This is a genomic window from Mucilaginibacter frigoritolerans (genome assembly GCF_007830615.1).
In the GTDB taxonomy this organism is placed as follows: domain Bacteria; phylum Bacteroidota; class Bacteroidia; order Sphingobacteriales; family Sphingobacteriaceae; genus Mucilaginibacter; species Mucilaginibacter frigoritolerans.
The window spans coordinates 1-57,671 of record NZ_VLLI01000009.1 but is presented as its reverse complement, the minus strand read 5'-3'; the positions used below and the strand labels follow the sequence as shown (position 1 = coordinate 57,671).

At 37.3% G+C, this 57,671-nt stretch carries 60 protein-coding genes, 1 tRNA gene and 2 pseudogenes (1 of these 63 running past the window's edge); 34 read left to right on the top strand and 29 right to left on the bottom strand.

Features of this window, described 5'->3' with window-relative positions; translation table 11 throughout:
- Nucleotides 1-1,314, bottom strand: partial view of an endonuclease MutS2 gene (locus tag JN11_RS15495; protein ID WP_144914002.1) — the 5' portion only. The gene continues 1,050 nt to the left of window position 1, outside the view; 1,314 of the gene's 2,364 nt are visible here — the first part of the coding sequence; its start codon is at nucleotides 1,312-1,314; its stop codon lies beyond the left edge, outside the window.
- Complete coding sequence (locus JN11_RS15490) at nucleotides 1,286-1,684, bottom strand: DUF4296 domain-containing protein (protein ID WP_144914000.1); 399 nt, start codon at nucleotides 1,682-1,684, stop codon at nucleotides 1,286-1,288. Before JN11_RS15490 ends, JN11_RS15495 begins: the two co-directional genes overlap by 29 nt.
- Nucleotides 1,685-1,727: 43 nt before the next feature.
- Between JN11_RS15490 and JN11_RS15485 the strand changes: the two genes are divergently transcribed.
- The 6 genes from JN11_RS15485 to JN11_RS15460 all read left to right on the top strand — a co-directional run bounded on the left by JN11_RS15485 (nucleotide 1,728) and on the right by JN11_RS15460 (nucleotide 8,437).
- Nucleotides 1,728-2,417 (top strand): YggS family pyridoxal phosphate-dependent enzyme, encoded by a 690-nt coding sequence (locus JN11_RS15485; RefSeq protein ID WP_144913998.1) that lies wholly within the window; start codon nucleotides 1,728-1,730, stop codon nucleotides 2,415-2,417.
- Between the two features lie 54 nt (nucleotides 2,418-2,471).
- Entirely contained in the window at nucleotides 2,472-2,939 is a 468-nt protein-coding gene (locus tag JN11_RS15480) for a GNAT family N-acetyltransferase (protein ID WP_144913996.1), read from the top strand.
- A 16-nt stretch (nucleotides 2,940-2,955) separates the two neighbouring features.
- The gene (locus JN11_RS15475; RefSeq protein ID WP_144913994.1) at nucleotides 2,956-4,212 is read left to right on the top strand and encodes an aspartate kinase; all 1,257 of its coding nucleotides are present in this window, start codon (nucleotides 2,956-2,958) and stop codon (nucleotides 4,210-4,212) included.
- 105 nt (nucleotides 4,213-4,317) lie between these two features.
- A complete protein-coding gene (locus JN11_RS15470) occupies nucleotides 4,318-7,050 on the top strand; it encodes a carboxypeptidase regulatory-like domain-containing protein (RefSeq protein WP_144913993.1) in 2,733 nt (910 codons plus the stop codon).
- 14 nt (nucleotides 7,051-7,064) lie between these two features.
- Complete coding sequence (locus JN11_RS15465) at nucleotides 7,065-7,496, top strand: VOC family protein (RefSeq protein WP_144913991.1); 432 nt, start codon at nucleotides 7,065-7,067, stop codon at nucleotides 7,494-7,496.
- Nucleotides 7,497-7,558: 62 nt separating this feature from the next.
- Nucleotides 7,559-8,437 (top strand): diiron oxygenase, encoded by an 879-nt coding sequence (locus JN11_RS15460; protein WP_144913989.1) that lies wholly within the window; start codon nucleotides 7,559-7,561, stop codon nucleotides 8,435-8,437.
- A gap of 51 nt (nucleotides 8,438-8,488) precedes the next feature.
- Here JN11_RS15460 and bioB read toward each other — a convergent pair whose 3' ends face one another.
- The 5 genes from bioB to ribD all read right to left on the bottom strand — a co-directional run bounded on the left by bioB (nucleotide 8,489) and on the right by ribD (nucleotide 13,615).
- Nucleotides 8,489-9,496 carry a biotin synthase BioB gene (bioB, locus tag JN11_RS15455; protein ID WP_144913987.1) on the bottom strand — a complete coding sequence of 336 codons (1,008 nt, stop codon included), beginning with the start codon at nucleotides 9,494-9,496 and terminating at the stop codon, nucleotides 8,489-8,491.
- A 76-nt stretch (nucleotides 9,497-9,572) separates the two neighbouring features.
- Nucleotides 9,573-10,919, bottom strand: a complete 1,347-nt coding sequence (gene mgtE / locus JN11_RS15450; RefSeq protein ID WP_144913985.1) for a magnesium transporter — start codon at nucleotides 10,917-10,919, stop codon at nucleotides 9,573-9,575.
- Nucleotides 10,920-11,006: 87 nt separating this feature from the next.
- Nucleotides 11,007-11,621, bottom strand: coding sequence for an IMPACT family protein (locus JN11_RS15445; protein ID WP_144913984.1), 615 nt, complete (start codon nucleotides 11,619-11,621; stop codon nucleotides 11,007-11,009).
- Between the two features lie 6 nt (nucleotides 11,622-11,627).
- The gene (locus JN11_RS15440) at nucleotides 11,628-12,485 is read right to left on the bottom strand and encodes an EamA family transporter (RefSeq protein ID WP_144913982.1); all 858 of its coding nucleotides are present in this window, start codon (nucleotides 12,483-12,485) and stop codon (nucleotides 11,628-11,630) included.
- 83 nt (nucleotides 12,486-12,568) lie between these two features.
- Nucleotides 12,569-13,615 (bottom strand): bifunctional diaminohydroxyphosphoribosylaminopyrimidine deaminase/5-amino-6-(5-phosphoribosylamino)uracil reductase RibD, encoded by a 1,047-nt coding sequence (gene ribD, locus JN11_RS15435; protein WP_144913980.1) that lies wholly within the window; start codon nucleotides 13,613-13,615, stop codon nucleotides 12,569-12,571.
- A gap of 33 nt (nucleotides 13,616-13,648) precedes the next feature.
- Here ribD and prmC point away from each other — a divergent pair, with 33 nt between their 5' ends.
- Nucleotides 13,649-14,506 (top strand): peptide chain release factor N(5)-glutamine methyltransferase, encoded by an 858-nt coding sequence (gene prmC / locus JN11_RS15430; RefSeq protein WP_144913978.1) that lies wholly within the window; start codon nucleotides 13,649-13,651, stop codon nucleotides 14,504-14,506.
- Between the two features lie 42 nt (nucleotides 14,507-14,548).
- On the opposite strand, the gene xerD is transcribed toward prmC, so the two are convergent.
- Nucleotides 14,549-15,448: a site-specific tyrosine recombinase XerD gene (xerD, locus tag JN11_RS15425; RefSeq protein WP_144913977.1), complete on the bottom strand. Its 900-nt coding sequence runs from the start codon at nucleotides 15,446-15,448 to the stop codon at nucleotides 14,549-14,551.
- 37 nt (nucleotides 15,449-15,485) lie between these two features.
- On the opposite strand from xerD, the gene aroQ reads away from it, so the two are divergent.
- Both aroQ and JN11_RS15415 read left to right on the top strand, forming a co-directional pair.
- Nucleotides 15,486-15,902: a type II 3-dehydroquinate dehydratase gene (gene aroQ / locus JN11_RS15420; RefSeq protein WP_211360783.1), complete on the top strand. Its 417-nt coding sequence runs from the start codon at nucleotides 15,486-15,488 to the stop codon at nucleotides 15,900-15,902.
- Between the two features lie 26 nt (nucleotides 15,903-15,928).
- On the top strand, nucleotides 15,929-18,442 hold the full coding sequence (locus tag JN11_RS15415) for a mechanosensitive ion channel family protein (RefSeq protein WP_144913976.1): 2,514 nt from the start codon (nucleotides 15,929-15,931) through the stop codon (nucleotides 18,440-18,442).
- Here the strand turns inward: JN11_RS15415 and JN11_RS15410 are convergent.
- Both JN11_RS15410 and JN11_RS15405 read right to left on the bottom strand, forming a co-directional pair.
- Entirely contained in the window at nucleotides 18,420-19,451 is a 1,032-nt protein-coding gene (locus JN11_RS15410; protein WP_144913974.1) for a glycosyltransferase family 2 protein, read from the bottom strand. The genes JN11_RS15415 and JN11_RS15410 overlap by 23 nt on opposite strands.
- Nucleotides 19,448-20,332, bottom strand: a complete 885-nt coding sequence (locus tag JN11_RS15405; protein WP_144913972.1) for a lysophospholipid acyltransferase family protein — start codon at nucleotides 20,330-20,332, stop codon at nucleotides 19,448-19,450. Before JN11_RS15405 ends, JN11_RS15410 begins: the two co-directional genes overlap by 4 nt.
- Before the next feature lie 36 nt (nucleotides 20,333-20,368).
- On the opposite strand from JN11_RS15405, the gene JN11_RS15400 reads away from it, so the two are divergent.
- From JN11_RS15400 to JN11_RS15350, 12 genes are all read left to right on the top strand, one after another.
- Nucleotides 20,369-20,980 carry a WbqC family protein gene (locus JN11_RS15400; RefSeq protein ID WP_144913971.1) on the top strand — a complete coding sequence of 204 codons (612 nt, stop codon included), beginning with the start codon at nucleotides 20,369-20,371 and terminating at the stop codon, nucleotides 20,978-20,980.
- A 225-nt stretch (nucleotides 20,981-21,205) separates the two neighbouring features.
- Complete coding sequence (hisG, locus tag JN11_RS15395) at nucleotides 21,206-22,057, top strand: ATP phosphoribosyltransferase (protein ID WP_144913969.1); 852 nt, start codon at nucleotides 21,206-21,208, stop codon at nucleotides 22,055-22,057.
- An 81-nt stretch (nucleotides 22,058-22,138) separates the two neighbouring features.
- On the top strand, nucleotides 22,139-23,425 hold the full coding sequence (gene hisD, locus JN11_RS15390) for a histidinol dehydrogenase (RefSeq protein WP_144913968.1): 1,287 nt from the start codon (nucleotides 22,139-22,141) through the stop codon (nucleotides 23,423-23,425).
- Between the two features lie 82 nt (nucleotides 23,426-23,507).
- Nucleotides 23,508-24,554, top strand: a complete 1,047-nt coding sequence (gene hisC, locus JN11_RS15385) for a histidinol-phosphate transaminase (protein WP_211360781.1) — start codon at nucleotides 23,508-23,510, stop codon at nucleotides 24,552-24,554.
- Nucleotides 24,551-25,702, top strand: coding sequence for a bifunctional histidinol-phosphatase/imidazoleglycerol-phosphate dehydratase HisB (hisB, locus tag JN11_RS15380; protein WP_144913964.1), 1,152 nt, complete (start codon nucleotides 24,551-24,553; stop codon nucleotides 25,700-25,702). Before hisC ends, hisB begins: the two co-directional genes overlap by 4 nt.
- 73 nt (nucleotides 25,703-25,775) lie before the next feature.
- Nucleotides 25,776-26,366, top strand: a complete 591-nt coding sequence (hisH, locus tag JN11_RS15375; protein ID WP_144913962.1) for an imidazole glycerol phosphate synthase subunit HisH — start codon at nucleotides 25,776-25,778, stop codon at nucleotides 26,364-26,366.
- 4 nt (nucleotides 26,367-26,370) lie between these two features.
- The gene (locus JN11_RS15370; RefSeq protein WP_144913961.1) at nucleotides 26,371-27,120 is read left to right on the top strand and encodes a 1-(5-phosphoribosyl)-5-[(5-phosphoribosylamino)methylideneamino]imidazole-4-carboxamide isomerase; all 750 of its coding nucleotides are present in this window, start codon (nucleotides 26,371-26,373) and stop codon (nucleotides 27,118-27,120) included.
- A 58-nt stretch (nucleotides 27,121-27,178) separates the two neighbouring features.
- Nucleotides 27,179-27,376 carry a DUF559 domain-containing protein gene (locus JN11_RS24680; protein ID WP_211360779.1) on the top strand — a complete coding sequence of 66 codons (198 nt, stop codon included), beginning with the start codon at nucleotides 27,179-27,181 and terminating at the stop codon, nucleotides 27,374-27,376.
- Nucleotides 27,373-27,441: a hypothetical protein gene (locus JN11_RS24775; protein ID WP_394348829.1), complete on the top strand. Its 69-nt coding sequence runs from the start codon at nucleotides 27,373-27,375 to the stop codon at nucleotides 27,439-27,441. Before JN11_RS24680 ends, JN11_RS24775 begins: the two co-directional genes overlap by 4 nt.
- 72 nt (nucleotides 27,442-27,513) lie before the next feature.
- Nucleotides 27,514-28,320 (top strand): imidazole glycerol phosphate synthase subunit HisF, encoded by an 807-nt coding sequence (hisF, locus tag JN11_RS15360; protein WP_317131275.1) that lies wholly within the window; start codon nucleotides 27,514-27,516, stop codon nucleotides 28,318-28,320.
- Nucleotides 28,321-28,359: 39 nt separating this feature from the next.
- Complete coding sequence (gene hisIE, locus JN11_RS15355) at nucleotides 28,360-28,965, top strand: bifunctional phosphoribosyl-AMP cyclohydrolase/phosphoribosyl-ATP diphosphatase HisIE (RefSeq protein WP_144913959.1); 606 nt, start codon at nucleotides 28,360-28,362, stop codon at nucleotides 28,963-28,965.
- Between the two features lie 22 nt (nucleotides 28,966-28,987).
- Nucleotides 28,988-29,899, top strand: a complete 912-nt coding sequence (locus JN11_RS15350) for a WD40 repeat domain-containing protein (RefSeq protein WP_144913958.1) — start codon at nucleotides 28,988-28,990, stop codon at nucleotides 29,897-29,899.
- Here the strand turns inward: JN11_RS15350 and JN11_RS15345 are convergent.
- Nucleotides 29,896-30,657 (bottom strand): C40 family peptidase, encoded by a 762-nt coding sequence (locus JN11_RS15345; protein ID WP_144913956.1) that lies wholly within the window; start codon nucleotides 30,655-30,657, stop codon nucleotides 29,896-29,898. The two genes, JN11_RS15350 and JN11_RS15345, sit on opposite strands and share 4 nt — an antisense overlap.
- Before the next feature lie 101 nt (nucleotides 30,658-30,758).
- A complete protein-coding gene (locus tag JN11_RS15340) occupies nucleotides 30,759-31,112 on the bottom strand; it encodes a 4Fe-4S dicluster domain-containing protein (protein WP_144913954.1) in 354 nt (117 codons plus the stop codon).
- Nucleotides 31,113-31,214: 102 nt separating this feature from the next.
- Here JN11_RS15340 and JN11_RS15335 point away from each other — a divergent pair, with 102 nt between their 5' ends.
- Nucleotides 31,215-32,240 (top strand): acyl-CoA reductase, encoded by a 1,026-nt coding sequence (locus JN11_RS15335; protein WP_144913952.1) that lies wholly within the window; start codon nucleotides 31,215-31,217, stop codon nucleotides 32,238-32,240.
- A gap of 46 nt (nucleotides 32,241-32,286) precedes the next feature.
- On the opposite strand, the gene JN11_RS15330 is transcribed toward JN11_RS15335, so the two are convergent.
- A complete protein-coding gene (locus tag JN11_RS15330; protein ID WP_144913951.1) occupies nucleotides 32,287-33,606 on the bottom strand; it encodes a polysaccharide deacetylase family protein in 1,320 nt (439 codons plus the stop codon).
- A gap of 172 nt (nucleotides 33,607-33,778) precedes the next feature.
- Nucleotides 33,779-34,201 carry a secondary thiamine-phosphate synthase enzyme YjbQ gene (locus JN11_RS15325; protein WP_144913949.1) on the bottom strand — a complete coding sequence of 141 codons (423 nt, stop codon included), beginning with the start codon at nucleotides 34,199-34,201 and terminating at the stop codon, nucleotides 33,779-33,781.
- A gap of 188 nt (nucleotides 34,202-34,389) precedes the next feature.
- On the opposite strand from JN11_RS15325, the gene JN11_RS15320 reads away from it, so the two are divergent.
- The 3 genes from JN11_RS15320 (at nucleotide 34,390) to JN11_RS15310 (ending at nucleotide 37,879) form a co-directional block, all read left to right on the top strand.
- Nucleotides 34,390-35,295 (top strand): alkaline phosphatase family protein, encoded by a 906-nt coding sequence (locus JN11_RS15320; protein ID WP_144913948.1) that lies wholly within the window; start codon nucleotides 34,390-34,392, stop codon nucleotides 35,293-35,295.
- Nucleotides 35,296-35,379: 84 nt separating this feature from the next.
- Nucleotides 35,380-36,171 carry a 5'-nucleotidase, lipoprotein e(P4) family gene (locus JN11_RS15315; protein WP_170227766.1) on the top strand — a complete coding sequence of 264 codons (792 nt, stop codon included), beginning with the start codon at nucleotides 35,380-35,382 and terminating at the stop codon, nucleotides 36,169-36,171.
- A 214-nt stretch (nucleotides 36,172-36,385) separates the two neighbouring features.
- Nucleotides 36,386-37,879, top strand: a complete 1,494-nt coding sequence (locus JN11_RS15310) for a hypothetical protein (protein WP_144913945.1) — start codon at nucleotides 36,386-36,388, stop codon at nucleotides 37,877-37,879.
- Between the two features lie 79 nt (nucleotides 37,880-37,958).
- Here the strand turns inward: JN11_RS15310 and JN11_RS15305 are convergent, their stop codons facing one another.
- The gene (locus tag JN11_RS15305) at nucleotides 37,959-38,771 is read right to left on the bottom strand and encodes an NAD-dependent epimerase/dehydratase family protein (protein ID WP_144913943.1); all 813 of its coding nucleotides are present in this window, start codon (nucleotides 38,769-38,771) and stop codon (nucleotides 37,959-37,961) included.
- A gap of 76 nt (nucleotides 38,772-38,847) precedes the next feature.
- Between JN11_RS15305 and JN11_RS15300 the strand changes: the two genes are divergently transcribed.
- Both JN11_RS15300 and JN11_RS24675 read left to right on the top strand, forming a co-directional pair.
- Nucleotides 38,848-39,534, top strand: coding sequence for a class I SAM-dependent methyltransferase (locus JN11_RS15300; protein WP_144913941.1), 687 nt, complete (start codon nucleotides 38,848-38,850; stop codon nucleotides 39,532-39,534).
- A gap of 110 nt (nucleotides 39,535-39,644) precedes the next feature.
- Nucleotides 39,645-39,947, top strand: a pseudogene (locus tag JN11_RS24675) (VOC family protein); the annotation flags it as partial.
- On the opposite strand, the gene JN11_RS15290 reads toward JN11_RS24675, so the two are convergent.
- Nucleotides 39,948-40,847: a glutamate--tRNA ligase family protein gene (locus tag JN11_RS15290; protein WP_144913940.1), complete on the bottom strand. Its 900-nt coding sequence runs from the start codon at nucleotides 40,845-40,847 to the stop codon at nucleotides 39,948-39,950.
- Between the two features lie 186 nt (nucleotides 40,848-41,033).
- Here JN11_RS15290 and JN11_RS15285 point away from each other — a divergent pair, with 186 nt between their 5' ends.
- The 7 genes from JN11_RS15285 to JN11_RS15255 all read left to right on the top strand — a co-directional run bounded on the left by JN11_RS15285 (nucleotide 41,034) and on the right by JN11_RS15255 (nucleotide 46,167).
- Nucleotides 41,034-42,137, top strand: a complete 1,104-nt coding sequence (locus JN11_RS15285; protein WP_144913938.1) for an exonuclease/endonuclease/phosphatase family protein — start codon at nucleotides 41,034-41,036, stop codon at nucleotides 42,135-42,137.
- 221 nt (nucleotides 42,138-42,358) lie between these two features.
- Complete coding sequence (locus JN11_RS15280) at nucleotides 42,359-43,144, top strand: PASTA domain-containing protein (RefSeq protein ID WP_144913936.1); 786 nt, start codon at nucleotides 42,359-42,361, stop codon at nucleotides 43,142-43,144.
- Nucleotides 43,128-43,433 carry a rhodanese-like domain-containing protein gene (locus JN11_RS15275; protein ID WP_144913934.1) on the top strand — a complete coding sequence of 102 codons (306 nt, stop codon included), beginning with the start codon at nucleotides 43,128-43,130 and terminating at the stop codon, nucleotides 43,431-43,433. Before JN11_RS15280 ends, JN11_RS15275 begins: the two co-directional genes overlap by 17 nt.
- Before the next feature lie 12 nt (nucleotides 43,434-43,445).
- A complete protein-coding gene (mltG, locus tag JN11_RS15270; RefSeq protein WP_144913932.1) occupies nucleotides 43,446-44,501 on the top strand; it encodes an endolytic transglycosylase MltG in 1,056 nt (351 codons plus the stop codon).
- Entirely contained in the window at nucleotides 44,501-44,908 is a 408-nt protein-coding gene (locus tag JN11_RS15265; protein WP_144913930.1) for an acyl-CoA thioesterase, read from the top strand. The genes mltG and JN11_RS15265 overlap by 1 nt, the downstream gene beginning before the upstream one ends.
- Before the next feature lie 11 nt (nucleotides 44,909-44,919).
- Nucleotides 44,920-45,888 carry a YihY/virulence factor BrkB family protein gene (locus JN11_RS15260; RefSeq protein WP_144913928.1) on the top strand — a complete coding sequence of 323 codons (969 nt, stop codon included), beginning with the start codon at nucleotides 44,920-44,922 and terminating at the stop codon, nucleotides 45,886-45,888.
- A 189-nt stretch (nucleotides 45,889-46,077) separates the two neighbouring features.
- Nucleotides 46,078-46,167: transfer RNA gene (locus JN11_RS15255), tRNA-Ser, on the top strand.
- A gap of 341 nt (nucleotides 46,168-46,508) precedes the next feature.
- On the opposite strand, the gene JN11_RS15250 is transcribed toward JN11_RS15255, so the two are convergent.
- The 13 genes and pseudogenes from JN11_RS15250 to JN11_RS15190 all read right to left on the bottom strand — a co-directional run.
- Nucleotides 46,509-47,387 (bottom strand): hypothetical protein, encoded by an 879-nt coding sequence (locus JN11_RS15250; protein WP_144913927.1) that lies wholly within the window; start codon nucleotides 47,385-47,387, stop codon nucleotides 46,509-46,511.
- Nucleotides 47,371-48,729 carry an NrfD/PsrC family molybdoenzyme membrane anchor subunit gene (gene nrfD / locus JN11_RS15245; protein ID WP_246139022.1) on the bottom strand — a complete coding sequence of 453 codons (1,359 nt, stop codon included), beginning with the start codon at nucleotides 48,727-48,729 and terminating at the stop codon, nucleotides 47,371-47,373. Before nrfD ends, JN11_RS15250 begins: the two co-directional genes overlap by 17 nt.
- 16 nt (nucleotides 48,730-48,745) lie before the next feature.
- The gene (locus JN11_RS15240) at nucleotides 48,746-49,675 is read right to left on the bottom strand and encodes a 4Fe-4S dicluster domain-containing protein (RefSeq protein WP_144913925.1); all 930 of its coding nucleotides are present in this window, start codon (nucleotides 49,673-49,675) and stop codon (nucleotides 48,746-48,748) included.
- A gap of 26 nt (nucleotides 49,676-49,701) precedes the next feature.
- On the bottom strand, nucleotides 49,702-49,980 hold the full coding sequence (locus JN11_RS15235) for a hypothetical protein (protein ID WP_144913923.1): 279 nt from the start codon (nucleotides 49,978-49,980) through the stop codon (nucleotides 49,702-49,704).
- Between the two features lie 182 nt (nucleotides 49,981-50,162).
- Complete coding sequence (locus tag JN11_RS15230; RefSeq protein ID WP_144913922.1) at nucleotides 50,163-50,570, bottom strand: c-type cytochrome; 408 nt, start codon at nucleotides 50,568-50,570, stop codon at nucleotides 50,163-50,165.
- 66 nt (nucleotides 50,571-50,636) lie between these two features.
- Complete coding sequence (locus JN11_RS15225; RefSeq protein WP_144913920.1) at nucleotides 50,637-51,632, bottom strand: DUF5777 family beta-barrel protein; 996 nt, start codon at nucleotides 51,630-51,632, stop codon at nucleotides 50,637-50,639.
- 10 nt (nucleotides 51,633-51,642) lie between these two features.
- Nucleotides 51,643-52,041, bottom strand: a complete 399-nt coding sequence (locus JN11_RS15220) for a hypothetical protein (protein ID WP_144913918.1) — start codon at nucleotides 52,039-52,041, stop codon at nucleotides 51,643-51,645.
- Between the two features lie 38 nt (nucleotides 52,042-52,079).
- Nucleotides 52,080-53,432 carry an ethylbenzene dehydrogenase-related protein gene (locus JN11_RS15215; protein WP_144913916.1) on the bottom strand — a complete coding sequence of 451 codons (1,353 nt, stop codon included), beginning with the start codon at nucleotides 53,430-53,432 and terminating at the stop codon, nucleotides 52,080-52,082.
- Nucleotides 53,433-53,743: 311 nt separating this feature from the next.
- Complete coding sequence (locus JN11_RS15210) at nucleotides 53,744-54,151, bottom strand: c-type cytochrome (RefSeq protein ID WP_246139021.1); 408 nt, start codon at nucleotides 54,149-54,151, stop codon at nucleotides 53,744-53,746.
- Nucleotides 54,152-54,217: 66 nt separating this feature from the next.
- A pseudogene (locus JN11_RS24770) lies at nucleotides 54,218-54,742 on the bottom strand (DUF5777 family beta-barrel protein).
- A gap of 164 nt (nucleotides 54,743-54,906) precedes the next feature.
- Entirely contained in the window at nucleotides 54,907-55,608 is a 702-nt protein-coding gene (locus JN11_RS15200) for an SMUG2 DNA glycosylase family protein (RefSeq protein ID WP_144913913.1), read from the bottom strand.
- Nucleotides 55,609-55,723: 115 nt separating this feature from the next.
- The gene (locus JN11_RS15195; RefSeq protein WP_144913911.1) at nucleotides 55,724-56,659 is read right to left on the bottom strand and encodes a PorP/SprF family type IX secretion system membrane protein; all 936 of its coding nucleotides are present in this window, start codon (nucleotides 56,657-56,659) and stop codon (nucleotides 55,724-55,726) included.
- Between the two features lie 28 nt (nucleotides 56,660-56,687).
- Nucleotides 56,688-57,671 (bottom strand): T9SS type B sorting domain-containing protein (locus JN11_RS15190; protein WP_144913909.1); only part of this gene is annotated, 984 nt, incomplete at its 5' end.

The following is a 57,671-nucleotide window of genomic DNA, read 5'->3' as shown; positions in this document are numbered from 1 at the left end:
AGCTTCTGCTATTGGCCCACCAAATTGTGGGTCGGTACCTGTTCCAAACTCATCAATTAATATCATGGTTTTGCCATTAGCCTGTTCCACAAAATTTTTCATTTTGGAAAGATGGGCACTATAGGTACTCAAATCGCTTTCAATTGACTGATCATCACCTATATCAACAAATATCTGCTTAAACACGCCTACAACGCTCACTTCTGATGCTGATATTAACAACCCTGCCTGTACCATCATCTGTAAAAGGCCAACTGTTTTCATGCAAACCGACTTTCCGCCGGCGTTTGGCCCAGATACTACTATAACCCTTGTATGCTCATCAATTTGAACATTTAATGGCACAACTGTTTTCTGTTCTTTTTTAAAACTTAGCAGCAAAAGCGGGTGGCGTGCATTATTTAGTTTTAAAGTAGCCTCATTAACTACTACGGGCATTTCGCCCTCAATGTCAATTGCAAAAAGCGCTTTTGCACGTACAAAATCAAGCTTGGTTAACAAACTATGGTACGATAATAACAAAGGAACATAGGGCCTTAACTCATCTGTTAAATGAGTAAGTATTTTGATAATTTCACGACGGCGATCAAATTCCAGATCGCGGATCTTATTATTGAGCGAAAAAACCTCCTCCGGTTCCATATAAACGGTTTGGCCGGATGCTGACTCATCGTGAATAAAACCTTTTATTTTTCGTTTATTCTCAGCTAATAAAGGAATGCACAAACGTCCGTCACGCACGGTTAATGAACCATCGGCAGTCCAGCCATTGCTGCTGGCATTTTTAAATACCATGTCGATCTTTTTGCGGGCTTCTTGTTCAGCCTTGGCTATACCTGATGTTATTTCTTGAAGCTCACGAGATGCATTAGGTCTTATTTTCCCTTTTTGATCAATTACCGTATCTATTTTTTTTAGAATAGCCTTTTCAATAGGTAAATGTTCAAATAAGGCAACAAGGTTAGGGTATAATCCTTCCCGCTCATTAAAATAAGCAATAACTGCAAAAACAGTAGTTAATGATGCTTGTACCTGGTAAAACTCTTCCTCGTTTAAAAAAACTCCTTCAATCCGGGCCTTATTAGCGAGTGATTTGATGTCGAAAAAATGATTAATAGGCAGGGCATCATCATTTTCAAGTATATTTTTAAACTCATTGGCTTGACTCAGAAATTTCCGTATCTGATCATAATTGTTCATTACCTGTATGCGATCAACCATCTGGCGACCCATTTCGCTCAAGCAATGTGCCTTAATAAGTTCTTTTATTTCAGTAAAACCCAGCTTATCTATGCTGGTTGGGGGATAGAGCATTCTGTTTTTGTTGAATATTTTTTGATTGAATTTTATTAAGAGAATCAATTTTCACTTTTAAATTCGCCAGAATCTGATCGTACATTGCTCCCATTTCGGTAGGCTGTGAAGCATAATATTTCATACTTCTTCTAAATTGCGCAGTATCAATACCGTATCTTTTAAACAGGGCGCGGTATTTACCACTACCATATTTATATAAAGTATCAGGAGTTTGCTGTACACTGTACAAACTACCATCAATAATGTGTACATCGGTTAATAAACTAACCATTTGGTCGTGTTTTATAATTCCGGCGGGTGTTTTATCGCCTTTGCAGGCATATAAAAAAAAGGTTACTGAAAAAAACAGGGTGATATATTTACGCATTCTGTAATTTAGCGGCTTAATAATTGAACAAATTTACGGATAAATGAGCATAGCAGATAATATCAAAAGCTTAAAAAAGGAAACTGTGCCTATTAATGTTAAATTGATAGCTGTTTCTAAAACAAAACCAGCTGAAGATGTACAGGAAGCCTATGATGCAGGGCAGCGTCTGTTTGGCGAAAATATGGTACAGGAACTGGTTGAAAAATATGAACATTTGCCAAAAGATATCCAATGGCATTTAATAGGTCATTTGCAAAGCAATAAAGTAAAATATATTGCTCCTTTTATCAGCATGATACAATCTGTTGATAGTATAAAACTTTTGCATGAAATAAATAAACATGCCGAAAAAAACAATCGGGTTATTGATTGCTTGTTGCAGATTTATATTGCAGACGAAGAAACCAAGTTCGGTTTAGGTTTTGACGAAGCAATAGAATTATTGCGTTCAGAAGAATATACTGAGTTAAAAAACATCCGCATACGGGGGCTAATGGGAATTGCTACCAACACTGATAACGAGAAACAGATAAAAGAAGAATACTACGAACTAAAAACTTTTTTTGATGGTATGAAACAGAGCTTTTTCAGAAAAGAAGACTCATTTGATACCTTATCCATGGGCATGTCTGCCGATTATAAGCTGGCTATTGAGCAAGGCAGCAATATGGTACGACTTGGCAGCACTATTTTTGGGCAAAGGGTAATTAAACACTGGAAAAGTAACTAAACTATATAAAGGGTGCCGTTTTGAGACTAATAAACTACTGATACTCATAAACTAATGGATATAAACCTACGAGTCGCAAAAAAAGAAGATTGTGTACGATTGCTTGAGCTGATAAATGAATTAGCTATATATGAAAAAGCCCCTGAAGAAGTTACCGTTACCTTGCAGGAGTTTGAAGATACCGGTTTCGGTACTAGGCCGGTTTGGAAAGCCTTCGTTGCTGAAGTGGATGGAATAGTTGTAGGCTTTGCGTTATATTATATACGCTATTCTACCTGGAAAGGATCACGCTTATACCTAGAAGACTTTATTGTTACTGAAAGCATGCGCGGAAAGAAAGTTGGTAAATTACTGTTTGAACGCTGCATTGAAGAAGCTAAAGAACTAGGTTTTAGCGGCATGGTTTGGCAGGTGCTGGATTGGAATGAACCGGCTATTAACTTTTATAACAAGTACGAAGCCAATATTGAAGCCGGCTGGCTTAATGCATCGCTTTCAAAAGAACAATTGTTAAATCTATAAAATCAAATCCTTTATAATGTTGGTTTTTAAATTCGGTGGTGCATCCGTAAAAGATGCTAATGGCATAGTTAACCTGGCCAATGTGGTTAAAAGATATGAAGGTGAGCAATTGTTAATTGTGGTTTCGGCAATGGGTAAAACCACCAATGCGCTCGAAAAGCTGACAAAAGCTTACTTTAATGGTAATGACAATCTGCATAACATATTTAATGAAATAAAGAAATATCATTACGATATTATTGAAATGCTTTTTAATACCCCTGCTCCTATTTTTGATGATGTTGCCAATACTTTTGTAGAGATTGATTGGATCATAGAAGAAGATCCGCAAGATGAGTATGATTATATTTACGATCAGATAGTTTCTATTGGCGAGATGGTATCTACCCGTATAGTGAGTGCTTATTTGAATAAGGTAGGACTAAAAAGCCAATGGCTTGATGTAAGAGGATATATCCATACAGATAATACCTATCGCGAAGGGCAGGTTCAATGGGAAAAAACATCTCAAAGTATTCATAAAGATATCCCTGCATTATTGCAAAAAGGAATCGTTGTTACACAAGGCTTTTTAGGCGGCACTTCTGAAAATTTCACTACAACCTTAGGGCGTGAAGGATCTGATTATACCGCCTCTATATTTGCAGCTTCTCTTGGTGCCGATTCCGTTACCACATGGAAAGATGTTCCCGGTATTTTAAACGCTGATCCGAAATTTTTCAAAGACACTGTTAAGTTTGATGAATTAACTTATGCTGAAGCAATAGAAATGACCTATTATGGAGCGTCCGTTATTCATCCAAAAACGATCAAACCACTTCAAAATGCCAAAATTCCGCTATTTGTAAAATCTTTTACTGATCCGGAGGCTGATGGTACGGTAATAAAAGAAGACGGTATTAATAAATTCATTAAGCCTGTTATCATCCTCAAACAAAACCAGGTGCTTTTATCGTTATCAGCTAAAGACTATTCGTTTATATCTGAAAATCATTTGAGTAGTATTTTTGGCCTGTTTGCCCAAAGCCAGGTAAAAGTGAATACTATGCAAACTTCTGCTTTAAGTTTTTCTGTTTGTTTTGATTTTTACGAAGAACGTTTTAACAGGTTGTTACAAAACTTACAACAGGATTTTAAAGTAAAATACAACCAGGGCTTAACATTAATTACAGTAAGGCATCATTCGCCTGATGCATTAAAAGAGTTAACTAATGGTAAGCAGATACTGCTCGAACAGGTAAGCAGAAATACAGTGCAAATGGTTGTTAAGTAAAAATGTTGTTTAAAAGTCCTAAATAATGTTAAACTAAACGGTATTTGATTTTATTTAAACCGTAATAGATTATATTAGCCCCGTAGCCAAGATCAATCTGAATTCATGAAAGTTTTAAAGGTTTTATTTGTACAATTATTATTTCTTATAGTTTTTTATTTCAGCGCAGCCGCACAGTCTGATACAGCTGTTTTGAATCATATTATGACTAAAACAGCTAAGCTGTACAATAGCTTCCCAACTGAGAAACTTTACCTGCACTTTGATAAGCCCTATTACGCTTTAGGCGATACCATTTGGTTTAAAGCCTATCTGACTATCGACCAGCACCAGCTTAGCCCATTAAGCAAAATAATTTATGTTGACATACTGGGGCCAAGAGATTCATTAATTGAGGCCTTAAAATTACAGGTGAAAAATGGTGTTGCCTGGGGTACTTTCCCTATATCGCAATATGTATATAAGAAAGGTAATTATCGTGTGGTTGCATTTTCCAATTGGATGAACAACGGTGACCCTGCCTATTTTTTTAATAAAAATATAACCATTGGCGATGCTATTAACAATGATTTGTCTACCCAGATTTCTTTTAAAAGAACCGAAGTAAATAAAGTACCCAAAATATCTGCCCACATTTTATATAAAGACGGGGACGGGAACCCTTATAGTGAAAAAAAGGTAAACTGGACCGTTGAAAAAGATTATGAAACCTTAATTAAAGGAAAAGGAATAACCGACAAAAACGGTTTCATTAATATCAGCTTTAGCAATACAAAAAACTACGGTCTCGACTCGGCAATTATAATAACTGAAATTGATAACAATAGTCACAAGCAGTTTACCAGCACATTTCCATTAAAATCTGTTTCTGCGCCAAACGATCTGCAGTTTTTTGCGGAGGGGGGGCAATTAATAACCGGATTAAGTTCAAAAGTTGCATTTAAAGCTGTAAGTCCAAATGGATTAGGGATTGATGCAAAAGGAACTATTATTGATAACAATAATACCGTAGTAGCTGAATTTGCGTCTACGCATTTAGGCATGGGCGTTTTTGTTTTTAAACCTGAAGAAGGTAAAACTTATACAGCTAAAGTTACTTTTGCGGATGGCACAACTGTCACTCCCGATCTACCTAAAATACAAACGGGGGCCATATGTTTAAGCGTAGAAAATAGTGATCCGGATAATTTAAAACTTAGAATACAGGCTGATTTACCTTTTGTTAAACAATATCAGGGCAAAACATTTTTTATACTGGCAAAATCAAATGGTGTTATTTATTTCGCTGCAAAAACCCAGTTACAAAACCAGGTTTATAATGCCTCCATACCTAAAAGTAAGTTCCCAACTGGAATTGTACAGGTAACCCTATTTACTGAAGATGGAGATCCGATCAGCGAGCGCATTGCTTTTATAAAGCATGATAATGATTTATTAAACATTGCAGTGAGTGGCGATCACCCCTCCTATACTACCAGACAAATGGTCAAGTTAAATGTACTTGCAAAAAACAGTGATCAGCCCGCTCAGGGAGAGTTTTCAATGTCGGTTGTGGATGATGCCAAAGTACCTTACGATGATGATGCAGAAACTACTATTTTAACCAACTTACTACTCACATCAGACATTAAGGGATATATTGAAAAGCCGAATTATTATTTTAACCATCCGGATGCAAAAACGGTAGCAGACCTCGATGTTTTATTACTAACACAAGGGTATCGCAGATTTTCATATGATGGTATTATGAATGATAAGTACCCTGCCATACGTTATCTTCCTGAGACAGGGATAAACATTAGCGGGACCCTTAGGGCTTCCAATGGTATCCCGGTAGCTAATGGAAATATACGTCTGTTTATTGCCGACAAAAATTTTTCGGCCAATACCACTACTAATACTGAAGGACGTTTTGCATTTACTAACCTTACCTTTTCTGATTCGGCCAAGGTATCTTTAAGCGCGCGCAATAATGCCCGGGCAAGTGAACTGGTACTTACCGTTGATGGTGATCAGGGACAACGAATTCCCGTTAATTATAACACGCCAGATCAAATCATCAACATAGATAGTACACTTAGCGTCTATTTGAAAAACAGCAAAATACAATACAATAACACCAATGTATTGAAAGAGGTGGTGATACGTGATACCAAAATTGTTAAAACGGTTAGCCATAAAGACTACGGCAGTTTAGCAAGTTTAAGCAGCGAGGCTGACCATACCATTAATGGAAATATGCTGACAGGTTGCGCGAACGTATTGGAATGTATAAGATCTATGGCGCCGGGCATGACTTATGAAAATGATAATTTTTATGTAATGCGCGATTACAGCCAGGGGAAAAGGATTCCGGCAGCGTTGTTTTTAAGAGGGCAACCCATTGATGTTAATACCTTAAATAGCATAAACGCCAGCGAAATTGAATCGGTTGAAATCTTTTTAAAAGATGAGTTGGGATTAGTCAACAGCGCTTATGGTACTAATGGAGCTATCGTAATTAATATGAAAAAGGCTCCTGAAGGTCAAAAAATTAGCTTGCAAGAATTAAAAAGCCTGATACCGCAACAAAATGAAGTAAACTATACCCCTAAAGGCTATGCTAAAATAAGAACCTTTTATTTGCCGAGGTACAGTGGCCCAAGAGAAACACAACCTAATAAAACAGATACACGCAGTACCATTTACTGGAACCCTAATATTATTACCGATAAAACCGGAAATGCAACCGTTGAATATTTTAATTCGGATGGAAAGGGTACTTATCGCGTAATTGTTGAAGGTATTGATAAAGACGGAAATATTGGCAGGCAGCTATTTCGCTATTCAGTGAAATAGCGTAAATTAATTAAATGAAAAGTAAGCTTACTCCATTTCATGTTGCTATACCAGTTTATGATCTGGAAGAAACGCGAAAGTTTTATACAACCGCCGTCGGATGCAGTGAAGGCCGTAGCTCAGATCATTGGATTGATTTTAATCTGTATGGGCATCAATTTGTTGCACATTTAAAGCCTCGCCCGGATAAAGAAGTCGAACATCATTTTAATCCTGTTGATGGGCATAATGTACCGATACCACATTATGGAGTAGTTTTAGAATGGGATGAATTTAAAACCCTGGAAAAAAGATTAAAGGAGCACCAAATTAAATTCGTAATAGAGCCGTATATTCGTTTTAAAGGATTACCCGGGGAACAAGCTACTATGTTTTTCTTAGATCCATCGGGCAATGCACTTGAATTTAAATCGTTTAAAGATTTTGGCCAGTTGTTTGCCACATAGGCAACCAATCATTATTCTTTAAGGTATATCTGAATAATAGTCTTAAACAGATAGTTTCATTTATGGATGTAAAAGAGATTGAGCGATTAATAAAGATCAGTAAGGAGCGTCCCTTGTTGCCCGAAAAATATATTCCATGGGAAATGGAACCTGCACCAGAAGATATTTTCTTACCTGAAATATTAACCTCTTTACAAGGCCTTGAAATTTACGACACCCTAACGCCTGCCCAAAAACTTGAACTGGGTCGTCACGAACTCGTACAGGTAATTGCCTCCTATGCCTGGGGCGAATGTTTATTTTGTCTGTTTATGACCAGGCATATCCTTACACTTCCTCTTGACAATATTGAACACCGCTTTTTATTACGCGAACTAATTGAAGAATTCAGGCACCAGGAAATGTTTGGTGAGGCTATAAGTAAGCTGTGCGGACAACCCATCCGGCAGTCGGGAATCCATAAGTTTTTAGGAGAATTCAGCAATAAATATTTACCCGCAGATTATTTGTTTATGGGTAGCGTATCGGTTGAGCTGGTAACAGACATTTATGGCAATTATGCCCGCAGGGCTAATAATGTATATCCGGTTTTAAGAAAAATGTTCGATCTGCACAATATTGAAGAAGGCCGCCATATTCTTTTCACTAAGAGTTTTTTAAAATCGCATGCTGCTAAAGCCGGTTATATTAAACGCACATTATATAGTTATGTAATACTATTCAATATTTTATTTGTGCGGACTATGTATGTAAAAAAGGAAATATATGAACGGATAGGCCTCGAAAACCCTGATAAGGTATTTAAAATCGCCACAAAAAACTTCAAGAAAAAATTTAGCGAAACTTGTTTAAAAGATATCATTGAGTTTGTTGACGAGTGGAAAGGCTTTAACCTTTTAACCCGTTGGGCCTGGAGGTGGGTGTTGGATGCTAAGGTTTAAATTATAATTATGTAGAGACGTAATACATTGCGCCTCTACATAATTCCTATATTACAAAGACACTGTCTCTTCTACGTTTTCAACTTTACCGGGACGGCCATTTTTAAAAGCCTTACGTGGTTTTAAACCAAGCAATGCAAACATGGCCATATCGCTGTCAAATGATGGATTTGGCGTGGTCAACAACTTCTCACCTGCAAAAATGGAGTTGGCACCAGCCATAAAGCAAAAGGCTTGCTCAACCACACTCATCTCAGTGCGGCCAGCGGAAAGACGAACAACTGTTTTAGGCATAATAATGCGGGTGGTGGCTATCATTCTTACCATATCCCAAACAGATACTCTCGGTTGGTCGGCCAAAGGCGTTCCCTGTACGGGTACCAACGCATTAATGGGTACTGATTCCGGATGTTTAGGCAGATTTGACAATGTTTTAAGCATTGAAATACGATCTTCAACCGTTTCACCTAACCCTATAATACCACCGCTGCAAACCGTTATTTTGGCTTTACGAACATGCTCCAGTGTTTTTAAGCGCTCATCATAAGTACGTGTGGTAATAATACGTTTATAATCTTCTTCTGATGTATCCAGGTTATGATTGTAGGCATATAATCCTGCATCAGCCAAACGTTGTGCCTGGTCTTCATTAAGCATGCCAAGTGTACAGCAAACTTCCATATCGAGCGCATTCACTGCTTTCACCATTTCAATTACCTTGTCAAAATCGCGGTTATCGCGTACTTCGCGCCAGGCGGCACCCATACACAATCTGGAAGCTCCACCATCTTTTGCTTTTTGAGCCACAGCAATTACTTCTTCTTTAGGCATAATGGCATGTACATCAACCCCTGTGTTATAACGTGCTGCCTGCGGGCAATAAGCACAATCTTCAGGGCAACCACCGGTTTTTATAGAAATCAGTGAACTGATTTGAACCTCTGAATAATCCTTATTTTCACGATGAACTGTAGCTGCTTCATAAACAAGGTCTAACAATGGCCTGTGGTATATTTCAGCTATCTCTTCTTTTGTCCAATTGTATCTTACTTCAGTCATTATATTATTCTTTTTTAGATTGAATTTTCAAATATGTATTTAATAGGAATAAGTTGTGTTTTCTAAAAAAAATGTTTTACAGCAGCTTAGTTGCAAACCACAAGGGTAGCAAAAAGCCTGCACAATCAGTAAATGTGGTGATAATAATAGATGATGCTACAGCAGGGTCAATCCCTACGCGTTTTAACACCAGGGGGATACTTGCTCCGGTAAGTCCGGCTACAATTAAATTACCTGTCATTGCTAAAAATAATACCAAACCCAATTTTAAGTTAGCATCATAAAAATAGGCTATTATTAAAACAATAATGCCATTAGCAGCACCATTGAGCAGCCCAACTAAAAACTCTTTTATTACAGTATTGTAAGCCTGTTTATCTGTTAAGTCACTTAATGAAATACGCCTTACAGTTACTGCTAATGCCTGAGTAGCCGCGTTCCCCCCCATACCCGCAATAATGGTCATATAAGCGGCAATAATGGGGAAACGTTCAACAGTACCATCAAATTGACGTATGATGGAAGCTGCCAGATAAGCAGTGCCCAGGTTTATGATTAACCAGGGCAAACGGCTTTTTACGGCATCCTTCCAGTTACCGCTCAATTCTTCATCTTCAGATACACCGGATATTTTCAGGATGTCCTCAGTACTCTCCTGCTCCATTACATCCATGATATCATCCACCGTAACCCGGCCCAGCAGTTTCATGTTGTCATCAACAACAGGAATACTGGCCAAATTATATTGAGATATCAGGCTGGCTACATCTTCCTGATCAAGATCAGCCTTTACATAAACAAAATCGGTATTAACCAAATCGCGCACATGTGCATCGGCTTTGGCTTTCAGAATAGATTTAACAGACAGAATACCTTGCAAAATGTCGCCATCATCCACCACGTAAATGGTGTAAAAGTCTTCCATTTCCTCTGATTGGCGGACAATCTCATCCAGTGCATCTTTTTTGTCCAGGTTAATGTTTACCTTAACAATTTCCGAGTCCATCAAGCCACCGGCTGTGTCTTCATCATATTTTAACAGGGCACGGATACTGTCAGCATCTTCCTGATCCAGATCCTCTAATATCTCCTGCTGCTCATCCTCATCTAACTGCGAAATAATATCCGTTGCATCATCATAATCCAGCTCTTCAATTATTTCAGAACGTTTTTCAGGATGCAGGCCAATAAGTAACTCACCAGGATCCTGTTCCTCGTGCATTTCTGCAATAACTTCTGATGCAACGTCGGTTGGAAGGATATTGATGATCCTTTCTTTAGCTTCTTGAGGAAGTTTTTCAAATAATAAGGCAATCTCTGAAGCATGATATTCCTTCAGAAGGCTCTCTAATTCAGCATCATTGCCATCCAGCGCCTTTTCAAAGCGCAGCAGGTCTGATTTATCTATTTCAAAAGATTGCATATCCGACTAAAATACACATTTATGGTGCAAAAAAGAGAATAAAAGTTCATGATATGAATAGGTATATTAAGGCTTTATGAGCCAATCTTATAGGGAATAATCATACGTTGTCTGGACACTGTTTATCTTACTCAATTTACCCAAAACCTGGTTTACTTGGGTTTTACGGATAGATACGGTTATACTGCAATTATTATCAAATGTCTGGCTAATGATGGATAGATTATCGTCTTTAATAATCTTCATTACATCATTCATCTGCAGGTATTCAAAGTTAATGGTATAAATATCATTCACCGTTTTTTCAATAATTACGGCAAGCTTAAGCGCTTCTTCTGTAGCAGTTTTGTAGGCATTTATTAAACCGGGTACGCCTAAGAGTGTTCCGCCAAAATAGCGTACAACAATAACAACCAGGTTGGTCAAATCATGGGAAAGCAAGGTGTTTAAAATGGGACGACCTGCAGTTCCTGAAGGTTCGCCATCGTCATTTATACGAAATACAGAACGGTCAATCCCCAGTCGGATGGCCCAGGAGAAATGATTAGCTTTCGGGTGTTCATTTTTTAACGGGAGCAAAATATGCTTAAGCTCATTTTCATTACTTATGGGGTAAGCTAAGGCCAAAAATTTACTGCCACGATCACGAAATACACCTTCAACAGGTTTTTCAATAGTACGGTAAGTATCGTCAAAAAGCATTAAACTTTAGGATTGCGCCATTATAACAATGGCAATAATAGCTATTACAATGCCGGCTTTATTAAGCAGGCTCAGTTTTTCTTTAAAAATAAGCATCCCTATTAATGCTCCAACTACTACTACCCCTATATTCATTGCAGAAAACACAGTTGATGGTTGATTAGCCAGCGCTTTATGGGCTTTAAGGTAAAATAAAATATTGCCAAAATTGGCCACGCCCAAAACCCACCCGATAAAAATATGCGGCCATGAAAAACGCATGGTTTTATTTAATACTTGAAAAATTAAACCGGTAAAGGCAAAGATAAATGCCAAAACAAAAACAATAAAAAGTGAAGTACCGTAGCTTAATAAGGTAAAAGCAGCTATTTGTTTAAACAATACGTCAATTAAGCCCATGCCTGCAAAAACAATGAGCAGATAAACCCATGCATTGGAGTTTTTTCTTTTAACAGCATTTTTATTTTGCCACGGAATAGAACATATTATAGCGGTAAAACCAAGTATAATTCCAATGAGTTTAATAACTGTAATCTGTTCGCCAAAAAGAAAAAAGGCCGCAATAACAGGCACTAATAATGATAATCGCTGTGCTATATCAGTCCGTACAATGCCCGACAGCCTAACAGAAGTTGCTAATATTACAAACAATGCAGGAAGCAATAAGGCTAATAATGAATAGCTAAAAAAAGGAGCATCTTTTAAATTTTGTAACTGGGGCTTCAGAAAAATCCAGCTTAGAAATATAGCCATTGAATAATTCCAGGTAATGGCCTGATAAACATCAATATGATAACGTCTGGCTAATTTTAGCATTATAGAAACAACAACACTGCAGCAAATGCTTAGTAAAATGTATATCATGTGATGGTTGTAAGGTTGATGTTATTTTAATTAATCAACTAAAGTATTTAAATACGCCAATCAGACTAAATAGTTTTAAGCAATCAACTATTATAAAATATTCTAAATTTATCAGATCCTACTGAAAATTCGACAGAAGTATTACCAGATATTTGAGGCGCAACTATTCCTTTATTTAAATTATTTTCTCCAGTAAAAATACGAGCTTCATCCCATAATCCAGCCTCAATAAATTTATTTAATGTAAAAGCCCCTCCTTCAATAATAACGGATTGAATATCCTGAAGGTATAACTGAAATAAAATATACTGTGGAACATAACGCTCAAAGTCCTCCAGTGCAATGTATTTAATTTTACCATCAACGTCAGTTGTTATCTCGTTAAATACAAATGTTTCTACCGATTGATCAAACAGGTTTAAGTTTTTACTGAGTTCCAGTTTCCGGTCAATAACTACCCTTTTGGGAGATTTACCATTAGCATTGCGTACATTTAATTGAGGGTTATCAATCATGGCAGTGTTTTTACCAACCAGTACGGCATCTTCTTCACTGCGCCATTGATGTACCAATTTACGTGATTCAGTTCCGGTTATCCAATGCTGGCTACCGTTTTCCGGAGCAAAAAAACCATCGATCGTTTGTGCCCATTTCAGAATAATGTATGGCCGGTGTTTTTGAATTCGTGTAAAAAATCTCCGGTTAAGCCATTTACACTCCTCTTCCAAAACCCCGGTTATTACCTCAATTCCGGCAGCTTCCAGCTTTTCAATACCTTTACCATTTACCTGGTCAAACGGATCGCGGCAACCCACTACCACTTTCGGAATGCGATGTTTAATGATCAGATCAGAACACGGAGGGGTTTTGCCGTAATGAGCACAGGGCTCTAAAGAAACATATATAGTTGACTCTTTCAACAATTCAACTGAATTATTGAACTTAGCTATAACCTGGTTAACAGCATTTACCTCGGCATGTGCCTCGCCATATTTATGGTGATAGCCCTCGCCTATTATTAATCCATTATGGACTATAACGGCACCAACCATGGGATTAGGACTAACAAATCCTTTACCCAATTCTGCCAGTTCAAGACAGCGATGCATAAATATTTCATGCTGAACCATGCTGCAAAAGTAGCTTTTATGTTACTTTGTTGCATGAAAACTATTAAGGATGTTTTTGCTGATTATAAAAAAGAGCTTCAGCCCCTTTATGATATTAATGAAATTGAAGCAATCACTTTATTGGTTATCAGCGAAATAGCTGATTTATCAAAAGCGAAAATAAAGGCATTTCCGGAAACAGAAATAAAAGATGAGGTGGCCGGAAAAGTAGATAATATTTTAGCTGAATTAAAAACGGGGAAGCCGGTACAGTACATTTTAGGCAAAACTGAATTTTATGGCTTACCCTTCTATATTAATTCAGCTGTACTTATACCAAGGCCTGAGACGGAAGAATTGGTTGAATGGTTACTTCAATCTATAGCAGATAAAAAGGTGCCTGTAGGCAGTATTTTAGATATTGGAACCGGGAGCGGATGTATTGCTATCAGCCTAAAAAAGAATTTATCAGGGTTTGAGGTTTCGGCTATTGATATTTCTAGCGATGCTTTGGATATAGCCCGGATCAACGCCAAACTTAACCAGGTAGAAGTAAATTTTATTCAACAGGATATTTTAAGCTATTCAGAGTCTGAAGTCCCTAAATTCTCAATTATAATAAGTAATCCACCTTACGTTACCCTGCACGATAAAACCCAGATGCATAGCAATGTAACCGATTTTGAACCCCATACGGCTTTATTTGTTCCGGAAAATGATCCTTTGATTTTTTATAAAGCCATTGCCGATTTTGCACTGATAAACTTGCATCCAGGGGGGGTATTATTTTTTGAGATAAATGAAAGCTATGGTGAAGAGACCATTAATATGTTAAAAGATAAATCGTTCAAAAACATTGAATTAAGAAAAGATATGAGCGGTAGAGACAGGATGATAAAGGCTGACCACTGATTTTAATGATTAGATGATTTCGCTGATGCCCCTTAATTCGTTTTAGCTGCGAGGGTGAAATTGAATAATTGTTCCTTTTAAGTATTCTCTATCCAAATGGGTATAAATTTCGGTAGTAGTAATACTTTCATGCCCAAGCATCTCCTGCACAGCACGTAAATCGGCTCCGCCTTCAACTAAATGGGTAGCAAATGAGTGCCTAAAGGTATGAGGACTAATGGTCTTGCTTATTCCGGTAATTATAGCCAATTGCTTAATTACCATAAAGATATATACCCGGCTTAACCTTGTGCCCCGCCGGTTAACAAACACAAGATCCTCCTCTCCTTTTTTTATTTGGTAGTGCACTCTTACATTATCGATCCAAATTTTCAGAGCTTTAACTGCAGAACCGCCAATGGGCACTAGGCGTTCTTTGCTTCCTTTTCCGGTTACTTTAATAAATTCAATATCGAGGTAAAGGTTTGATAATTTAAGTTCCGTTAATTCCGATACCCGAAGCCCACTGCCATACAAAACTTCCAGTATGGCTTTATTACGCGCCCCTTCAGGCTTTGAAACATCGATAGCATCGATGAGCTTATTAATTTCTATATAACTTAAAGTATCCGGAAGCTTACGCTGAATTTTCGGCGCTTCCAGTAATTCTGATGGATCGCTCTTGATCAGATCCTCCATCAATAGGTATTTATAAAAAGATTTTATACCAGATAATATCCTGGCCTGTGAAGAAGGGATCATACCCAACTCGTTAATCCATACAATAAATTGCCGTAAATGAATTAAAGTAATATTTTCAGGTTGTATTTTAATTAATTGACTATCAGCGAACTGATAAAGTTTATCTATATCCCTACTATAAGCTTCAATAGAATTTTTTGACAGGGATTTTTCTAACTTTAAATACGATTGAAAACCTTTTATTGCTGAATGCCAATCCAATTGATTTTTTTTAATGTTTTTATTTAAGTTTGAGCTGATGAAGATACAAATTATAAATGGCCCAAATTTAAATCTGCTGGGGGTTCGTGAAAAATCAATTTACGGCAATACTAATTTTGAAACCTACTTAGAAGAATTAAAAAAACGTTTCGCCGACATTGAAATCAGCTATTACCAAAGCAACGTTGAAGGCGAGATTATAAACAAGCTACATGAAATTGGCTTTAGCTATGATGGTATTGTGATAAATGCTGGTGCTTATACGCATACCTCAATTGCCATTGCCGATGCTATTGCTGCTATTAACACTCCGGTAATTGAAGTGCATATTTCTAATGTTTATAAAAGAGAAGAATTCAGACATAGTTCAATGCTGGCCGCCTGCTGCAAAGGAGTAATTGCTGGTTTTGGGATGGATTCTTACCGTTTGGCCATTGAAAACTTTTCAGCTTAACTTATATTTATTTAGTTTATAAAAATATGAACAGATACCTTAAAGTTTTTACCCTTTTTATTTTGTCGATCGGAGTTTTCTATTCGATTGATGGTTTTTCTCAAACCAAAACTAAAAAGGCAGCATTATCAAAAAGAGAAGCCGAAAGGCATGCCATTCATTTTCGCGATTCGGTAATGCGATCGCTTAATAAATCAGATACTTCCATAAGTAGTTTATTACAAAGGATTGAACAATATACAACCTCGTTTAATCAGATAAAAAACAGCTTATCTGCTGGGTTGGATACTACTGATGTGAGCCAGCAATTACCTCCCATTGTAAAAAGGATAAATAAAATTGATTCTGTAGCTAATACCCATAAGTCAAGTACCTTGCGTTATCTGTTTGTGCTTCGTGATAATATTGATCACATGCAGGGTAAATTAGATGATTGGCAATCTGATTTACAGGATATTAATACCAAATTGGTGCAAAATCAGTCCGACCTGCTTAAGTTTTTTAAAGATACCATATTAAAAACTACTCCCTCAGACAGTGTTGTTAGAAAAACCTTCTTTTTACAACTGAGGGAAGTAAAAAAGTTATGGCATAAAACAGATTCCACTAATCGTAAAGCGTTAACCAGTGTTAATTTGCTACAGGATAAAATTGCGATTTCTTACACCAAAATTCTGGACGAAAACGATCAGATAGATGCCAAAATAAGAGGATTTGCTTTAAAAGCGATTTCAGGTGAATCAAGCTATATATGGTTACCTGATACGCAGTATAATGACTTTAAACCCGCTTTAAAAAGTACCATTAAGTTAAATACACTGTTATTTAATTACTTTCTCAAAAGCGAAACGGCCACACATTTTATAGGGATTGCATTTTTTGTTCTGATTCTAATATGGATACTTTATACACGGGCGAGAATTTTAAAACATAATGAAGATCCCTGGGCTATATTTAGTGAAGCTAATTATATAGGTAAAAAACCATTTGTTTCTTCAATATTAATAGCGACGACGCTAATACCATTCTTTTACGATCATCCACCAACCGTATTTTTGGAGATACTTGTATTTGCATCCATTTTATTGTCATTGATTCTGATCAAGCCAGAAGTTTCAAAAACTGTGTTTAGATTTTTAACGCTGCTTTTATGCCTGTATATTGCTTATGCAGTCAGTAACTTATTTATCTCTATCTCAAATATTGACAGATATGCAGTTTTTGTATTAAGTATTATTTCCATTATTAGCGGGTACCGGTTCTACAAAAAAATAAAGACAACTACTGATAAGGATCTTTCTTATGCAACGCTGGCAACACAAATTTTCATCGTTTTACAGGTTTTATCATTCCTGCTTAACATGACAGGGCGTTTTAGTCTGGCAAAAATACTTGGGATAACTGCGGTATTTAATTTATGGATGCTGGTTATTCTTTTTATTGTAGTTAATATCATTATTCAAGCCTTGTTTTTGCAGTTTAAAATTAAAAGAGATAACAACAGCATCATTAATTGGATTGATTACAACCTGGTACAAAAGAAATTTAAAAACACTCTTGTAGTAGCAGCTTCACTCCTTTGGTTGTTTTTCTTATTGCAAAATCTGAATATTGACGATTGGGCCAGAGACTCAATCGGTGATATTTTGGATGATTCGCGAACTATTGGTGGTGCTACATTTACTTTCGGTGGCTTTGTTATATTCATTTTTGTAATTTGGTTATCTTCAATTGCATCTAAATTAATCAGCTATTTATATGATGTTTCCGCACAGCGTGTTACCGACCTTTCTGTAGCCAAGAAAAAGAACCGGACTTCTGCCCTTATTATCAGGATGGCGGTTTTTTCAGTTGGTTTTTTACTTGCTGTAGCAGCATCAGGCTTCCCCTTAGATAAGTTAACCATTATTATTAGTGCCTTTGGTGTAGGTATCGGTTTTGGTTTGCAGAATATTGTAAACAACTTGGTATCGGGCTTAATTTTGGCATTTGAAAAACCGATCAATATTGGTGATGTGGTGGCTGTTGATGGCCATACCGGTACTATGAAGGAAATTGGTATAAGATCAAGCAAATTAGTAACAGGAGATGGCTCTGAAGTTATTATTCCTAACGGCGACCTGATTTCACACCAGGTAATTAACTGGACATTGAGTAACAGCAACCGGCAGATTGAGCTGAAGGTTATAGCTGCCTATGGTATTGATATAGAAAAGGTTAAAAACGTTCTTAAAGGTTTATTAACTAATCGTGATGATATCATGAACAGCCCAAGCCCGGCCGTGTTTGTGAATGGAGTAACGGAAAGTGCTGTTGAGTTTAAAATTTTGTTTTGGGTGGCTGATATAAGCGCAACAAGCGAGCTAAGAAGCCGTATCCTTTCAGAAATTTACCAGGCAGTAGGCAAAGAGGAAATCAAATTGCCATCAACCCAAAATAATGTTTTTGTACACTTCCCTGACGGCGTACCATTACAGAATATTGAAAAGAAAACCGATAAAAAGGAGAGAAAAGATACTAAAGAAAATCCTCCTGAGTAAGATCAGTAAAATGGCGTTTCTTTTTAACAAAGAAATCCCAAACTAAACTATCTTTATAAATACAACTTAAAGGATAATGCCTGTGACCAGTAATCACGGGCTTTTTCTTTTTAAAAAGACTTAACACAAAATTCTGATGTGCCCTGCTTACCGCCCAGGCATCTTTGCGTTTACCTTCTCCCAAAAAGCGGAATATAGCTAAAAGGTCCATCCAGATTCTAATAATGATTGTACCAGTAGCTCGCCAAAACGGAAGATTATTTTGAAGCAGCAAAAGATTATTTCTAAAATTCAGGTAAGTTTTAAAAGGATTCTCCACATTCAAAGTCCCTCCACCCAAATGAAATACCTCTGATTCTGCACAATACATAACCTTGTAACCAATATTTTTCAGTCGCCAACAAAGGTCAATTTCTTCCATGTGTGCAAAAAAACGGTCGTCAAAGCCACCTGCCTGGCGCCAGCAATGTTGTTTAATAAACATAGCTGCACCTGTCGCCCAAAATACTTCGCCTGATTGCTGGTATTGCCCTTTATCCTCTTCTATTTCATAAAACATCCTGCCGCGGCAAAAGGGATAGCCTAAGTAGTCAATAAAACCACCTGCAGCACCGGCATGTTCAAAATATCCTTTTTGATCAAATGCTTTTATCTTTGGCGCTGCTACTGCAATCTTTGGATCACTTTCCATTAAATTAATTACAGGCGCAATCCATCCAGGGGCAACTTCAACATCTGAATTAAGCAGGATATAATAATCAGCCTCTACCTTTTCAAGTACTTTGTTGTAACCACCTGTAAAGCCATAATTATCATCATTCTCAATAATAGTCACTGATGGGTATTCCTGCTTTAAAAATGCAATAGAATCGTCTGTAGAAGCGTTATCGCCAACTATTATTTCCAGGTTTGGCCAAACAGATGATAAAACAGACGGTAAAAAGCGTTGAAGATATTTTTTACCGTTCCAGTTTAAAATAACAACGGCAACTTTGGGCGTATAACTCATTTTTTTACATCCTCCGGCTTAATTTTCCATCTCCGGTGCGACCAAAGCCAAAATTCAGGTTTTTCAATTATTAAATTCTCCAGATATCTCACGTGTGCTTCTGTGATCTCGTAAGGTTGTGTATTTTGTGGTTCATCAATTAAAGGTACAAAGGTAAAGGTATAGTACCCCCTTTTTACCAAATCAATGCGATAAAAAATAACACTGCAATTTATTACCTTTGTTAACTTCTCAATTCCGAGAAAGACCGCAGTAGGTTGATTCAGAAATGTTGTAAAATATTTAGCATCTTCTCTTGTTGGCGTTTGATCTGATACCAGCACATTAAAGCTCAATTCATTTTTAAATTCAATAAACTTACGTAAGGTCTGTTTCATTGAAATCATAGTGGCACCAAATCGCGAACGCGTTTTATTAAAGAAATCCGTAAAAACTACGTTTGATTGAGGCTTGTAAACAATTACTCTACGGTGATCAGTAAGAAAACCAAAACTCAATGTAGCCATTTCCCAATTGCAATAATGCCCTGCGGCAGCAATAATGCTTTTTCCCTGATTAAAGTAATAATCTATCAGCTCAGGGTTAGTTACCTTCATCCGGAGCTGCACTTCTTTTGCTGAGATACTAACTGATTTTATTGTCTCAACCATTAAGTCGGCCATGTATTTATAATACTTCCGTTCTATGGTGTTACGCTCTGCTTCTGTTTTTTTGGGGAAAGAATTGGCCAGATTTTCTTTTACAACCTTACGCCTGTAACGGGTAATGTGGTATAGAATTACGAATAAAATATCCGAAATAAGATACAAAATCCAAAAAGGCAATAGTGACACCAGGTATAAAAAGAATGTACCTAACCTTGAAAGCCCTTTTTTTATCATTATTTTCGTCGAATTTTAGCTACAAACATAAAATATATGATTGAAAAAGGCGCTGTGTTCCCTATGTTTTATCTTCCACCTGTTGAATATTTTATAAACATTAACAGGTATAAGCCTGATATACTGATAGAAAGAGAAGAACATTTCCCAAAACAAACTTACCGGAACCGGGCAAATGTATATACCCCTGATGGTACGCTTGCACTGGTTGTGCCTGTAAGCAAAGGCTCTAAAAATCACACAAAGATTAAAGATGTTAAAATAAGCTATGATTTTGAGTGGCAGCGCCTGCATTGGTTAAGCTTACAGGCATGCTACCGCCGTTCAGCTTATTTTGAATATTATGAAGATGAGTTTGCCATATTTTATGAAAAGAAATATCCTTTTCTTTTCGATTATAATGAGCAATTGTTGCAGTTTATTTTAAAATCTTTAAAGCTGAAGATTGAAATAAAATATACTGATAGTTATGAAGCAGCCTATCCGGAGCTGGCAGATTTCAGGAGCTCTATCCATCCAAAAAAAGAAATAGATTTTAATCAAAAAACTTATTTTCAGGTATTTGAAGATCGAAAAGGCTTTTTAAAAAACATGAGTATTGTTGACTTGTTATTTAACCAGGGCCCAAATGCCATTAATTATTTATGATCTGGCTTAATCTGCTAACAAAAAATTTATTTTGATTTAATAAACAACTGTCTATATTTGCACAACTCATCTATAGTATTACTAGATAAAAAAATGAAGGCATATACGTTACATCATTCACATCTGAACCATCACCACCATGTGGTGATCAGATAAATGTATGTTTCTACGTGAAATAACGCCCCGGCTAATTCTTTTTTATTTATAGTATCTTAAAATCATTCAGTGAAAACACTTAAAATAGCGATCCAAAAATCGGGTCGGCTCAACGAAAAATCCGTTGAATTATTAAAAAATTGCGGCCTTAATTTTGAAAATTATAAAAGCTCGCTTATCTCCCCTGTTTCTAACTTTCCACTCGAAATTCTTTTTTTGCGTGATGACGATATCCCCGAATATGTTCAGGATGGCATTGCCGACCTGGGTATTGTAGGTGAAAATGTTATAGAGGAAACAGAAGTAGAAGTAAGTTACCTGCAGCGCCTTGGATTTGGTAAATGTTCTTTAAAAATAGCTGTACCTAATACTTATGACATTAAAGATCTTTCAGAACTTGATGGTAAATCCATTGCAACAACCTACCCTGCTATATTAGGTAAGTTCTTAAAAGAAAGAGGTATACAAGCTGATATACGTACTATATCTGGTTCTGTTGAAATCTCCCCTGGCTTAGGCCTTAGCGATGCCATTTGTGATTTGGTTTCTACCGGTGGAACGTTAAAAAGCAACGGGTTAAAACCATTTGCCGATGTAATGTCTTCAGAAGCAGTGCTAATCGGTCGTGTTGGTAGCGAAAATGAAGAATTGGTTAAGGAATTGATCCAACGTATTCAGTCGGTATTAAGAGCAAAAGAAACCAAATATGTGGTATTAAATGTGCAAAAAGATAATTTGGCCGCTATTACTGCATTACTACCGGGGGTTAAAAGCCCATCTGTAATACCTTTAGCCGAAGAAGGCTGGGTTGCTGTACACACCGTTATTCCGGAACGCGATTTTTGGGACAGGATAAGTCAGCTAAAGCAGGCTGGTGCACAGGGTATAGTAGTGATGCCGATTGAAAAGATTATATTATAGTGGGCAGTAAACAGTTTTCAGTTGGCAGAATGAGCTAACAATTGAGAACTGCAAACTGTAAAGTAAAAACTGCTAACTGAAATGAAGACATACAATTATTCAGACCTGAGTACTGATGACATCAGGAAACTGGTACAGCGAAATGTTGATCCAGCGAATGAGATTCGAACCATAGTGGAAGACGTTATTGCCAATGTTAACAAACATGGTGATAGCGCTTTGTTAAACTACGCATTAAAATTTGACAAGGTAGAGCTGAATAAACTATATCTGGTTAAAGAAGAACTGGAAGAAATTGCTTCTACCATATCTGCTAAACAAAAGGCGGCACTACAAACAGCCTATGATAACATTTATAAATTTCATAAAGCTCAACTCAAAACTGAGGATAAGGTAGAAACCATGCCAGGCGTAACCTGCTGGCGCGAGTTAAGGGCAATTGAAAAAGTGGGTTTATACATCCCAGGTGGTAGTGCTGTATTGCCGAGTACATTTTTAATGCTGGGCATACCAGCACGAATAGCGGGTTGTAATGAAATTATAGTATGCTCTCCACCACAAAAAAATGGTAAGGTAAATGCTTTTATTGCTCAGGTGGCCCTAATGTTAGGTATTAAAAAAATATTTCTTGCAGGGGGCGCACAAGCAATAGCGGCAATGGCCTATGGTACGGAAAGTATAAATAAAGTTGACAAGATATTTGGCCCTGGGAATCAGTTTGTTACCAAAGCTAAAACTATTATTCAATCAACCACTACAACAGCTATTGATATGCCCGCCGGGCCGTCAGAAGTTTTGGTAATTGCTGATGATAGCGCTGATGCGGCTTTTGTTGCTGCCGATCTTTTAGCACAGGCCGAACATGGTATTGACAGCCAGGCTATATTAGTTTGTACATCCAAGGGAATAGCAGCAGGAGTTTTAGCTGAAGTTGAAAAGCAAGTGCCCGTTCTACCAAGGGCTGAGATTGTTAAAAAAGCTTTGGATAATTCATACATCGTGATAACAAAAAATCTGGACGAAGCTATGACTTTCAGCAATCAATATGCCCCTGAACATTTGATTTTAGCCACCGAAAAATGGCAGCTGATTACCCCGGCTATTATCAACGCAGGCTCGGTGTTTTTAGGTAACTTAACACCTGAAAGTGCAGGTGACTATGCTTCTGGCACAAATCATACATTACCCACAAGTTCTTATTCAAGAGCTTATTCTGGTGTGTCGGTTGACTCGTTTGTAAAAAAGATCACTTTCCAGCACATTACTCCTGAAGGAATTAAAAACATTGGCCCATCAGTTGAGGTGCTAGCGGAATTGGAGGGCCTGCATGCCCATAAAAATGCAGTAAGTGTTAGATTAAATAAATAAAAAATTTCATAGTGAGACGCTAAGTAATAATACCTACTACAAGCATAGATAAAAGCTCATCAATGACAAAAAAATAAAAAAAATGTTTAGTATAGATAATATATTAAGAGAAAATATAAAACGCTTAGTCCCATATTCATCCGCACGAGACGAATACCAGGGAGAAGCAAGCGTTTTTTTAGATGCCAATGAAAATGCTTTTGGCTCACCCTTAGAACAACAGTTTAATCGTTACCCTGATCCTTTACAATATCAGGTAAAGAAGCGTTTAAGTGAGATTAAAGGGTTGCCAATTCGCAATATATTTCTGGGTAACGGTAGCGATGAAGCAATCGATATCCTGTTCCGCAGTTTTTGTAATCCAGGTGTCGACAATGTTGTACTGGTTCCCCCTACTTATGGAATGTACCAGGTATCAGCTAACATCAATGATGTGGAAGCCCGTAACGTGCCGCTCACTGAAGATTATCAGCTTAATTTGGAAGGCATAGCTGAAGCTATTGATGCTCACACCAAACTAATTTTCATCTGTTCACCCAATAATCCTACTGGAAACTCGATAGACCGCTCGGATGTGGAGACGCTGCTGACTAACTTCAATGGAATTGTAGTTGTTGATGAAGCCTATATTAATTTCAGTCGTCAAAAAACCTTTATACAGGAGCTTACCGAATACGCCAACCTGGTAGTTTTACAAACGTTAAGCAAAGCTTGGGGGCTTGCCGGTTTACGTGTTGGGATGGCTTTTGCAAGCGAAGAGATTATAGAGGTAATGAACAAAGTAAAGCCTCCTTATAATGTAAACGAAGCATCCCAGCAATTGGCTTTGCAGGCTTTAGCTAATGTTGATCAGGTAAATAATTGGATAAAAGAAACTTTAAATCAGCGAGACAGGCTAGTATTGGGATTAAAAGATTTTGATTTTGTGCTGGATATCTATCCTTCTGATGCTAACTTTATCCTTGTAAAAACTACTGACGCCCGTGGTATTTATAATTTCTTGGTACAAAAAGGAATCATTGTACGTGACCGTTCAAAAGTTGAATTATGTGAAGGCTGTTTACGTATAACCGTTGGTACTCCTGAAGAAAATAACTTATTACTACAATCCCTATTAAACTATAAATGAGCAAGCTTCAAAAAATATTGTTTATTGACCGTGATGGTACCATTATAAAAGAAACTGTGGATGAGCAAATTGATTCATTTGCCAAGCTGGAGTTTTATCCCGGCACTTTACAATATCTCCCTAAAATAGCTAACGAGCTGGATTTTCAGCTGGTAATGGTTACCAACCAGGATGGTTTAGGTACTGCTTCATATCCTGAAAATACGTTTTGGCCAGTGCAAAACTTCATTCTTAAAACATTAGAAAATGAAGGTGTCGTATTTTCAGAAATTTGTGTCGACAAAACATTCCCAGCAGAGAATGCCCCAACGCGTAAACCGGGAATCGGAATGCTGATTAAGTATTTAGACTCCGAAAAGTATGACATGAAGGGATCATTTACCATTGGTGATCGTAAAAATGACGTATTGCTTGCTCATAATTTAGGTGCAAAGGCCATATGGCTCAATGATAACTCTAATTTGGGTAGTCATGAATTTAACAACCCCAATGAGGCTGCAATAGTAAAAGAAGCTGTGGTATTGGAAACTACCGACTGGCAAAAGATATATGAATTTTTAAAATTGGGTGAACGCGTATTTGAGCATCGCCGGGCTACAAAAGAAACGGATATTCATATTAAATTGAATTTAGATGGTAAGGGCGAAGCAAAAGTATCAACAGGACTGCATTTTTTCGATCACATGCTTGATCAGATAGCTCGCCATGGAGGTATTGACCTGGAAGTAACTGCCAAAGGTGATTTGCATATTGATGAGCATCATACTATTGAGGACACAGGTATAGCTTTGGGCGAGGTTTTTGCGGCAGCTTTAGGTAATAAAAAAGGGATAGAACGTTACGGTTTTTGCTTACCGATGGATGATTGTTTGGCACAAGTTGCAATTGATTTTGGCGGGCGAAACTGGATTGTTTGGGAAACGGAATTTAAAAGAGAAAAAATTGGTGAAATGCCAACAGAAATGTTTTTCCATTTTTTCAAGTCTTTCTCTGATGCTGCTAAATGCAATTTGAATATAAAAGCTGAAGGTGAAAACGAACATCACAAAATAGAAGCTATATTTAAAGCTTTTGCAAAGGCTATTAAAATGGCCGTAAAAAGAGATGTTAATAACATGGTGTTACCAAGTACAAAAGGACTACTGTAGTAAACAGTTTCAAGTTGACAGTTTGCAATTGTCGACTTTTACAAAGCCTGCTACTAACTGATAAAGCAAACTGATGATAGGTATAATTCGATACGGAGCTGGAAATATATTTTCACTTACTGCAGCGTTAGAACGCCTTGGTATTCCTTATGGAATGATTAACAAGGAGGATGATTTCGATTTATATGATCGCTATATTATTCCAGGAGTTGGCCATGCCGGCGCAGCTATGCATAAATTGGAAAATACAGGACTTGTACCTAAAATTAAATCGTTAACAAAACCAACCCTTGGTATTTGTGTTGGAATGCAATTATTAACTTCTTACTCTGAAGAGGGTGATGCTGATTTATTAAAAATATTCCCTATAAAAACCATGCGGTTTGCAAATAGTACCGAATATAAAGTGCCACATACAGGGTGGAATCAGGTTTATCCTGAAAGAGAGAATCCACTTTTTGAAAATATTCCTAACGGATCACATTTTTACTTTGTACATTCATATTTTATTGAATTTGATAATACCTTTACACTGTCATCAGCAATTTATAATAACAAGTTTTCGGCATCAATTTGGAGGGACAATTTTTATGGGGTGCAATTCCATCCCGAAAAATCAGGTGCTTATGGTGAAACGTTACTAAAAAACTTCTCAAAACTTTAAAGACATGTACATTATTCCTGCAATTGATATTCTAGACAAAAAAGTGGTTCGCCTACGCGAGGGCGACTACAAGCAGGTCACCGAATATGATGTTTCCCTTGAGGAAATGATCCACCGATACCAGTCAAATGGCACTAATTTCATTCACATTATTGATTTGAACGGTGCTAAAAATGATTTTTCAAATCAACAATACCTTTTTGATGTAATTAAAAAAACAGACATGAAGGTACAATACGGTGGAGGCATACGCAGTATTGATAAGGTTAAAGAATTGATTGACGCAGGTGTTCACCGCGTTATTGTAGGTACACAGGCACTCACTAATCCGCCATTTTTAAAGGAATTAAGCCAGGCACTATGCGGCCCAAGCAAATGCTCAGATCAGGTGGTAATTGCCATTGATGTTTTAGACGAAGTAATTAAATACTCCGGCTGGATGGAAAGTTCTCCTATTAAATTAATGGATTACGTTGATAAATGTTTGGCTCTTGGATTTTTCCGCTTTTTATGTACAGACATTAATAAGGATGGTAAATTAGCCGGTGCTGGTATTGAACTTTATGAAAAACTGCTTGATCATTCTCCTTTTATCAAATTAATTGCCTCTGGCGGTGTAAGCTCAATGGAAGACGTTGAAAAATTAAACAATATCAAAGTTGAGTCATGCGTGGTTGGTAAAGCAATTTATGAAGGTCACATTAGCATCGAAGAAATAAAAAACTGGAATTTGGAATCTCTTATTTCCATATAACCCCCGGCCCCCTGAAGGGGGAGCTGACTTGTATGCGTATACTTATGCATAAGTTAAAATGAAAAAGAAATTGTTTCTGGGGGCTAATCCTGAAATATTTGCGAATGCTAAGGCTTTAAGATATAATATGACTCCTGCAGAAAACATGCTATGGAGCCATTTAAATATCAAAATAGATAATGCAAAATTCAGGAGACAACACATCCTCTTGGAAGTTATATTGCAGATTTTTATTGTCATCAGTATAAACTCGTGATTGAAGTGGATGGGACTATCCATCAATTACCTGAGGTAATAAAAAATGACTTGGAGAAACAATAGTTTCTTGAACAACAAGGTTTGCGTATATTGAGATTCACGAACCAACAGATATTTAATAATTTAGAGTACGTTTTGGAACAAATTAACAAGCAAATCAGCTCCCCCTTCAGGGGGCGGGGGGGGTTAGCAAAGCGAATCATCCCTTGTCTTGATGTAAAAGACGGTCGTACCGTAAAAGGTGTAAACTTTGTTGATCTTCGAGATGCCGGTGACCCCGTTGAACTGGCCTGGAATTATTCCAATCAGGGAGCAGATGAACTGGTGTTTCTGGATATAACAGCTACAGTTGAGCGTCGTAAAACAATGGTTGAGCTGGTTAAAGCCGTTGCCCGTCAAATTAATATCCCCTTTACTATTGGTGGTGGCATCAATGAAATTGCCGATGCTGATGCTCTTTTAAACGCCGGTGCCGATAAAATATCTATCAACTCTGCAGCCGTACGCAATCCTGCCTTAATTGATGAATTAGCAAAAGCATTTGGTGTACAGTTTGTTGTTATTGCGGTTGATACTAGAGTAATTAATCATAAAAATATTGTACACCTGAATGGTGGCCGTTTACCTACCGAAAAAGAAACTCTGAATTGGATACTGGAAGCTGAAAGTAGAGGAGCCGGTGAAATATTGCTTACCTCAATGGATCATGATGGTACAAAGAATGGCTTTGATACCACTTTCCTAAAACAGGTTAATAATAGTGTAAATGTCCCTGTAATTGCCTCAGGAGGTGCAGGCTCTGTTCAACACTTTGTAGATGTATTTGAGCAAAGTAATGTGGACGCTGCTTTAGCTGCTTCTGTATTTCACTATGGTGAAATTTTAATACCTGATTTAAAAAGCATATTGAAGCAAAATAACATTGAGGTAAGAGAAATATAATCTTTTACCATTAACTTGTTGTCTGCGTTGGCGCAGATAATGACGAAAAATAAAAATATGAATATTGATTTCGACAAAACAAACGGTCTTGTACCTGTAGTAATACAGGATGAGCAAACATTAGAAGTATTAATGCTTGGCTACATGAACGAGGAAGCTTATAATAAAACTGCTCAGGAAAATATTGTTACTTTTTTTTCCAGATCAAAGAATCGTTTATGGACAAAGGGAGAAACCAGTAATAACTTTTTGCATGTTAGAAGCATCCATATTGACTGTGATAATGATACCCTTTTAATTAAGGTTAAACCCGACGGACCTACCTGCCATACCGGTTCACGCAGTTGTTTCCAAACAGAATATAATCAAAACTTCATTCTGGAACTTGAAAATATTATTGCAGACCGTTATGCAAACCCTAAAGAAGGCTCGTACGTAAATAAACTTCAGAAGAAAGGGCTAAACAAAATAGCACAAAAAGTTGGTGAAGAAGGTGTTGAAACTGTCATTGCCGCACTTGCTGAAACAGAAACCGATCTTATTAATGAGGCATCCGACCTTGTTTTTCACTTAATAGTGCTTCTAAAAGAAAAAGGCCTTAATCTGGAACGAATAGCAAAAAATCTGGAAGAAAGACATAAATAAGTTTGCAGCTCACTGATTTAAAATGATCACCGTACAGAAAACAGCTGAATTAACAGGGCACGGCAATCCTATATTTACTTTGGAGCTTTCTCAAAAGCCAGGTATATTATTTACCGGTGGCAATGATAAGGGCTTAGTTGAATGGAGTTTAAAAACAAATTCCTTTATAAAAGTAATGTTTCCGGTTGCTGCCTCTGTCTATGCAATACATTGTCCGGTTGGCTATCCCCTGTTGTTTGCAGGCTTACGAAGTGGCGAGGTGCTTGTTTTTGATTTTATAAAACAAACTATTGTTAAAAGTCTGAAGTATCATAATGCACCCGTTTTCGATCTTAAATCAGTAAAGTCAAAAAATGAATTATTGATTGCCTCTGAAGATGGACAAGTTTCCATCTGGAATATAGAAACACTGGAGTTTATACATGCTATAAAAGTTTCTGATGATACTATACGTGCAATCAGTATCTCACCAGATGAAAAAAGAGTTGCATTTGCCTGTCGAAATAACCAGGTAAGTATTTATGATACCGAAGATTATGCATTAATCAAAATACTTCACGGCCACACCATGTCTGTTTTTGCCCTTCAATATTCTCCCGATGGAAATTACCTGGTAACCGGTGGTCGTGATGCGCAAATTAAAATTTGGGAAGCCATAACCTATGAATTAATCCAAAATATTCCTGCCCATCTATTTGCGGTAAATACTATCGCATTTCATCCGGAGTTACCTTATTTTGCCACTGGAAGTATGGATAAAGGCATAAAGATATGGGGCGCTGATGATTTTAAACTTTACAAAATAATCAGTCGTGAAAAAGGCATGGAAAGCCATGCATTATCGGTTAATAAAATCTGCTGGAATGGCAATCAGCTAATTTCTGTTAGCGATGATAAAAAGATAATAGTATGGGATATTGTTTTTGATGATTAAAGGAAACGTTTAATTATCCGCAATTTGTGAGTATATCTTTTTAATTCTTCCGAATAGATACCCTTTTCATCAATCGTATCTATTTTAACCTTTCCTGATGCATGAATAATCAATTCTGTATTTAATATAATTCCCACATGTACTATTTTTCCTTCAGCATTGTCAAAAAATGCTAAATCGCCTAGCTTACTATTTTGTACAGAATCTACCTTTTCACCCTGTTCGGCCTGCATACTGGCATCACGCAGTAATTTTACTCCTTTAAGCCTGAAAACCATCTGCGTAAAACCAGAACAATCAATACCAAAATGGGTACGTCCACCCCACAAATAAGGTGTGTTTAAGTATGAGCTTGCTGTAATTACCAAACTTTCTGTTTCACCAATTTCTCCTATTATTTCAAATTTTTCAGTACCAATATTACAGGTTGTTCCTTCCAAAAATGCAAGTGAGCTACCCATTGGTAAATACAAAATGCTGTTGTTCGCCGTTTTTAATGCTTGTGTAACAGGGCGATAGGTTAAAGGAGGAGGAGTTTCTTTAAATTGCTTATAAGCTAAATGGCCAATCATTATAAATTGTAAGCGGCCAATCCAACCTGTATAGTTATCAAAAGTTGTAATTATTTTCACCCAATTCGCTTTCCATTCCACAATTTCAAATATCTCACCAAATAATAACTGCGATACCTGCTCGCTTCTGTCATTATCCTCGGCCCTTAATGGGATAACCGAAAGATTACAAATACCATATTCCATAGAGGGAACTAACTGAAAAAAATTGGTTAAGCCTGTGAATTTATACAAAAAAAGGGAAGGTACATTAATACCATCCCTTTATATCGTAATGTAGTTACTTATTATTCATTAATGTGAAGCCACTCTTTTTTAGCAAGTAACTCTTCTTTAGTTTCACGAATATCTTCGTCATCCACACAGCAATCAACCGGACAAACAGCTGCACATTGCGGCTCGTCATGAAAGCCAACACATTCGGTACACTTATCAGGTACAATATAATAAATATCATCAGATAAGGCAGCCTGAGTTTCTTCGGCATTTAATGTATTGCCATCTCCAAAATCAATCAACCCCTTTAAACCTGTACCATCAGAAAAACGCCATGCAGCGCCTGCATCATAAATAGCATTGTTTGGGCATTCAGGTTCACAAGCCCCACAATTTATGCATTCATCGGTGATTTTAATCGCCATATTCTTTATATCTTATAATCTCAATTAACTTTGCCTTGAATTATCAAGATTACAAATATAACAAAAAAAGGATTTAATGGGTTTCAAAACCTTACCATATATATGTCAAATTTAACTAAGAGCAAATTAATCAGCGTTTTTTCAGAATTAGGTACTCAATTACAAAGCCCAGATGAGCAGTTATCCGCAATCATAAATGATGAAAAACAATATAATGCATGGTTTACCCCAGAAAGTGTTTCAAGAGCGGTAATTGCGATTGGCCATATGCTAAATGTTCATGATTTAGAAAACTGGCTGAGTAATTATAATTTAAATTTTTCCCACGTACCGAAAAAAATAGGATTAATATTGGCCGGTAATATCCCGCTGGTAGGCTTTCACGATGTCTTATGTGTTTTAATTACAGGTAATTATGCTCTTATAAAAGCATCATCTCAGGATTCCCGTCTTATCAAATACGTTTTGAATATGCTTGTCGCTATTGAACCAACTTTTTACGATAAATATATCATTGTAGAAAGATTGGAAAAGTTTGATGCAGTAATAGCTACTGGCAGCAATAACACCTCACGTTATTTTGAATATTATTTTGGCAAGGTGCCTAATATTATCCGTAAAAATAGAAGCAGTGTTGCTGTGCTAACAGGTAATGAATCTACAGAACAACTGTTTAAACTTGGTCATGATATTTTTGATTACTTTGGATTAGGTTGCCGTAATGTATCCAAATTATATGTTCCAAAAGGTTATATATTTAACTTCTTTTTTGAGTCTATTGAAGCCTACCAGCCTATCATCAATCATCATAAATACAATAACAACTACGACTATAACAAATCTATTTATCTGGTTAACAGCGATAAACATTTTGACAATGGCTTTTTAATGTTAAAGGAAGATAAAAAGCTGGCTTCGCCATTAGCCGTTCTATATTTTGAATATTATGATAATTTGCATTCAATTGAAAATTCACTAGAAACAGAAAAGGATAATATACAATGCATAGTAACAGCATCTCCTTTGTCTCTCAAAAGTCAATTGGTTGATTTTGGAATGAGTCAACAACCTGCCCTATGGGATTATGCCGATGGTGTGGATACCATGGCATTTCTTTCTAACTTATAATTTGCGATTCATAGTTCATGATGAACATACTACATGAACTATGAATTTAAATTTTCGATAATGTCGCTACTCCTTCATTAGGATAAGCCTGGTAAATTATATAGGTTCCTTTTTTGTCTTGTCCTGATATAGGTTGCTGATTATGCTTTCCCTGTTTTACTAAAACAGACTTCCAACCGGATGGTATATATGTTTTGAGCGTTAATGGAAGATAATACATATTCTCATCCAATGTATGTGTAAGTCTTATTGAAATTCTCCCATTATCTTCATTATTCTGAATAGTGGCATTTTCACGTTCGCGCATGTATTTAGTAACATCACCAAAAGTGGCTACCCATAATTTATCTTCATCGTTCTTGATGTACTGAAAGTATTCATCTAACAATGAACTTGGCAGCGCTTCATATCCAAGGCCATCAACACCATGAATTACAATCACCAGCCATGTATCTTTTCTGGAAACGGTGGTATCCACCCACGATTTCATTAAAGGTAATGGTGCCCGGGTATTGGCTTCTCGCTGCCACTGAATATAATCTTTATCGGTTTTTCCTGGCGTTTGTTTACTGGGGCGATCAATTTCTTTTAACCAGACTTCAGGCATCCGGTTGCGTAAAGCAGGATAAATTTTGTAAGCAATTTGCATAACCCTTTCATTCTCATAGCCATAAGGAACTTCAGTACTAAAGGTATATTGTTCGCCCATTTGATCCTTTATTTCTTCTTTGCTTTTTTCAAGTTCATAGGAAATATTTGCTGAATCCAACCCGGGCATGCTGGCATGGGTAATTGAATGACTGGCAATTTCATAACCTTCTTTAGCATATCGCCTTAAATCATCCCAAGTAGATCCCTCCTCCTGCAGTACTTCATCACATGGCTGATATCCGGGTTGAAATTCTCCGTTTCTTACTTTCTTATACAATTCATCTATTAATTGATAAGCTTCATCTGTTTTTTTTGAGTCGTACAGGCTGGCTGCTTTGGTAACGTAAGTAATTGTCCCTTTATATCCCAAATAGCCTCCTGCAGAACATCGTTCTAAAAAATTTTGATTATTTGTTGGGATAGTGGCCGACTCCGCAATAATTGCTTTAACGGGACGCCCTATAAAATCCCCATGATATTTGGAACCGGGTAACCCACCCGTAATTACAAAAAAGGTGGCCGGCAATTTAAGCCGTTCCATTATGGGCAATGCTTTTGTAAACTGATGAAGTGAACCATCATCGTACGTTATTGAAACTGCTCCGCTTTTATTATCCTGCCATTCTGTTATTTCTGTTTGCCCCACAGAGACAACCTGGCACTTAGCTACAATCACGCTTAATCCTAATGTAATAGTAAATAAAAACGGCTTCATTTGGTCAATTTTCAAGAAACCAAATATAATTTATTGAAAACTTTAGCAGTATAATTTTCTGTATCAAATCTGTTAGGTGATCTTATTATTTTTCCGTTTAAGGCGTACAAAAATGAATGTATAAACGGCGCGAACACTAGAGCAATAATTAATAAACTTAAATGAAAGTTTTCTATTCTCCCCATGCAGTAATAACCAAATACCGGCCACCTCCATAATTGCGGTGTTCACATAAATAAATCCCCTGCCATGTACCCAATGCCAAACGTCCATTTCTAATGGGAATGGTTACTGACGAACCTATTAAAGCAGCTTTCAAATGCGCTGGCATATCATCAGAACCTTCGTAATCATGTTCATAATCAGGATCATTTTCAGGAATGGTTTTATTAAAATACATTTCAAAATCCATCCTTACAGTTGGATCTGCATTTTCATTAATAGTGAGTGAGGCTGAGGTATGTTGTATAAAAACCTGGCAAATACCTATTTTAAACTCAGCTATATGTGGTAAAGCCTGTAAAACTTCTGCAGTAACAAGGTGAAATCCCCTCTTTCTTTCTTTAAGTTGAAGCTGTTGCTGATATATTTTCATTAGTTTTATGCTATTAAATATTAAGGTGTAATACTACAATTAATGTGAGCTAAAATAGTTTTAGTTTTTGATTGATGGTATAACCTCATAAAATCACACTATAAAATAAATGTGTAAATTCTTAATTACAATTTCATACAATTAGTTTATTTAAATGCATCTTTGTTGCAATAAAAAACATTCCCCAAATGAAAATTAAATTATTTTTAACCCTTTGCCTGTTATCTGTTGTTTTATTAATCACTGCGTTTACTAATTCACCTGGCATTCCTCATTATGACCATGTTATTATTGTTATAGAGGAAAACCATGGTTATAATGAACTTATCGGATCGACTAATGCACCTTACATTAATTATCTGGCACAAAACGGCGCTTTGTTTACAGACTCACATGGTATTGGCCACCCAAGTCAGCCTAATTACCTTGCGTTTTTCTCGGGCAGCACACAAGGTAGTACTAATGATGATTGCCTGGACGCGATCACTCCTTTCACCTCTCCTAACCTCGGTGCATCGTTAATCCAAAATGGTTTATCCTTTAAGGGTTATGCACAAACAATGCCTTCCATTGGCTTCTTGGGTTGTACATATCTGGATAGTAAACTTACTGTGGGTAAACTATATGCCCGTAAACATGCACCATGGGTAAATTGGTTGGGTACTGGCACCAATTCTATTCCGCGTTCATGTAGCCTACCCATGACAGAATTTCCAAAAGATTTCAGTAAACTACCTACTGTTGCATTCGTAATTCCGGATATGGATTATGACATGCACAACATCGGCGCTCCGGGTGATAAGGCAGCTATAATCAGAGGAGATAAATGGTTAAAAGAAAACCTTGCTGCTTATACACAGTGGGCGGCTAAACATAACAGCTTGTTAATTGTGACTTTTGATGAGGATGATTATAATCCACAAAATAATAACAAGATTCCCGCAATATTTTTTGGAGATCACATTGAAGCGGGCAAATACAATACGGCTATAAACCATTACAATGTTTTGCATACACTCGAAACCATGTATAATTTGCCCATAACTGATAATAATACTACTGCTGCAGCAATAACTGGCGTTTGGAAAAAATAGCAACCTATTTACTTGATGTTTTTTTGTTTTATTAAACAATTTCGACTCTATTACGGTTACTTAGTATGTTTAAATACTTATCACATGAAAAAATCACTGCTACTTATTTTGATTAGCTGTAATTGCTTTTTTGCATTTTCACAGTCTAATTTATCAATCGCCAATGGGGGTAAAACGTGGGCCTCTATTTACCAGCAACGCGCTGCTGAGTATAAAGCATTGTGTTTTCAGGCCTATAATATCGCCAAAATGAGGTTGGATATCGCACTAAAAAAACATCACTCCAAACCTTATGCAATAGTTACAGATATTGACGAAACCTTACTAGATAACAGCCCATATGATGCTCAAAGAGCACTTAATAATCTTAATTATGACACAACGACCTGGAAACAATGGACAGCCAGAGCGATATGTGATACCGTTCCAGGAGCTGCTTCATTTTTTAAATACGCTGCTTCAAAAAAAGTTAAAATTTATTATATCACCAATCGAGATGAAAATGAGCGTTTCGGTACATTGAAAAACTTACAACTATATAATTTGCCAAATGCGGATAATGATCACCTGTTATTGAAACAAAAAGGATCAAGCAAGGAAAGCAGAAGGCAGCAGGTTTTAAAGACCTATCAAATAGTTTTATTATGTGGTGATAACCTGCCTGATTTTGATGCTCTGTATGATAATCAACCATCTGAAGAGCAAAGGGCTGCTACAACACAAAAACTGAGAAAGCAATTTGGTGACCGCTACATTATTATACCTAACCCAAGTTACGACGATTGGGAGTTTGCCATATTCAACTATAACTATCACCTGAGCAATGCACAGAAAGACTCTGTAATTAAATATAAATTAAAAACAGCGCCACAATAACAGATATTAGATAAAATTTTGTTGATAAAAGAGACACCATATTTAGGGTCTCTTTTTTGTTTAGGTGTATTTTAAATAGATTAGTACTTAAGTGTGAAAAGGTAAAATTACGGTATCTAAAAGCGTAATTTTACTGTAAGGATGTCCCGTTTTTTGACTTACCTTAGATTAATCAATAAAATTTATTGATTAAAACTAACCTTATCACATTTTAATGAAAAAGCCCATTTTAATATTTAGTATTTTGGGGATCATTGTTTTCTGTTTGCTCAGATGCACTAATCCTACAAAAAATAAAAACGTTGCAGAAAGTCTGTCAACGTCCATTGATACGAGTTTTACGATCAATTTTAAACCTTTCCCCCCCACCGATCTAGATTCAGGTGCCAGTCCTAAACAATTAGTGGAGTTTGCGTGGGAAGAATTTCTGGCCCTAAACTGGAAATCATCTTATGATAAAAACAACAAAAGAGATTATCCGGATACCTTATGGACATACTATAATGAGCCTGGTGCATATCCTTCACTTGATGTTTGGGAAACCTTTGCACATAAAACAGAACTAAGACCTTACAGCAATAAAATGCTTCCTTTTGATGCCGCACCGCACTATAGCTATCATGATACACTTCTACCAGCAAATTCAGCAACCAGCTTTACACTTTTTAATAACCTGGATGAAAACAATGAAATTGGATCATGCGATATGTATGCCCATGTAAACGTTTTTAAAGAAAAATATCAAGTACTTTATGAAGCCAAGGTAAACCGATTTGAATACGATTACATTCAAAACAATTATGGTGATACATTGAGCCTGCACAAGGCTATCAACAATACCCGGGATAACATAGCCAAATTTGGAGCCTATTATCAAAAAGGAGTAAATAATTCTTGTGGATGCCCTGTAGGTGCACATGTAGTATGCCTGCCCTGCGGTGGCGGACAATCAACCGGCACTATGGAAATTAAAGCCGCCTGGCGCCGGTTAACTAATTTGGACGACAGTACAAAATTCTTTACCCGTAATGTTATTTACTACACAAAGAATGCTCAGGGTAAAGTTGTTTATAATAACATTACCTATGCACTTATTGCATTACATATCATTCACAAAACACAAAACTACCCTGCTTTTATATTTGCTACCTGGGAGCATGTTGATGTAAAACAAGATAGTATGGGTTATGTACTATTAAATAAATCTGGAAATGAACATGGTGGTATTATGCCCCCAATGCGCGATTCTATACAAAGTATTACCGTAGCTTCAACAAACTATGTGCATGGCAAACTACCTGCAAAATCTATATGGCAAAACTATCGCCTGGTTGGTGTACAGGCTACCCCTACCAGCGATAGCACTTCTACCAATTTTTTCCTTGCCAACTATGTGGTGGAGTCTGACAGAACTTTAAACCATTTTAATGGCAGCAGTATTGCTAACCCACATGATCATGGGGCCAACGTATTGTTTAAAGGTAATTTTTACAGCATGGGTGGTTGCCAGGGTTGTCATGGGGCAACACAATTAAAGCAGGGGACAGATTTTTCATTTGTTTTAGATACCGTTGGCAAACCAGTAATTACACCTGATATTGGTGATAAAAATGCCACAGGTAAACTGGCTGCTTATATCCGTACATTTAAGGTTGCTGAAAAGCAAACATTAAAATTAATGAACGGTAAGCCGCATCCTTTAAAGTAGTAAGTGTTAGAAGTAGTTTGAATAACGGGGTCGCTTCATTTAGTATGAGGCGGCCTTAATTTTTTAAGCGCTATCTTCATTATGTATTAAAGTCACAATCTTCCCAATTAGCAACTTTAAATTGATAAGCTAGGATTGTAGGAACAAAAATACTATTAACTATTTTCCAGCCATTTAATTCGTCAATAAACTGAGGCAATACGAATTCGCCTTGCTGAGCTGCATGTATATAAAAATCAGCTTTTGCAGGATGATCAGGAGAACAGGCATTAAATAAATAACCGAAAGCATCCTGTTTAATTATGGCGCTTGTTATTCCAATACAATCATCCAAATGAATAAGGTTTACTAGAGATTTACCATTGGGGATATTTTCTTTCCCGGCAAAAAATCTGCCCGGATGCCTGCCTGGGCCTACTAATCCCGCAAAACGAATAATGGTTGTTTTAAAAGGGTTTTCCCGTTGAAAAAGCTTTTCTGCCTCTGCTAAGAACAAGCCACTCTCACCATCAGGTTCTGGATCTGTAAGCTCATTTACTTCATTATTTCTATCACCATATACACCGGTTGAACTGATGTAAATAACTTTTTTAATTTTATACCGACTGATAACTTCAATAATATGCTTAAGTTTTAGGTGATAATCCTGCCCTTCTCCGCTTCTGAATTTGGGAATAATGGAGATTACTAATACATCACATTCAAAAAATGCAGGATTAAAAACCTCAAATGCCGATCCAAACTTAATTTGGTAGGATATTATACCGTTATTAGAAAGATTTTCCAGGTTCTCTACGGAAGTCGTTGAGCCTTTAACGGATATACCATTCTCCATCAGTGCTTTTGCAAGCGCTTTACCATACCATCCACAACCTAAAATACTAACCGTCATTTTGTGCTAAATTAATTAACTATCATTACAAATAATTAAACATCATCCATAAATTTACTTTATACTTTTGCACCTGATGAACGATGTTTTAGGACAAGCACTGTTTGATTATTTTCATCATCAGTCGAAATATAAACTGTGGATCCATAACCAATATGGTGAAAAAGAAACAATGCCAATAGCCGCTTTTTTCAGAGAAGAACAAGACATGCCGGATATAGAATGGCTGGCCCTTGAACGTTGCGAAGGAAAAGTACTGGATATTGGTGCAGGAGCCGGAAGCCACGCCTTGTTACTACAGAATAATAAACTGGAGGTAACTGCAATGGATATTTCCCCGCTGGCTGTTGCAGTAATGAAAGCCAGAAATGTAACAAGTCCTATTGAAGCTGATATTTTCACATACAAAGGCTATAAATACGATACATTATTACTCCTTATGAATGGTATTGGTTTGGCAGGAAATCTGGAACGACTAAAAATATTGTTATTGCATTTAAAAGAACTGATGAATGATGGTGGTCAGCTTCTTTTTGATTCATCAGATATCAGCTATCTTTATGATGGAAAACCAATGTCGGATGACCGTTATTATGGCGAGATCAATTATCAGTACGAATATAAAAAACAAAAAACAGAGTGGTTTAAATGGCTTTATATCGATGAACATAAAATGAAAGGGGTAGCCGAAAGTTTGGGTTTTAAAATGGAAGTGCTGCTTGAAGATGAATTTGGACAATATCTGGCTCGATTAACCATATAAATTCTTCAAATAGATAAACAAATGACTACACAAGTAACAACCTTTGTACCAACACTGACTATCGGCAAAGGCGTAACAGATATTAGTTTTTATGAAAAGCATTAGGCGCGGTTGAACTGAGGAGATGGAGTAATGATGATGGAAGCATACATGTTGCTGAGTTGGCTATTGAGGGTTCTATATTTCGTTTGCATGAAGAAAACCAAAAATCCGGAACCATTAGCCCTGTAACCGTAAAAGGAGTTACAACTGTAATAGGACTAAGAGTTACTGATGTTGATTCATTAATGGAACGTGCTAAAAAGGCGGGTGCTGAAATTATTTCGCCCACAAAAAGCTACGATTATGGCTACAGACAGGGCGACATAATGGACGTTTTTGGCCACCATTGGATGATAGAAACGGTTATTTGATTATAGAAGTGCCAAATCACCAAACTCTTGCCAGTTACTTACTGATTTATTTATTCCAAGCATACGGGCAATAAGCGAATAAATATCAGAAGCTGATTTACCATTTTGACGAAGATACCGGATAGACGTTGCCCCTGCAGATTTGGAAAGCTTTTTATCCATACTCTGCATTAACAATGGATGATGATAGAAAGTTATATTATTAAAGTTATTTCCACCCAATACCGCTGCCAAATGATGTTGTACCACAGTTGATGACCACAAATCATCTCCCCTCACTACCAAATCTACTCCATAAAAAAGATCATCCACAACTGATGCCAGCTGATAAGATGGATAGCCATCTTTCTTTTTAATGATGACATTATGCATATCTACTGGCAAAAAAGTTTTAATATTTTTTCCAGAATAATCTTTAACTTCTATTTCTGGATTTCCATCTGTAATTAAACGCCAGTTTGTATCATTTATTGACAATTCAATTTGAAGTTGCTGGCAGTTACACTTATAGATATTATTTTGAGCCATTAAGCCTAACTGCTTACGTGAACAATTACAAGCATAAACAAGTCTATTCTCCTGTAAATAAGCCATTGCCTCCTTATACATCCCTATCCTATTTTGTTGCGAATAAACCTCTTCATATTCCTTAACATTACTTGGGCCCTCGTCCCATGGAATCTCCATGAAATTTAGCGTATCAAATATATCCTGTACATATTCATTATTTATTCGCAGACGATCAAGGTCATCTATTCTTAATAATATTTGAGCACCACATTTTCTGGAGATATAAGCTGTGATGGCAAAAGACAATACATTACCAAGGTGCAAAAAGCCACTTGGCGTAGGAGCCAAACGTGTTTTATTGTAAATATTCTTTTTATCAGTTTGTTCCATCTTGTTTTATCAAGCCTAATCCACACCATATGTTAAGTTAATATAAACACATAATTATGAAATAAACACAAGGTTACTTTATTGTAAATAATAGTATTTCTTTGCGCCCAAATGAAAACAAATTATTTTATATACCCCTACTTATTACTACTTGTATTTATTTTTTCGGCTTGTTCTAAAACTCCCGTGAGTAAATCAGTAACCCCTGTAAAAATAGTAACTACTCCACTTGATACTACCCCATTGCCCAATACGGTAAGTAAATCAGATACTATAAAAGTAATGGCTTACAACGTTTTAAATTATGGAGATCTTTGTCAGGGTCCAACATCTTTGCTTGATGGCTATTTAAAAACGATTGTTCAGTTTGCAAACCCGGATTTGTTTAGTTGCGAAAAAATGAATGCATTCCCAATCTCGCCAACGGATCCGGCAAATTTGGCAGTCGAAATCACCAATAATGTACTGAATGCCGATTTCCCAAGCAAATATGCTTATGCTACCCCTTCAGACATTAGCGGAGACAGCAAAATGAGCGTATTATTTTATAATAAGCAAAAATTCACATTTATAAGCATGCAAACCATTGTATCATACATATCTGATTTTAACTTATATAAACTTTATTATAACGATCCAAATTTAACCATCACTCATGATACTACTTATTTATATGTTTTGGTAAACCATACACAGTCTGGATCATCATCAACTGATCGAGATCAGCAAGAGACGCAAGAAATGCAAGCTTTGCGAAGCAAATTTGCTTATTTACCTAACTTAATAAATATGGGCGACTTTAACTTGCGTAGTAGTTATGAAGCAGGTTATCAAGCTATCACCACCTCAACAGATAGCACTACCAAAATGAGTGACCCTCCGTTTTATCCTGATAAGGTATTCGCCTACCCGGCTAACTGGGACAATGATCCGGTAGATTATAGTTCATATTTAACCACATCAACCCGCAAACTTACCAATGTACCAAATACTTGCGGCACCAGCGGAGGTGCAAGTTCCTGGTACGATCATATTTTTATTTCTCCATGGCTGATAAAAGGCACAAACTATATCAGTTATATTCCTAAATCTTATCAAACTATAGGGAATGATGGCAACCGGGTGGACGAAGATATAAACAGCCCAATTCCTGTTGTAAATACATCCGCGCCTTCGGCTGTAATAGATGCATTATTTCAATTTTCAAACAAATACCCTGTGACTATAAAATTGCTGATTAAAGCCAATCGTTCGGGGCACAGTGTTGCTGACCCTATAGCTAAAAATTAGAATTCTTATAAATCATTTATACAAAAAGACCATCTGCAGTTGGCAGATGGTCTTTTTGTATAATCTTTTTTTCATTTTTCCCGTTTAATGCAATGCATCGCACTACAAATACTAAAACATACGTTTAACAGCAGGCAAATTAAGAAGCCGGATAAGTTGAAATGCGAAATTTTCCCTATGTTTGATTTTAAGTTTACTTTGAAAAAACACAAATAGTACAAATGAATAAATTTTGGACTTATCTAAAAACCAAACAATTTCGTAATACCATTATTATGGCAGTTGGCTCTGTTTTGCTGATTGTGCTGATTGTTTTTTTTAGCCTTGGTTTCTACACCCGTCATGGAACGGGGATACCTGTTCCGCAATTAAAAGGGATGCAGATTGAAAAAGCCATGAATACATTAAAAGACCAAGGCTTTGATTATAAAATTGATTCTGTTTATGTATTAGATAAACCACCGGGTTCCGTTGTTGAGCAAGATCCTGATTCAGGTACTTATGTTAAGGAAAATCGTACAATTTACCTAACGGTAGTAACCCGTGAGGCCCCATTGATTGCTTTACCTGACCTTGAATCTCTCACTTATCGTGAAGCTGTAGCAACTATTGCTAACTATGGTTTGAAAGTTGGAGATACTACATTTAAGGCTGACATTGCAAACCACGTGTTAGATGTACGTTTTGCTGGTCAATCCATCAAATCAGGAACTAAATTACCTAAAGGATCAAAAATTGATCTGGTAATTGGTAACGGAGCCGGCCCAAGTGAAGTGGATATACCCGATTTTATCAACCAGGATTTGAGCGCAGCAAAATTCCTTATAAAAAACAATGGTCTTACCTTAGGAACTATTACTTACCAGGGAACCATTACCGATTCAACCAACCTGGTTATTGTTGCTCAATCGCCAATGAAAACAGATTCGGTAAACAAAACCAGCCTAGGTACACGTATAAACCTTACTGTTACGCAAGGCACTAAAACGGATGGAACCGGCAATTAATGGAAAGGAATTAATTTCGCGGATGTCAGCAAATGAAAATTTAAATTTGATTGATGTCCGCGAAGAAATTGAATTTCACACCTACAATATCGGTGGCAAAAACATCCCGTTATCAAGGTTTAACAATAACATCGATCAAATTACGTATAACAAAACCGACGAGATCATTGTTATCTGCAAAATAGGTTTGCGTAGCGAAACTGCCAGAGAAATATTGACCGAAAAAGGTTATCTGCATGTACGGAACTTAGCCGGAGGATTGTTAGCTATTCAAAAATTGAGAAAATAAAATTTATTAAAAATGACTAAGAAAAAATCATCATCAGGTGGAACCTTAAGGAAATTTATTGTTGCCATGGTGATCATACTACTCATCGCTCTTGGATTTACAGGGCTTAACTACTACCTGAAATATTTCGGCCCAAATGTCACCAACAAGCATGAATATCTTTATATACATACCGGAGCTACATTTAGCGATGTATACAAAACCATTAAGGATAGCGATATGGTAAAAGATACAACTGCGTTTTATTGGGCAGCTGAAAACATGAATTATACCAACAGGGTTAAACCTGGTCGATATCATCTGCGTTCAGGCATGGGTAACCGCAAACTTATCAATATGCTGGCATCTGGCACACAGGAACCAGTTACCGTTTCTTACCATAATTTAAGACTAAAAGAACAATTTGCTGGCTTTATAGCAAAAAAAATTGAGCCAGACTCAACAGCCATTATTCATTTATTAGATTCAACTGCATTTGTACAGCAGTATGGTTTTACTACCGACAATGTGTACACAATGTTTCTGCCAAATTCCTACCAGATGTACTGGAATACCTCACCCGAAAAGTTTTTTAAGCGGATGTATGCCAACTACCAAAAATTTTGGACACCTGAACGTAAACAGAAAGCTGCTGCTATTAACCTTAGCCCGGTTGAGGTATCTGTTTTAGCCTCCATAGTAGATGCTGAGGCCTTGCATGACGATGAAATGCCAACTATTGCAGGTTTATATTTAAATCGCCTAAAAAAGGGTATTAAACTAGAGTCTGATCCTACAGTAATTTTTGCAGAGAATGATTTTACCATTCACCGTGTACTTTCAAGATACCTGACCATAAATTCGCCGTACAACACTTATTTGCATACCGGCTTACCTCCAGGCCCTATCATGATGCCATCGGTGAATGCAGTAAACTCAGTACTTAATTATAAACAAAGCGATTATATTTACATGTGTGCAAAAGAAGATTTCTCAGGCTACCATAACTTTACCGATAATCTGGCTCAGCATAAAATTAACGCACACAAATTCCAGGAAGCTCTTAACGAAAGAAACATCAAAAGATAATGTTTGAGCACTCAACCAAATTAAGGGTAAGATATGGTGAAACCGATCAGATGGGCTATATGTATTACGGCAACTATGCAGAATTTTATGAAGTAGGCCGTGTGGAAATGTTGCGCAGCCTTGGTTTAACTTATAGTGGCATGGAAGAAACAGGCATAATGATGCCTGTTTTAGAAATGAACTGTAAATACCTTAAACCGGCATTATATGATGAAGAAATAACTGTTAAAGTTATGATGGATAAAATGCCAGGTATCCGGATTCACTTCAGATATGAGCTGTATAACGAAAAAAATGAACTTATTAATACAGGCTCTACCCTATTGGTTTTTGTAAATATGAACACTAGCCGGCCTTGCCTTCCATCACAGGAATTTCTTGACAAATTAAAACCTTTTTTTGAGTAAGTTTGAGTTAAATGAGATGGACGCACCGTTTTTTACTCCGTTTTAAGATTTATCAAAATTTCATAGCCTGGTCAAAACAATACATCCTGCCAGGCTTTGATCCATTGCCATTATATAATGTACTCGCTTTCTTCGCTCATGAAATTCAGGAGCGTACTTTACTAAATAGAGCATCATCCTTGGCTTATAATTTTATGCTTGCATTTTTTCCGGCAACTATATTTTTATTTACCCTTATCCCCTACATCCATATTAAAAACTTCCAGGGGCAATTGCTTAATGTACTGTCAACTATTTTGCCTTATAATGCCTACATGGCCTTCCAGGCTACTATTGAAGATATTGTACGTCACCACAACGGTAAATTATTATCCATTGGTTTCATATCAGCGCTTTACTTTGCAACAAATGGTATTGCCAATTTAATGCGGGCATTTAACACATCCTCGCTCATTATAGAAAAAAGGACGTGGCTTAAACGACGTGCAATTGCCACTATATTAACTTTAGTAATTAGTGTATCCCTTTTGATTGCTATTACCGTAATGACAGCAGGTGAGGCCCTTATAAGTTTTCTACAGCACCACATTGACAACAAAGGTCATTTCTGGATCTATGTTATCAAGCTTTCCAGATGGATTATTGTAATTGCTATATTTTTCATCACAATCTCGTTGCTATACCGTTACGGTCCGGCAAACAAACAGAAGTGGAAGTTTTTAAGTACAGGTTCCATAATGGCCACTATCCTTGCAGTATTGTCATCGCTTGGATTTACTTATTATATCGATAATTTTTCGTCGTATAACAAGATCTATGGTTCTATTGGAACGTTAATAATATTAATGCTATGGCTTTATTTAAACTCTTTAATATTATTAATAGGTTTTGAGTTAAACGCAAGCATCGAATATTCGAAAAGAAACATCAAAATTGTAAAACCGATGTTCAATACCTTCAGGCAAAAAACAATTTCTTAATGAAATACGCGTTTTTAGGCAGATAATCTCACACATAATATGTAAAACCAACCCATTTTTGCCCTATTTTACATCAATTTATCATTAAATAAGTAAAATAATAAGCTTATAACCAAAAGCTTATAAATTAGTTTAAAAAAACTTAACATCAAATTTGCCAAATCGGCCCGGTTTTGTACTTTTGTCCCCGGAGAGCTGGCAGAGTGGTCGATTGCGGCAGTCTTGAAAACTGTTGAACTGTGAAAGGTTCCTGGGGTTCGAATCCCTAGCTCTCCGCCAAGAAATCAAACGTTGTAAAATTTAATTTTACAACGTTTTTTTGTTTATCAAGCCCATTTTGTCCCGCAGACACACGATACAGTAGAAACACACCGGGCCAGCAAAAACACGCCATTACTATAAATCAATCAATTAAGCTCTAACACGGGCCAAGTTGGGACAACACGGGCCAAAAAATCCATTGCCTCCTCCTGAAAAAGACCGTATTCTTATTTAGAAGAATTCCTTGTTTCTTTATTTAATCGGGCAAATACCGTATGATTATAATATCAAAAAACGAAGGCCAGCAAACTTTTGCTGGCCTTCGTTTTTTAGGGACATATACGGCTAATTTTAATAAGCTAAACCTCCTGCCCTAATTTTTTAATTCTGATAATATTAAATACCAGCATAATCAATACTCCCCAAACGGCAATAATAATAGCAGATGAAACCACGATGAGCCAAATAGGCGCTTTCCCTCTGGTAGCAAACAGTGTTCTTTTATTAAAAACACTTACAGATGTAAACTTAGCTCCCCAGGGGACTACTTTTTGTATTGATAAGTTACCGTAGTTATCATTGTCAACTATTTTGGCCACCAGTATTATATTTCCATTTGCATCTCCAGGGATACTATCTCTTTTAAAATCGCCTGAAGCTTTTCCGGTTGAATCGGTTGAAAAAGTTGGTGTTTCATTAATGTTAAGATCCGCACCCAAACGTTTTAGAGCAAGTATTACATCAACACCTTTTGCAGGTGTCCACGTGGTATCTTTCATTTCATAAACAGTTGCGGTAACCGTTTTATCACTGCCGGCATCAATTAAAATTTTGGCTTTAGCAACTGTGAGGTCGGCCTTTGCAGATTCATATTTTTTATTACCTGCAAATGTTGCCAGGAAGGTATGTTTTATCGAGGTATTCCATTCCGATTTTACAGATGTTGGGATGTAAATAGTCGCTTCCCCCTTTTCATTTGTAACCACGTTTCCTATAAATGTTCCGGTTGAATCTTTATCTAAAAACAATTTAACGCTAATGCCTGCAACGTTTAAAAACTTGCCATTTACCTTTGTATTTACTTTTACCATAAGGCGAGGCACACTATTATTAGTGATAAAGTAATTGATAGCAATATTCACATCTCCCTTTTCGGCGGCCTGCGAAAACCCATTAAAACTTAGTAAAACAAGTATAACAGATAGTGATGCAATGCGTATTTTATTCAGCAGTTTCATGGTGTTCGTTTAAAGTTTCTTGAATTGGAATAATTGGAAATATTCTGGCCAGTATAGTTATCACCAGTAATGTTCCGGCTAATGAACCCATGGTAATGGCCCATTCCTCCCAGCTCGGAAAATAATGGCGGTAAGCTTCAGGCACATCATGCATAGGTAAAAATGGATGCAGCAGTGTTGGGGTTACAATTAAATAACGTTTAAACCATGCACCAACTACAACCATTACGCCTACAATAAACATAGGCAAAGGTCTTCTGCCTTTTTTAAACAGCAATATAATAATAGGTAAAATCATCCCTGTTAAAATGGCAAACCAAAAAACAGGCGCAAAACTCCCGGTAAACATATCATTCAGATAACCTCTTTCTGATTCTTTCATTTTAAAGAAAGGTGTCAAAAATTCGTTTACATTGAAGTACAAATAAACCAGCGACAATAGCACCACTATTTTACCCATTTTATCAAAATGACTATCAGTAATATATTTTTCCAGATGATAGGCTTTTCTGAAAACATACATTGCCACTACAACAGCTCCCGCTCCCACTAAAAATGCACCCGCTATAAAGTATGCACCAAAATTGGTACTATCCCATCCTGGCCTGTAAGTGGTGGCAAATAACCACGATGTAACCGTGTGAATGGTAAATGCAACCGGAATTATAGTGATACATAGCACATTAATGGCTTTATTACTTAGTAAATTTTGTTTATGGCTTCCCTTCCAAAATGAGCCGATAAAGCTGTAAAACTTGTTTAGTTTTTGGCTTGAACGTTCTTTATGATGAAGTAATATTTTAATATCAGGTAATAAGGGGTAGTAGAGTAGCAATACGCTTATAAAAAAATAAGTTGTAATTACTATAACATCCCAAATAATAGGCGATTGGATACGTCCGTATAGAAACAAGTAATAAAACCGTTCAGGGCTACCCATATCAACAATAATAATGAGTGAGGCAAATATGATACCCGCTACTGCTATCATCTCTGCGATACGTGTAAGCGGCGCTCCCCATTTAACACCAAGTAACCTGAATATAGCCGTTATCAAGGAGCCAACAAGGCTTATGGCTACAAAAAATACAAAGTTTGAGATGTAAATACCCCATGAAACATAATCGCGCATGTTGGTAACCACCAAACCATACCGTAACTGCCGATAATAGGCAAACATACCAACCAGGCAAATGGCAACTAAAATACCTACCCATATTTTACCGGCTTTGCCAAATTTTTGCGGAAGCAGATCGTTTATGATCTTATCCCCAGCCGCTGAGTTTATATCTTTCGGTAGTGTATCTTTAATTGGTTTATCTTTTATTATTACGTTTTCCACCTTTCAATAATTTAGGTTAACTATTTTGTGTTTTATCGTTCTCAAGTCCTGATTGGAATGGGAAATTCCGGTTAACTGGTGGCAGGTAATAAACACTTGGTTTGGTTCCCAAATCTTCCATCAGCCTGTAACCTGCTTTATCCCTTATTAACTCGCTGAATCTGAATGTTTCAGCACCATTAGTTACTGTATCCTCATTCATATCGCCAAAGGCAAAAACCCCATTTGGACAGGCCGAAACGCAGTGTGGCAACATGCCTTCCCTTGTCATATCAGCGCAAAAGTCACATTTGCCTACGGTACCCTTTTTTTGAGGAATACTGGTTTCTGCAGAATAAGGCTGACTTGCAACTGCAGCTGGTAACATAGGCTGATCCCAGTTAAATACCCTGGTTGAGTATGGACATGCAGCCATACAAAAACGGCAACCAATACAGCGATCACTATCAATTAATACTATTCCATCCTGTCTCTTAAAAGTTGCATCAACCGGACAAACCTTTACACATGGCGGCTCATCACAGTGCATACAGGTAGTTGGCTCCCAATATGGAGCGGTATACTCACCAGCCTGCATCGGGTCTACTTTTATCCAGTTTTGACCGGGGTTTAACTCATGCGCATGGTTACAGGCAGATTGACATTTTTTGAGGTTTTTACACCGGGAAAGGTCAATTACCATTACAAACTTTTTACCTGGTATGCCAATCCTCGCTTCGGTATTAGATACTGGGGGCATATGCGGAACGGGTTTTAAAAACGCTTCGTCAACCTCTATTATCTCACCATCCACTGATAGCAGTTTTACTTTTTTTCCGGATGCTACCACATCTTCGCCGGCAGCCGCCTCAAATGTGTTTTTATTTGGAGTACATCCGGCAACAACTCCGGCAGCCAACAGTCCGCTTATTAGAAACTCTCTTCTCGAATTATTTTCCTGATTCATTACCGTTTTTTGATTAAAGTATTACCTTATTTTTTGATCCAGTTTTGCAATTCAGCATCCGTTACTTTTTTGCGGCTTGCCGTTAATAAAGTTTCGTCTATTTCAACAAGCCTGCCGTCCTGTGTAAGCATTTTTACAGTTTTATTTTTTACTGTTGTATTGCCCAATTTGATATTTTTACTCTTTAAAAAAGGGGTTTTAACAGCTGCCGAAACCATTGCAAATAAGGACAGGATACCAACACTCCATACAAATTTTCTTCGTGCTGGTGAATTGTCGGGTGTTGTATTTTCTTTATTGTTCATAAATAATTGCCATTTATATTGATGTGAAGGTAGATGAATAGTAGTGACTAAAGAATGATGATACACGAGCAAAATAATGACGATTATCACAAACAAAGCTTAACAAACCATCTAAGATTTTGGCACTTAAACAAAAAAGGCCCTAACAAAGCAGGGCCAATTTTCTTTCGTCTTCGAGGCTATTATTTTTTAAGAGTGCGGATATAATTAACCAGGCTCCAGATATCTTCTGCGTCAGGAATTTTCTTCTTAAAGCTTGGCATATCATCGCGTCCTTCGGAAATCTTATAATAAACAGATCCGTCGCTTTGTGATTGAAAAGCGGCAACTGTCATATCCTGTGGTGTAGTTTTTAATTGCGCGGCTTTACTGCCATCGCCAAGCCCTTTTTTCCCATGGCATGAGGCGCAATGTAAGTTCCACAAAGCTTTACCATTATTAATTGATTCGGCACTTGATTTTACCGGATTAGCCATTTTTGCGTTTTTATCCGGCACGGGCCAGGGTTTAGGTTGTTGAATATTTGTAAAGGCAAAACTAATTGTGCCTGCTGCTAAAACAAAAGCAAATAACATCAGTTTATTTTTCATGATTTTTTATTTATTAAGTTTACTTAAACTCTACTACTAAAGCATTGATAATCAATATTGTTTTAATTAAAAGTTCCATAATCTGGATATATTAAATCCAATTAAAAACTGTCCTTTTTTATAATCATTTTGGTTAAATAAGGCATTATTTTCGGGCATAAGGGAACTATAGTTGCCAAAGAATATCTCGAAATCGTGACCACTTGTCCGCATTTCAATACCAAAACTGATATTGGGATGAGGATTATCAGCCGGATTTTGAGTTAACGGCTGATCATAATTTACGATAAGGGATGCTCCATCGGAAATTTTATACCTTCCTGATGCCGAAACAGAAAAATTATCGTTGTTATAAATTGGCATAGGTTTTCCTTCACCATTTAAATAACCTTGTAAGTCGTTAAAATGTGTATAACTCGGCGCTACCTGAATAGATAACTTATCGGTAAACTTTCTGGCAATAATAAGCTGGTTGAAGTAGGCAAAACGATCGCCTGTTGTTACATAAATTAAGGCAACGCTGTTTGCCTGCGTATTAGCCATCGCGTTTCCAAAATAAGTTACACTTACCGGCATGGAGCCATCTTTGGTTTGTTTAAGTATGGCCCATTTTGCGTTTAGGTCCACTTCCATTTTTTCATTGGTAGCGTCAAAACCTATCTGTAAATTATTGACAGGTGTATAGCTAAAACCCAGTTTCATGGTAGCGCTCGCAAACAAACCGAACAAATCTTTAAAGCCATTATCTACCGTTCCAAACCTGTGCTGAATATCAAATTCAAATGTTCCTTTTATGGGTACCATTACAGTTTGATTGTCGATAATGTAATTGCCGTCAAATGTGTTTTTTATAAACGATTTCTTTTTTACTTCAGGAGCAGCAGCTGTTGTATCAGCAGGGGCTGTAACCTTTTTTACAGTATCTTTAGTTGTCGTGTCTTTTTTAACAGGTGCCTGGGCATTCTGCGCCATTACATTACCCATGCTTAAGGCAAATACAATTACCAGGCAAACCCTTGTAAAACCGTAAATTGATGATGAATAACTATTATGTGTTTTCATGAGTTGTTTTTTAATTGTTTTTAGCGCCCTGGGTAATCCAGGCAAGCATTAAGGCATTAATATTTGAGGGGTTATTTGGTGCACCGGCAGGCATCGATATAGCTTCTTTTCCGGTTAGCCATAAATACACCACACTGTTTGCGGGAATACCTGTATTAACAAGATTTCCGCCTTCCAGTGCGTCATATGAGCTCGTGGCCGATAAATTTGGCGCAATAGCTCCGTTATGACACCCGCTTAAAGCACAGCTTTTGGTTAATATGGGCTGTATATCTTTCGAGAAGCTTACCGTTGTTGTTATTACCGGAGCATCGTTTATAGGAACAGTAGTGGTTTTGGTACAGCTGTTTATTATAAACAGCAACTGCATTACCAGTATAAAGCCTATTATTGTTTTTTTCTTTGACATGATCTTGATTTTAAGTGGCAAAAGAACAGGTCAATTACTTACTGTTTGAAATGCAAAGTAAGACCAGGCTCAATAGCGTGTGCTGTGCTGGCTTTGTTAAATACAGCTATACCAAAGTTCACGTCAGACAATGGGGAAAAATCAACATCCTGCAAGTTGGTATCGGCTGTTTTAAGTGCCCTCTTTAATTCAAGTATCCATCCTGACCCGGTGTAAACCGCTTTAAATGGAATGTCGCTACGGCTTCCCTGGTATTTTTGCATTATTAAACCTGGAATGGCATTGGCGCCAACTCCTGTAATATTGCCATTATTGTCAAATGTGGTATTGTAAGCAGTAGTAGCAGTAGGATCAATTGTAGTGCCATCAGATAAGGTAAGTACACCATTGGCATCTACAGCGGTTACCAAAAAAGCTGGGGTGCTACCATCTTCGGCTGTTACATTTGTTAATGCAGTTACAGTTACACCGGCAGTAATACTATTGGTTAATAATGCATACCCGTTGGTCTGGTTTTTAACAACCCATCCAGGTACGGTAACTGAAGTACTGGTACCGGTAATTTTCAACGTTTGTGTATTGGTTACTGATCCCGGCACTTTTGAATATGTTGGCACTCCTGCAGTTGTTGAAGTTACCATTGCACCATCTGAGTGGCGCCCGTTTGCATTTACCTGTCCGCCAGCCCAATCAATATAATCATCATCGGCAAAACCATAAGCCTGATCCTGCATTAAGTGAATATGCCAAAGATCTGCTTTTTCTTCGGGGCCATTGGTATAGTGATTCCCCCCTGCGCTTGGATTACTGGTTACTAAAACATTTGAAGCGTTTAATGTTTGTGTAGCCGTGTTTAGATGGCAGGTGGCATAACAGCTTTGTGATGCAAATAATGCCACAGAGTTATTAATGTTCCATTGAAATCCGAATTTATCTTCGTTAAAAGGAACACTTGTTATATTTCCATTAACATCAAAGGTGTAATTACTTGATTGCCTGGTCCATAATTTAGTCGTTGGGTTATAAGTTACCGGTGTATTTAATAAACTTTCATCCGGATCATTCCATTGAACCAGAAAGTAAACATTATTGGCATCATACAATGATCTTAAAGTTATATTATAACTCAAGCCAATATAACCTTCAAATGTTCCGTTACCCGGATCAGGGACTGTTGCGGTAACTTCTAACTTTGGGGCGTTTGCCCAAACACCATCAACGGAGCCATCTATAATTGGAGCGCTTGCCGTTTTAACGGACACTAATGTAGATGTGCTTACCGGTGCATTATTAATTACCACCTGGTCCTTTTTTGTACAGCTTACTACATATCCTAAAATAAGGATCAATGATGTAGTTACCCAGAATTTTCTGTCTTGTAAAAATTTCATATTTGAAAATTTATAGTGTGGATGAATTATACTTTTTTCAGGTGCTAAAGTACCCTGTAACGGACATAGGAAAAGTGACGGCTGTCATTATAATAAATGATATAACCGTGATTAAAGGAAAAACAATTATTAAGCTTGTTGGTTAAGCCTTATTAATTTTATTGTTTAATTTTCACCCTAAATTGGGTAAAAAGAGGAGTTTTGCGGAGAGGGGAACCTTAAGTATTGACCTGCTATGAGCGCTTTAAACACTGAAAACAAACAGGTTAAAAAGGCTACAGCGGGTCAATTTCCTTTAGTATTAAAGGGTATTATTTTTTAACTGTACGGATATAATTAACCAGGCTCCAGATATCTTCTGCGTCAGGAATTTTTTTCTTAAAGCTTGGCATATCATCACGCCCTTCTGAAATTTTATAATAAACAGATCCGTCGCTTTGAGATTGAAAAGCTGTCACTGTCATATCCTGAGGTGTCGTTTTTAATTGTGCGGCTTTGCTGCCATCCCCAAGTCCCTTTTTCCCATGGCATGAGGCGCAATTTAAGTTCCACAAAGCTTTACCATTATTGATTGATTCGGCACTTGATTTTACCGGGTTAGCCATTTTCGCATTTTTATCCGGCACGGGCCAGGGCTTAGGTTGCTGAATAATAGTAAAAGCAAAACTCATTGTGCCTGCTGCTAACACAAAAGCAAATAACATCATTTTCTTTTTCATGATTTTTTATTTATTAAGCTTACTTAAACTCTACCAATAAAGCATTGATAATCAATATTGTTTTAATTAAAAGTTCCATAACCTGGATATGTTAAATCCAAAACAGAATTGACCGCCTTTTATCTTTCTGCCATTTGCATCTGTATAGGCAAAAGGATTATTTGCGTTGTATAAATTATCATGCTGAGGATTAAGCAAGGTGTAGTTTCCCATAAATATCTGGAAGGTGTGGCTGCTCGTTGTAAATTCAAATCAGATTGCTAAGTTTGGATGAGCATTATTAGTTGGCTGTTTGGTAATAGGCTGGTCATAGTCAACAATTATAGAGGTAACCTCTGATATTTTAAATCTGCCGGCTGCTGCTATTCCAAATTGATCATGTTTCATTTCTTCAAATACAGTAGATGAGGTGCTATCAAGTTTTGTATAATAACCAGTTACTGCATTTTGGTGTGATAATGTTGGCACAACCTGTAAAGAAAACCTATCACTAAACTTTCTGGCAATAATTATCTCGTTGAATGAAGTTATGCGGTCAGTAGTACGTGGAAAATTGGTATGATCAGGATCTAATACTGATGGATAAACAATATATACTAATTTCTGTTAAAGCAAGACAAAAACGAGTTTTCCAGGAAGAGAATATGCTTTAAGAAGTAAATTAATTATACCGCGGTGAACCCTTTAACGCTGTAATTATAAAGTAATACTCAATTTAGTTGAAATTCCAGGGAAATCAAACTCGAAAATAGGAGTTATTTATTGTTTACCGAATTAAATGCTGACAGATACTTATCAATATAAAACTGTTTATTTTTAGTTTTATATTGCATAATAAACCGCGGATGTTCCAAAGCAACAATCTTTTTAAAAAAATTGTACTGTTCATTCAATTTGCTTAAAAAAGCTTCATTTTTTCCGGTACCAAAACAAAAACACACGTCGGTTTGCACCCCTAAATCAATTTGCTTTTTTATATTCTCAATTACAAAATCAGTAACCGCTATTGTGAGTTCTTTACTATCGTAATAATTATAATTTTTCTCGTTCCCTTTAGCTTCAGATGTTGTAAAACCGAGTGGGCAAAGCGAATTAATATAAAATTTCTTGTAAAATGCCTCAACTCCACCATATGCATTGATCATTTCATATACAAAAACCGAGGATGGTTCATGCGTTGCCTTCCCTATGTAGTTGATATTACATTCTGTGAGCAGTCGTTTTGGATCTGTGAATGGGATACCCGTTAATCCACCACCAAATCTCCCCGGATTAATACCCAGAATGATATGTCGTTTTTCATTATCATCATAATATTTATGATAAAAAATGTCCGAGATTGACAATGCCTGGCTACTCTCCTTAAAAGGATTCATGATACGGATACCCGTCGGCAATGCATTCCCTGTATATTGCAATTGTTTATTAAAGTCGATAACTTTTTGTGCAAACGTCATATAGATATTAATTCAAAAACGAATTTATATTTTTTCTATCACCATTTCCAAAATCAAAAGGGCCTGTAATCTACAATCACAGGCCCTTTGTATCATTTAAGATGAATCTCTTTTTTTAGAGCAGTTTAGCATTCCCGGAGGTTCTGCCAAAGCGATAGCTCAGGGTAACCTCATGGGTAGGGATATTGGCGCCGCCCAGGTTATTGCTGGTAGTACCAAACTGATAACTGTAGCCTACATGGAAGGAGCTGACATTGATCGTAATGATGCCGGCCATCTCATTATTGGTACGGTAGTTCACGCCTAGTCCCAGCGTCTCTTTCAGGTAGAAGGTGCCCGAGAAGTCTGCCACTAATGGTACCCCGCTGGCGTAGGAGAACAACGTGGCCGGTTTGAACTTGATGTCTTCGTCTATATTGGTGATCAGTGCCCCTGAAAAGTAATAATGATTGATAAAGTTATTATTGTTCTGGATCGATGCTGTTCCCAGGCTGGTAAAAGTCAGTTCCGGTACCGATATCCCCAGGTAATACCAGTCGGTATAATACATCACCCCAAAGCCCACATTCGGCTTGGTCTGCCGCACATCGGTCGCAAATACCGGGTCATTGGCGGCCAGTTGGGAGTAATTGGCTACATAGTTCCGCACACCTGCATTCAGCGACACCCCCAGGTAGGCCTCAGGACCCAACTGGATCGATTTGGCAAAATAGGCATTCACCTCCGTCTGCCGCTCTATGGCAAACTGGTCATTCATGACAATCAGACCCGCTGCTGCATTGATCGTCGGAATCGGGATATTCCCGTTGAACAGGAAGGTCGTCGGTGCCCCGTCTACCCCTACCCATTCCTTCCTGCCCAGCATGTTCAGCGATCCCGCCTTGTCCAGCAATGAATAGGCCGGGTTCAGCGGCGTCAGGTTATCCATGTATTGGGTATAACTGAACTGCTGCGTCTGACCTTTTACACTTCCGGCTACCAGGATCCCTATTAATAGTAACAGTACCACGCTGGCTGCTCTGTTCACCTTATGACTCTTTTTCAATTTCATCTCTTTTTTTGATTCAGGTTGCTTCCTTTTATTGATATTTTAGTACGAAGTAGCCGGTTTTGCTCTTTCTTTCTCCGTTCACTACAATCTCTACCCGGTAGAAATACGTGCCTGCCTGCTGCAACGCTCCGGTGAGATTGGAGTGCCCGTCAAATACATGCGAGGTATTGTCATATTTAAAGCCCTGGTAAATGATCACCCCATTGCGGTTGATCAGCGTCACTTCATTCTCCGGATAGTTCTGGATCCCTTCAATATATAAGAAATCATTGATCCCGTCTCCATTCGGTGATACGGCCTGGTGTACCAGGATGTCATCACCTGCGGCATCAATAATCACTACCGGCTGGATCACGCTGGTGGCTGCTTCATAGTTGTTATCTCCTGCCTGGCTTGCCGTAATCTCTGTACTACCCAGCTGTAAGGCGCCGAGGCTGCTGCCCTGGATGTCTGCTATCAGCGGATTGGCAGAACTGAACGTTACCGGAAGCCCTGAACTGGCCGTTATCGTGCTCAGGTCATAGTGCGAACCCTTCAGCTGTACCGGGATCGCTGCAAAGCTGATCGTCTGCTGGGCCTTATTCACTACCAACTGCCTGCTGATAGATGGGATAGTAGTATAATTACCATTGGCTGCCAGTGTTGCGGTGATCGTTGTAGTACCTGCTCCTGTAATATGGATCGACCCGTTAACAATTGTCGCTACTGCTGGATTGCTGCTCGTATAAATAATGGTCTCCCCGCCGGATGTAGTGGCGCCACCATTAAAGTCGGCATCCCCGTACGTTTTGGTCGCTATCTGCGCAAATGTCAATGTCGCAGCTGCATCTGTTATCGTTAGTGTTCCGTTTATATAAGTGATCGCATAGTTATTGTCTACTGCTCCACTTGGCGTAATCGCATAAACTCCTACGGATGAACTGCTGGTGGCAGTCGTGCTTGCTGTGGCTGCTGTAGTTAAACTGGCCTGGCTATCGCCATTCACAAAGCCTGAATAGGTTACCGTTAATGC

Coding starts and splice junctions, on each gene's coding strand:
- JN11_RS15330 (WP_144913951.1), bottom strand. CDS start 33,606: ATGAAGCCGTTTTTATTTACTATTACATTAGGATTAAGCGTGATTGTA.
- JN11_RS15215 (WP_144913916.1), bottom strand. CDS start 53,432: ATGAAATTTTTACAAGACAGAAAATTCTGGGTAACTACATCATTGATC.
- JN11_RS15300 (WP_144913941.1), top strand. CDS start 38,848: ATGAACGATGTTTTAGGACAAGCACTGTTTGATTATTTTCATCATCAG.
- prmC (WP_144913978.1), top strand. CDS start 13,649: ATGAAAACTATTAAGGATGTTTTTGCTGATTATAAAAAAGAGCTTCAG.
- JN11_RS15225 (WP_144913920.1), bottom strand. CDS start 51,632: ATGAAAACACATAATAGTTATTCATCATCAATTTACGGTTTTACAAGG.
- JN11_RS15240 (WP_144913925.1), bottom strand. CDS start 49,675: ATGAATCAGGAAAATAATTCGAGAAGAGAGTTTCTAATAAGCGGACTG.
- hisB (WP_144913964.1), top strand. CDS start 24,551: ATGAGCAAGCTTCAAAAAATATTGTTTATTGACCGTGATGGTACCATT.
- JN11_RS15485 (WP_144913998.1), top strand. CDS start 1,728: ATGAGCATAGCAGATAATATCAAAAGCTTAAAAAAGGAAACTGTGCCT.
- JN11_RS15465 (WP_144913991.1), top strand. CDS start 7,065: ATGAAAAGTAAGCTTACTCCATTTCATGTTGCTATACCAGTTTATGAT.
- ribD (WP_144913980.1), bottom strand. CDS start 13,615: ATGGTTCAGCATGAAATATTTATGCATCGCTGTCTTGAACTGGCAGAA.
- JN11_RS15265 (WP_144913930.1), top strand. CDS start 44,501: ATGTTTGAGCACTCAACCAAATTAAGGGTAAGATATGGTGAAACCGAT.
- hisH (WP_144913962.1), top strand. CDS start 25,776: ATGATAGGTATAATTCGATACGGAGCTGGAAATATATTTTCACTTACT.
- JN11_RS15345 (WP_144913956.1), bottom strand. CDS start 30,657: ATGGAATATGGTATTTGTAATCTTTCGGTTATCCCATTAAGGGCCGAG.
- mgtE (WP_144913985.1), bottom strand. CDS start 10,919: ATGCAATCTTTTGAAATAGATAAATCAGACCTGCTGCGCTTTGAAAAG.
- JN11_RS15310 (WP_144913945.1), top strand. CDS start 36,386: ATGAAAAAGCCCATTTTAATATTTAGTATTTTGGGGATCATTGTTTTC.
- bioB (WP_144913987.1), bottom strand. CDS start 9,496: ATGACTGAAGTAAGATACAATTGGACAAAAGAAGAGATAGCTGAAATA.
- JN11_RS15280 (WP_144913936.1), top strand. CDS start 42,359: ATGAATAAATTTTGGACTTATCTAAAAACCAAACAATTTCGTAATACC.
- JN11_RS15340 (WP_144913954.1), bottom strand. CDS start 31,112: ATGGCGATTAAAATCACCGATGAATGCATAAATTGTGGGGCTTGTGAA.
- JN11_RS15260 (WP_144913928.1), top strand. CDS start 44,920: ATGAGATGGACGCACCGTTTTTTACTCCGTTTTAAGATTTATCAAAAT.
- JN11_RS15350 (WP_144913958.1), top strand. CDS start 28,988: ATGATCACCGTACAGAAAACAGCTGAATTAACAGGGCACGGCAATCCT.
- JN11_RS15370 (WP_144913961.1), top strand. CDS start 26,371: ATGTACATTATTCCTGCAATTGATATTCTAGACAAAAAAGTGGTTCGC.
- JN11_RS15235 (WP_144913923.1), bottom strand. CDS start 49,980: ATGAACAATAAAGAAAATACAACACCCGACAATTCACCAGCACGAAGA.
- JN11_RS15460 (WP_144913989.1), top strand. CDS start 7,559: ATGGATGTAAAAGAGATTGAGCGATTAATAAAGATCAGTAAGGAGCGT.
- JN11_RS15440 (WP_144913982.1), bottom strand. CDS start 12,485: ATGATATACATTTTACTAAGCATTTGCTGCAGTGTTGTTGTTTCTATA.
- JN11_RS15475 (WP_144913994.1), top strand. CDS start 2,956: ATGTTGGTTTTTAAATTCGGTGGTGCATCCGTAAAAGATGCTAATGGC.
- JN11_RS15230 (WP_144913922.1), bottom strand. CDS start 50,570: ATGAAAAATAAACTGATGTTATTTGCTTTTGTTTTAGCAGCAGGCACA.
- JN11_RS15315 (WP_170227766.1), top strand. CDS start 35,380: ATGAAAAAATCACTGCTACTTATTTTGATTAGCTGTAATTGCTTTTTT.
- JN11_RS15305 (WP_144913943.1), bottom strand. CDS start 38,771: ATGACGGTTAGTATTTTAGGTTGTGGATGGTATGGTAAAGCGCTTGCA.
- JN11_RS15195 (WP_144913911.1), bottom strand. CDS start 56,659: ATGAAATTGAAAAAGAGTCATAAGGTGAACAGAGCAGCCAGCGTGGTA.
- JN11_RS15290 (WP_144913940.1), bottom strand. CDS start 40,847: ATGGAACAAACTGATAAAAAGAATATTTACAATAAAACACGTTTGGCT.
- JN11_RS24680 (WP_211360779.1), top strand. CDS start 27,179: ATGAAAAAGAAATTGTTTCTGGGGGCTAATCCTGAAATATTTGCGAAT.
- JN11_RS15325 (WP_144913949.1), bottom strand. CDS start 34,201: ATGAAAATATATCAGCAACAGCTTCAACTTAAAGAAAGAAAGAGGGGA.
- JN11_RS15415 (WP_144913976.1), top strand. CDS start 15,929: ATGAACAGATACCTTAAAGTTTTTACCCTTTTTATTTTGTCGATCGGA.
- JN11_RS15405 (WP_144913972.1), bottom strand. CDS start 20,332: ATGATAAAAAAAGGGCTTTCAAGGTTAGGTACATTCTTTTTATACCTG.
- JN11_RS15275 (WP_144913934.1), top strand. CDS start 43,128: ATGGAACCGGCAATTAATGGAAAGGAATTAATTTCGCGGATGTCAGCA.
- JN11_RS15200 (WP_144913913.1), bottom strand. CDS start 55,608: ATGACGTTTGCACAAAAAGTTATCGACTTTAATAAACAATTGCAATAT.
- JN11_RS15220 (WP_144913918.1), bottom strand. CDS start 52,041: ATGTCAAAGAAAAAAACAATAATAGGCTTTATACTGGTAATGCAGTTG.
- JN11_RS15410 (WP_144913974.1), bottom strand. CDS start 19,451: ATGAGTTATACGCCCAAAGTTGCCGTTGTTATTTTAAACTGGAACGGT.
- JN11_RS15210 (WP_246139021.1), bottom strand. CDS start 54,151: ATGAAAAAGAAAATGATGTTATTTGCTTTTGTGTTAGCAGCAGGCACA.
- JN11_RS15400 (WP_144913971.1), top strand. CDS start 20,369: ATGATTGAAAAAGGCGCTGTGTTCCCTATGTTTTATCTTCCACCTGTT.
- hisC (WP_211360781.1), top strand. CDS start 23,508: ATGTTTAGTATAGATAATATATTAAGAGAAAATATAAAACGCTTAGTC.
- JN11_RS15445 (WP_144913984.1), bottom strand. CDS start 11,621: ATGCTTTTTGACGATACTTACCGTACTATTGAAAAACCTGTTGAAGGT.
- JN11_RS15470 (WP_144913993.1), top strand. CDS start 4,318: ATGAAAGTTTTAAAGGTTTTATTTGTACAATTATTATTTCTTATAGTT.
- JN11_RS15490 (WP_144914000.1), bottom strand. CDS start 1,684: ATGCGTAAATATATCACCCTGTTTTTTTCAGTAACCTTTTTTTTATAT.
- JN11_RS15320 (WP_144913948.1), top strand. CDS start 34,390: ATGAAAATTAAATTATTTTTAACCCTTTGCCTGTTATCTGTTGTTTTA.
- JN11_RS15480 (WP_144913996.1), top strand. CDS start 2,472: ATGGATATAAACCTACGAGTCGCAAAAAAAGAAGATTGTGTACGATTG.
- mltG (WP_144913932.1), top strand. CDS start 43,446: ATGACTAAGAAAAAATCATCATCAGGTGGAACCTTAAGGAAATTTATT.
- hisD (WP_144913968.1), top strand. CDS start 22,139: ATGAAGACATACAATTATTCAGACCTGAGTACTGATGACATCAGGAAA.
- JN11_RS15335 (WP_144913952.1), top strand. CDS start 31,215: ATGTCAAATTTAACTAAGAGCAAATTAATCAGCGTTTTTTCAGAATTA.
- hisIE (WP_144913959.1), top strand. CDS start 28,360: ATGACGAAAAATAAAAATATGAATATTGATTTCGACAAAACAAACGGT.
- aroQ (WP_211360783.1), top strand. CDS start 15,486: ATGAAGATACAAATTATAAATGGCCCAAATTTAAATCTGCTGGGGGTT.
- JN11_RS15250 (WP_144913927.1), bottom strand. CDS start 47,387: ATGAAACTGCTGAATAAAATACGCATTGCATCACTATCTGTTATACTT.